Source organism: Clostridium fungisolvens, assembly GCF_014193895.1.
GTDB lineage: Bacteria > Bacillota > Clostridia > Clostridiales > Clostridiaceae > Clostridium_AR > Clostridium_AR fungisolvens.
On sequence record NZ_BLZR01000001.1, the window covers coordinates 4,613,711 to 4,671,381 of the forward strand.

49 protein-coding genes and 2 other annotated features (2 of these 51 running past the window's edge) are annotated in these 57,671 nt (G+C 30.6%); of the genes, 9 read left to right on the top strand and 40 right to left on the bottom strand.

Annotation, left to right across the window (positions count from 1 at the left end):
- From metG to bsdtw1_RS20490, 3 genes are all read right to left on the bottom strand, one after another.
- Positions 1-15 carry the 5' end (the start) of a methionine--tRNA ligase gene (metG, locus tag bsdtw1_RS20480; RefSeq protein ID WP_183279341.1) on the bottom strand. Its footprint begins 1,920 nt before the window's first position, so the window shows 15 of its 1,935 coding nt (coding positions 1-15); the start codon lies at positions 13-15; its stop codon lies off the left edge, out of view.
- A gap of 226 nt (positions 16-241) precedes the next feature.
- Positions 242-486: a binding site (T-box leader), on the bottom strand.
- Positions 487-545: 59 nt separating this feature from the next.
- Entirely contained in the window at positions 546-1,307 is a 762-nt protein-coding gene (locus tag bsdtw1_RS20485; RefSeq protein ID WP_183279342.1) for a DUF1189 domain-containing protein, read from the bottom strand.
- 193 nt (positions 1,308-1,500) lie between these two features.
- On the bottom strand, positions 1,501-4,719 hold the full coding sequence (locus tag bsdtw1_RS20490; RefSeq protein ID WP_183279343.1) for a DEAD/DEAH box helicase: 3,219 nt from the start codon (positions 4,717-4,719) through the stop codon (positions 1,501-1,503).
- A 299-nt stretch (positions 4,720-5,018) separates the two neighbouring features.
- Here bsdtw1_RS20490 and bsdtw1_RS20495 point away from each other — a divergent pair, with 299 nt between their 5' ends.
- Positions 5,019-7,880: a penicillin-binding transpeptidase domain-containing protein gene (locus bsdtw1_RS20495; RefSeq protein WP_183279344.1), complete on the top strand. Its 2,862-nt coding sequence runs from the start codon at positions 5,019-5,021 to the stop codon at positions 7,878-7,880.
- A 44-nt stretch (positions 7,881-7,924) separates the two neighbouring features.
- Here the strand turns inward: bsdtw1_RS20495 and bsdtw1_RS20500 are convergent, their stop codons facing one another.
- From bsdtw1_RS20500 to bsdtw1_RS20530, 7 genes are all read right to left on the bottom strand, one after another.
- Positions 7,925-9,532, bottom strand: coding sequence for an ABC1 kinase family protein (locus bsdtw1_RS20500; protein ID WP_183279345.1), 1,608 nt, complete (start codon positions 9,530-9,532; stop codon positions 7,925-7,927).
- A 56-nt stretch (positions 9,533-9,588) separates the two neighbouring features.
- Complete coding sequence (locus tag bsdtw1_RS20505) at positions 9,589-9,951, bottom strand: phasin family protein (protein WP_183279346.1); 363 nt, start codon at positions 9,949-9,951, stop codon at positions 9,589-9,591.
- Between the two features lie 19 nt (positions 9,952-9,970).
- Entirely contained in the window at positions 9,971-10,411 is a 441-nt protein-coding gene (locus bsdtw1_RS20510; protein ID WP_183279347.1) for a zinc ribbon domain-containing protein, read from the bottom strand.
- A gap of 140 nt (positions 10,412-10,551) precedes the next feature.
- Positions 10,552-11,796, bottom strand: coding sequence for an aminopeptidase P family protein (locus tag bsdtw1_RS20515; RefSeq protein ID WP_183279348.1), 1,245 nt, complete (start codon positions 11,794-11,796; stop codon positions 10,552-10,554).
- Positions 11,797-11,914: 118 nt separating this feature from the next.
- Positions 11,915-12,355: an ACT domain-containing protein gene (locus tag bsdtw1_RS20520; RefSeq protein WP_183279349.1), complete on the bottom strand. Its 441-nt coding sequence runs from the start codon at positions 12,353-12,355 to the stop codon at positions 11,915-11,917.
- A 553-nt stretch (positions 12,356-12,908) separates the two neighbouring features.
- Entirely contained in the window at positions 12,909-13,196 is a 288-nt protein-coding gene (locus tag bsdtw1_RS20525) for a hypothetical protein (RefSeq protein WP_183279350.1), read from the bottom strand.
- A 137-nt stretch (positions 13,197-13,333) separates the two neighbouring features.
- A complete protein-coding gene (locus bsdtw1_RS20530) occupies positions 13,334-14,071 on the bottom strand; it encodes a LytR/AlgR family response regulator transcription factor (protein ID WP_183279351.1) in 738 nt (245 codons plus the stop codon).
- A 526-nt stretch (positions 14,072-14,597) separates the two neighbouring features.
- Between bsdtw1_RS20530 and bsdtw1_RS20535 the strand changes: the two genes are divergently transcribed.
- A complete protein-coding gene (locus tag bsdtw1_RS20535; RefSeq protein ID WP_183279352.1) occupies positions 14,598-15,941 on the top strand; it encodes an MATE family efflux transporter in 1,344 nt (447 codons plus the stop codon).
- Between the two features lie 84 nt (positions 15,942-16,025).
- Here the strand turns inward: bsdtw1_RS20535 and bsdtw1_RS20540 are convergent, their stop codons facing one another.
- The 5 genes from bsdtw1_RS20540 to bsdtw1_RS20560 form a co-directional block, all read right to left on the bottom strand.
- Positions 16,026-16,238 carry a hypothetical protein gene (locus bsdtw1_RS20540; protein ID WP_183279353.1) on the bottom strand — a complete coding sequence of 71 codons (213 nt, stop codon included), beginning with the start codon at positions 16,236-16,238 and terminating at the stop codon, positions 16,026-16,028.
- 235 nt (positions 16,239-16,473) lie between these two features.
- Positions 16,474-18,144: a putative ABC transporter permease subunit gene (locus bsdtw1_RS20545; protein WP_183279354.1), complete on the bottom strand. Its 1,671-nt coding sequence runs from the start codon at positions 18,142-18,144 to the stop codon at positions 16,474-16,476.
- Positions 18,137-18,862, bottom strand: coding sequence for an ABC transporter ATP-binding protein (locus bsdtw1_RS20550; protein ID WP_183279355.1), 726 nt, complete (start codon positions 18,860-18,862; stop codon positions 18,137-18,139). The genes bsdtw1_RS20545 and bsdtw1_RS20550 overlap by 8 nt, the downstream gene beginning before the upstream one ends.
- Before the next feature lie 379 nt (positions 18,863-19,241).
- Positions 19,242-19,766 (bottom strand): spore maturation protein, encoded by a 525-nt coding sequence (locus tag bsdtw1_RS20555; RefSeq protein WP_183279356.1) that lies wholly within the window; start codon positions 19,764-19,766, stop codon positions 19,242-19,244.
- A gap of 9 nt (positions 19,767-19,775) precedes the next feature.
- The gene (locus tag bsdtw1_RS20560) at positions 19,776-20,351 is read right to left on the bottom strand and encodes a nucleoside recognition domain-containing protein (protein ID WP_183279357.1); all 576 of its coding nucleotides are present in this window, start codon (positions 20,349-20,351) and stop codon (positions 19,776-19,778) included.
- 227 nt (positions 20,352-20,578) lie between these two features.
- Here bsdtw1_RS20560 and bsdtw1_RS20565 point away from each other — a divergent pair, with 227 nt between their 5' ends.
- Positions 20,579-20,761, top strand: coding sequence for a hypothetical protein (locus bsdtw1_RS20565; protein ID WP_183279358.1), 183 nt, complete (start codon positions 20,579-20,581; stop codon positions 20,759-20,761).
- A gap of 115 nt (positions 20,762-20,876) precedes the next feature.
- On the opposite strand, the gene bsdtw1_RS20570 is transcribed toward bsdtw1_RS20565, so the two are convergent.
- The 3 genes from bsdtw1_RS20570 to bsdtw1_RS20580 form a co-directional block, all read right to left on the bottom strand.
- Positions 20,877-22,217, bottom strand: coding sequence for an MATE family efflux transporter (locus tag bsdtw1_RS20570; protein WP_183279359.1), 1,341 nt, complete (start codon positions 22,215-22,217; stop codon positions 20,877-20,879).
- A gap of 1 nt (position 22,218) precedes the next feature.
- Complete coding sequence (locus bsdtw1_RS20575; RefSeq protein WP_183279360.1) at positions 22,219-22,662, bottom strand: MarR family winged helix-turn-helix transcriptional regulator; 444 nt, start codon at positions 22,660-22,662, stop codon at positions 22,219-22,221.
- A gap of 234 nt (positions 22,663-22,896) precedes the next feature.
- Positions 22,897-23,583 (bottom strand): M48 family metallopeptidase, encoded by a 687-nt coding sequence (locus bsdtw1_RS20580; RefSeq protein ID WP_183279361.1) that lies wholly within the window; start codon positions 23,581-23,583, stop codon positions 22,897-22,899.
- A 282-nt stretch (positions 23,584-23,865) separates the two neighbouring features.
- On the opposite strand from bsdtw1_RS20580, the gene bsdtw1_RS20585 reads away from it, so the two are divergent.
- Positions 23,866-25,074, top strand: a complete 1,209-nt coding sequence (locus bsdtw1_RS20585) for a DUF5050 domain-containing protein (RefSeq protein WP_183279362.1) — start codon at positions 23,866-23,868, stop codon at positions 25,072-25,074.
- 20 nt (positions 25,075-25,094) lie between these two features.
- Here bsdtw1_RS20585 and bsdtw1_RS20590 read toward each other — a convergent pair whose 3' ends face one another.
- Positions 25,095-26,093, bottom strand: a complete 999-nt coding sequence (locus tag bsdtw1_RS20590) for a LacI family DNA-binding transcriptional regulator (RefSeq protein WP_183279363.1) — start codon at positions 26,091-26,093, stop codon at positions 25,095-25,097.
- Positions 26,094-26,645: 552 nt separating this feature from the next.
- Here bsdtw1_RS20590 and bsdtw1_RS20595 point away from each other — a divergent pair.
- Positions 26,646-26,939 (top strand): rhodanese-like domain-containing protein, encoded by a 294-nt coding sequence (locus bsdtw1_RS20595; protein ID WP_183279364.1) that lies wholly within the window; start codon positions 26,646-26,648, stop codon positions 26,937-26,939.
- Between the two features lie 376 nt (positions 26,940-27,315).
- On the opposite strand, the gene bsdtw1_RS20600 is transcribed toward bsdtw1_RS20595, so the two are convergent.
- Both bsdtw1_RS20600 and ileS read right to left on the bottom strand, forming a co-directional pair.
- Positions 27,316-27,462: a hypothetical protein gene (locus tag bsdtw1_RS20600; RefSeq protein ID WP_183279365.1), complete on the bottom strand. Its 147-nt coding sequence runs from the start codon at positions 27,460-27,462 to the stop codon at positions 27,316-27,318.
- Positions 27,463-28,041: 579 nt separating this feature from the next.
- On the bottom strand, positions 28,042-31,149 hold the full coding sequence (gene ileS, locus bsdtw1_RS20605) for an isoleucine--tRNA ligase (RefSeq protein WP_183279366.1): 3,108 nt from the start codon (positions 31,147-31,149) through the stop codon (positions 28,042-28,044).
- A 137-nt stretch (positions 31,150-31,286) separates the two neighbouring features.
- Positions 31,287-31,546: a binding site (T-box leader), on the bottom strand.
- Positions 31,547-32,154: 608 nt separating this feature from the next.
- Here ileS and bsdtw1_RS20610 point away from each other — a divergent pair.
- Positions 32,155-32,379, top strand: coding sequence for a (2Fe-2S)-binding protein (locus tag bsdtw1_RS20610; protein WP_183279367.1), 225 nt, complete (start codon positions 32,155-32,157; stop codon positions 32,377-32,379).
- A gap of 106 nt (positions 32,380-32,485) precedes the next feature.
- Here bsdtw1_RS20610 and bsdtw1_RS20615 read toward each other — a convergent pair whose 3' ends face one another.
- The 9 genes from bsdtw1_RS20615 to bsdtw1_RS20655 form a co-directional block, all read right to left on the bottom strand.
- Complete coding sequence (locus tag bsdtw1_RS20615; RefSeq protein ID WP_183279368.1) at positions 32,486-33,091, bottom strand: CHAP domain-containing protein; 606 nt, start codon at positions 33,089-33,091, stop codon at positions 32,486-32,488.
- A 27-nt stretch (positions 33,092-33,118) separates the two neighbouring features.
- The gene (locus tag bsdtw1_RS20620) at positions 33,119-33,739 is read right to left on the bottom strand and encodes a DUF1643 domain-containing protein (RefSeq protein ID WP_183279369.1); all 621 of its coding nucleotides are present in this window, start codon (positions 33,737-33,739) and stop codon (positions 33,119-33,121) included.
- A 170-nt stretch (positions 33,740-33,909) separates the two neighbouring features.
- The gene (locus bsdtw1_RS20625) at positions 33,910-34,143 is read right to left on the bottom strand and encodes a hypothetical protein (protein WP_183279370.1); all 234 of its coding nucleotides are present in this window, start codon (positions 34,141-34,143) and stop codon (positions 33,910-33,912) included.
- Between the two features lie 253 nt (positions 34,144-34,396).
- Complete coding sequence (locus bsdtw1_RS20630; RefSeq protein ID WP_183279371.1) at positions 34,397-34,798, bottom strand: hypothetical protein; 402 nt, start codon at positions 34,796-34,798, stop codon at positions 34,397-34,399.
- A 27-nt stretch (positions 34,799-34,825) separates the two neighbouring features.
- Positions 34,826-35,563, bottom strand: coding sequence for a LytR/AlgR family response regulator transcription factor (locus bsdtw1_RS20635; RefSeq protein ID WP_183279372.1), 738 nt, complete (start codon positions 35,561-35,563; stop codon positions 34,826-34,828).
- A gap of 224 nt (positions 35,564-35,787) precedes the next feature.
- The gene (locus bsdtw1_RS20640) at positions 35,788-36,168 is read right to left on the bottom strand and encodes a hypothetical protein (RefSeq protein ID WP_183279373.1); all 381 of its coding nucleotides are present in this window, start codon (positions 36,166-36,168) and stop codon (positions 35,788-35,790) included.
- A 51-nt stretch (positions 36,169-36,219) separates the two neighbouring features.
- A complete protein-coding gene (gene floA, locus bsdtw1_RS20645) occupies positions 36,220-37,182 on the bottom strand; it encodes a flotillin-like protein FloA (RefSeq protein ID WP_183279864.1) in 963 nt (320 codons plus the stop codon).
- A 45-nt stretch (positions 37,183-37,227) separates the two neighbouring features.
- Positions 37,228-37,719, bottom strand: coding sequence for an NfeD family protein (locus tag bsdtw1_RS20650; RefSeq protein WP_183279374.1), 492 nt, complete (start codon positions 37,717-37,719; stop codon positions 37,228-37,230).
- Between the two features lie 122 nt (positions 37,720-37,841).
- Positions 37,842-38,753, bottom strand: a complete 912-nt coding sequence (locus bsdtw1_RS20655) for a sensor histidine kinase (protein ID WP_244638199.1) — start codon at positions 38,751-38,753, stop codon at positions 37,842-37,844.
- 322 nt (positions 38,754-39,075) lie between these two features.
- On the opposite strand from bsdtw1_RS20655, the gene bsdtw1_RS20660 reads away from it, so the two are divergent.
- Positions 39,076-40,251 carry a class I SAM-dependent rRNA methyltransferase gene (locus tag bsdtw1_RS20660; protein ID WP_183279375.1) on the top strand — a complete coding sequence of 392 codons (1,176 nt, stop codon included), beginning with the start codon at positions 39,076-39,078 and terminating at the stop codon, positions 40,249-40,251.
- A gap of 243 nt (positions 40,252-40,494) precedes the next feature.
- Here the strand turns inward: bsdtw1_RS20660 and bsdtw1_RS20665 are convergent, their stop codons facing one another.
- The 4 genes from bsdtw1_RS20665 to bsdtw1_RS20680 all read right to left on the bottom strand — a co-directional run bounded on the left by bsdtw1_RS20665 (position 40,495) and on the right by bsdtw1_RS20680 (position 45,076).
- Complete coding sequence (locus bsdtw1_RS20665) at positions 40,495-41,442, bottom strand: PucR family transcriptional regulator (RefSeq protein WP_183279376.1); 948 nt, start codon at positions 41,440-41,442, stop codon at positions 40,495-40,497.
- Between the two features lie 12 nt (positions 41,443-41,454).
- On the bottom strand, positions 41,455-42,564 hold the full coding sequence (locus bsdtw1_RS20670; protein ID WP_183279377.1) for an ABC transporter ATP-binding protein: 1,110 nt from the start codon (positions 42,562-42,564) through the stop codon (positions 41,455-41,457).
- Between the two features lie 82 nt (positions 42,565-42,646).
- The gene (gene mnmL, locus bsdtw1_RS20675; RefSeq protein WP_371874739.1) at positions 42,647-43,588 is read right to left on the bottom strand and encodes a tRNA modification radical SAM protein MnmL/YtqA; all 942 of its coding nucleotides are present in this window, start codon (positions 43,586-43,588) and stop codon (positions 42,647-42,649) included.
- Between the two features lie 387 nt (positions 43,589-43,975).
- Positions 43,976-45,076: a hypothetical protein gene (locus tag bsdtw1_RS20680; RefSeq protein WP_183279378.1), complete on the bottom strand. Its 1,101-nt coding sequence runs from the start codon at positions 45,074-45,076 to the stop codon at positions 43,976-43,978.
- A gap of 262 nt (positions 45,077-45,338) precedes the next feature.
- Between bsdtw1_RS20680 and bsdtw1_RS20685 the strand changes: the two genes are divergently transcribed.
- Positions 45,339-46,388, top strand: a complete 1,050-nt coding sequence (locus bsdtw1_RS20685) for a YkvI family membrane protein (RefSeq protein WP_183279379.1) — start codon at positions 45,339-45,341, stop codon at positions 46,386-46,388.
- A 698-nt stretch (positions 46,389-47,086) separates the two neighbouring features.
- A complete protein-coding gene (locus tag bsdtw1_RS20690; RefSeq protein WP_371874764.1) occupies positions 47,087-47,977 on the top strand; it encodes a radical SAM protein in 891 nt (296 codons plus the stop codon).
- Between the two features lie 183 nt (positions 47,978-48,160).
- On the opposite strand, the gene bsdtw1_RS20695 is transcribed toward bsdtw1_RS20690, so the two are convergent.
- The 6 genes from bsdtw1_RS20695 to bsdtw1_RS20720 form a co-directional block, all read right to left on the bottom strand.
- Positions 48,161-49,339, bottom strand: coding sequence for an MFS transporter (locus bsdtw1_RS20695; protein ID WP_183279381.1), 1,179 nt, complete (start codon positions 49,337-49,339; stop codon positions 48,161-48,163).
- 373 nt (positions 49,340-49,712) lie between these two features.
- Positions 49,713-51,995, bottom strand: a complete 2,283-nt coding sequence (locus tag bsdtw1_RS23565) for a histidine kinase dimerization/phospho-acceptor domain-containing protein (protein WP_183279382.1) — start codon at positions 51,993-51,995, stop codon at positions 49,713-49,715.
- Positions 51,967-52,668 carry a response regulator transcription factor gene (locus tag bsdtw1_RS20705; RefSeq protein WP_183279383.1) on the bottom strand — a complete coding sequence of 234 codons (702 nt, stop codon included), beginning with the start codon at positions 52,666-52,668 and terminating at the stop codon, positions 51,967-51,969. Before bsdtw1_RS20705 ends, bsdtw1_RS23565 begins: the two co-directional genes overlap by 29 nt.
- 425 nt (positions 52,669-53,093) lie before the next feature.
- Positions 53,094-54,881, bottom strand: a complete 1,788-nt coding sequence (locus tag bsdtw1_RS20710) for a heme NO-binding domain-containing protein (protein ID WP_183279384.1) — start codon at positions 54,879-54,881, stop codon at positions 53,094-53,096.
- A 230-nt stretch (positions 54,882-55,111) separates the two neighbouring features.
- Entirely contained in the window at positions 55,112-56,473 is a 1,362-nt protein-coding gene (locus bsdtw1_RS20715) for a peptidoglycan-binding domain-containing protein (protein ID WP_183279385.1), read from the bottom strand.
- Between the two features lie 106 nt (positions 56,474-56,579).
- Positions 56,580-57,671: the end of a S8 family serine peptidase gene (locus bsdtw1_RS20720; RefSeq protein ID WP_280514173.1), read on the bottom strand. 2,916 nt of this gene lie beyond the right edge of the window; the window shows 1,092 of its 4,008 coding nt (coding positions 2,917-4,008); the start codon falls outside the window, past its right edge; its stop codon occupies positions 56,580-56,582.

The following is a 57,671-nucleotide window of genomic DNA, read 5'->3' on the forward strand; positions in this document are numbered from 1 at the left end:
TGGTTTTTTGCACATATTTATTTCCTCCTAATGTATATTATTAGTTATAGTATTTCCTCTATTATTCTATAAATCTTTATTATGATAATAAAATTTTAAAGAAGGTGACATATTTTTCTTTTTTATTCTTTAACTTATATTATATTTTAAGTCTGTTACTCATACTTATCTACAGATCTAATTGAATTATAATTTCCTAAAGAATAAAACAAAAAACCTCTGCATAGACAATTTATGTCCATGCAGAGGCGAATTCACGCTGTACCACTCTACTTTATATCTATCTCACAATAGATACCTTAATAAGTGACTCCACTAAAAAGTTTTTATCACTTTGCAATATAACGGTTGCTACCGTACCTTCTTAAAAAATTCAGAAAGCCTGCTCCGAGCCCATATTCATGAAACTTTTTGTCACTGGCTTTCACCTATCCCAGCTCTCTTTTAGACAATCCATATCATTACTCTTCTCTTCAATGCATTTTAAATTATTTCTATATATTATATTAGTTTACATTAAAAATAATGTCAATAATTTTCTTGTTTTATAATTCATCTACTAATTCTTGTAGTTCGCTTTTACTTATGCCTTTAATACCCAAAAATAAGTACACAACACCTATTGCAAATAAAAGTATAGTTGATCCTGTAAAGTTTATTCCAACTAAAGAAAATATCGCACTTAAAACTACAGAAGGAGTTGTGGCATATAAGCTTAACTTAAATCTTTGTCCAAAAGTTGTTTCACCTTTAAATATTGTTCCTATTAATGCAATTATGAATGCTCTAAAATACAAACCTATTATGAATCCAAAGGCTAATATTGCAAACATAGCACTTGATATGGCACCATGAGAATCTAAAATCCCACCAATATCATTTTTATTGAAGTCCATGTTTAAGGTAGAATACTTTTGATCTAATGCAACTGTTCCTTCTGATTTTACTATTACAGTATCTCTGCCAAATATTATACCTGACTTATATTTGTCTGCCAAAAGATTTATATCTGAAGTATTGTCTAAAACAAAGGTTCCACTGTCTCTAACTATTTCAGCATTTTTATTGTTAGGAATCTCTAGCTGTCCATTTTTTATTTGGAAGTCTGGAACTTTTTCATTATATTCAATGGAAAGATCTTTCATAGTATTATTTACTTTGTAAGCAGGATATGCAAATGCCACTATAGAAAACACTAAAGCTAGAATTACACTATAAAGAAATGATTTCCCTGCAGATTGTTTTCTGAAAATAGCATAACTCTTAAAATCATAAAAACTTTTAATAAACCCCTTAAAAATATTCATTATTATACCACCTTTTTTCTAAATCTATACTATTATTCTAGACTAGAAAACTTAAGTTCACCTTAAGAAAAGTTAATAAATGCCTTAAACTTCCATATTTAATATTATAATTTCAAACAATTTTAAAACTCTCATCAATTAAGGCGAGAGTTTTAAAATCTTGATTAATAATAAGGTATAATTATCCTATACTTTACTTAAATAGATCCTTTAGATTTTCTAACGACATCTCCTTAAGTGCATTATACTCATTAATATCTTCTCCAATAATCTTTTCTATAACTTTCTTTTTTCGTCTTTGCAAGTCATAAACTCTTTCTTCTATTGTCCCCCTAGTTATAAGTTTAATTACTTCAACAGTATTCAATTGACCAATTCTATGAGCCCTATCTGTGGCCTGCTCTTCTATTGCAGGATTCCACCAAGGATCATAATGTACCACAACTTCAGCACCAGTTATATTAAGCCCTGTACCTCCTGCTTTAAGGGATATAAGAAATACTACAGAATCTCCATAGTTAAATTCTTTAACCAATTCAGTTCTCTCTTTTATCTCTGTATCACCATCTAGATATAGGTAATCTATGTAATTATCCTTTAAATGAAGTGCTATATTTTTTAATACTGTTGTAAATGAGGAAAACACCAAAACCTTTTTACCATTTCCTTTTGCATTTTCAATTATATTCATTAATGCTTCTAGCTTCCCATTTTGTCCTTTATATCCTTCAACTAGCACTGAAGGATCGCTACAGATTTGCCTAAGCCTTGTTAATGCTCCAAGTACCTTGATCTTTGGTACGTCTATACCTTGTTTTTCAAATTCTCTTAGTGCTGCCTTTGAGTAAGCTGCATATATCTTCTTTTGCTTATCTATCATATCTACAGAAATTGAATACTCAATTTTAGGTGGCAGTTGCTCTAAAACCATATTCTTTGATCTTCTTAGTATAAATGGTTTTATCTTTCTGTTCAGCTCTTCTAAAGCCCCCGTATCTCTATCCTTCATTATAGGAGCCTCATATCTAGTAGAGAAATTCATCTTGTTCATTAGATATGCTGGCATTACAAAATCAAATATAGACCATAAATCGCCTAGATTATTTTCTATTGGAGTTCCTGTGAGGGCAAATCTTGTGGCTGCTATGATTTTCTTTACACTCTTTGCGTTTTGAGAATTATAATTTTTTATATTCTGCGCTTCATCAATTATACACACAGAAAATTCTTTACCCTCATAAAGCTCGATATCACGTCTTAAAAGAGCATAAGAAGTCACAATAACCTCATATTGCTTATATTCATTGAGGATATTTTCTCTAAATCTTTTGTCACCTTGAACTACCGCAACCTTCATATCTGGTGCAAACTTTTCAAATTCATCCTTCCAATTATATACTAATGAGCTAGGTACAACTATTAAAGAAGGTTCATTCATCTGTAGAGAGGACAAAAAAGCTATAGTTTGAAGAGTTTTTCCAAGCCCCATTTCATCAGCAAGAATTCCTCCAAATTTAAAGGAATGAAGCATATTGAACCACTTAAATCCATCCTTTTGATAATCTCTCATTACAATATTAAATTTATCTGGCATATTGAAATCAGAGGTATCCATATTCTTAGTTTTTGAGTATAGTCTATCAAAATCTATAGTATTTTCTATAAATCCTAAATTATTTTTTTCAATAATATCTCCTATATAATATCCCTTATAGGTTGGAACTCTGAAACTACCACTAGTAAGCTCATCTTTTTTCACTTCTGCATAATTAATTATTTCTTCTAAAGCCTTTAATTCCTTTTCCTGAAGAGTTATGAAGTTTCCATTTTTAAGTTTATAATATTTCTTTTTCTGTTTTATAGAAGCAAATATATGCCACAATTCTCTATTATCAATACCTTCTATCGAGAAGTATATTTCTAAAAGCCCTTTATCACTTATTCTAATAGCCCCCTTATAGCTATCAGGAGTATATACCTTTAAACTCTTAAAACTCTCCGAATAGTACACCTCTCCAATATCCCCCAAGGTTACTACTCCCCATCTTAAAAACTCAACTATTTTTTCTTCGTCTTTTAGAATCAATCTTTCTTCTGAAAGAAAACCATAACTATATACCTTCTGAAGAATTTGTTGTTCTTTTATTCGATCTCTAATAACCTCTTTATAATCATCTGTTTGTTCAAAAGAATCAAACTCGTGTTCACCATAGCAAAAGTGCACATCTAAGAATATATCTTCATTATCCCTGTCTATATAAAACTTAGCTTTCAAAGGCAATACCCTTAACTCTTCCTTAGAAATCTCATCTATATTTACAGTACTACTATGTTTGTTTAGCATTGGCAATACTGTAGACATAAGATTATTCTTATCTCCCTTACCAAAGGTTATATAGTCTTCTTTCTTTAAAATATCAATTATAGGTTTAAGAACCTTTATACTTTGCTCATCAGGGAGATATATATTATTATTTAAAAATAAAATATCTCCTTTAGAGGTTAACGCTAGTGGTATACTCTCACCATAAGCTAGTCTTATTGTATCTTTATGAGAATTTAATACAAAATTCATAGGATTATCTTCTTTAATAATACTTACATCACTGTACTCCCGTCCATTAATTGTGCAATCAATACACTCCTCACTTAATATCTTAAGCACTCTTTTTAGTTGAGTTAAAGACAAATATACTCTTCTTCCTTCTATCAGTCTCATATTTGGTGTAGAGTAATTATATAAACTTCTAGTGAGCCTATCATTCTCATCGATTTCTTTAATAACATCTATAATAGCTTTGTGTTTGTCAGAGAATAGATGAATATCTCCACAAAACTCAAAATTCTTAGCAACACTTATCTTTTTCCTATTGTCATAAGCATCTAAAAAGTCCTTTACATCTCTTACTAAAAAGTACTTTTCCTTACCGATTTTAATTTCCATTGAACTTTCAACTAAATTGCTTTTATTGAACTCAAGCTTAACCTGTAAGTTAAGCATTTCTTTTTCTCTACTCATACTAGATACTAAATTCATCTCACTAATAATTCTTTGAACTTGAATATTACTTTTCTCATAGGCTATGTCTTTTTGCTTTTCTCTGAAGTACTTTACCATTACAGCAGCAATATGCTCACATATACCTTTTCTTCTATAATCATTATGAAAGAAATTACAATCGCAATTGAAGCTTGTGAAACCAACATTGTCATTTAGAGAAATACGTATATTATATCTATCTTTATTAGTTTTTGACTTAACAAAGGTTTCTATAAAATATGAATTAACTCTATTACCTTCTGAAGATTTTATGTTAATAGCAAATTCCTCAACTAGCCCAGCTTCATAATGTTGTATTCCTTTCAAATATTGTTTTTTGTCACCATAACTTAATATAGATCTTTCTTCCATAATTACAGCTATTCTCCGTTCTAAGTTTTATATCATACTATTTGCTTTTTTTACAAAAATTTAAGTAATATTGGTTTGAAAATCATATGTTTACGCTCTTCATATATCTTTAACAGCATTATACTTTGAATAAAGAAAAAAATATACTAATTATTTAATGAATATTTCTAGATATTATTCTAAAAATATACTATTGTTACCAAATAACTCTAGAAAAATATCGTATTTTATGTAAAAATAATACTTGTTAAATATAGTATAAATTTCCTTTTAAATATAAATCTGAAAGGTGGTATTCTATGAAAGAGAAGAAAGCAAAGATTAAATTTCTTAATAGATTTAATGCAATTATAGTGATTATGCTCATCATATTCATATGTATAATATCGAGATTAATATATCTTCAAGTATTTAAATATGATGATTACACAGATAAAGCTAATACCCAAGCTAGAAGATTTCTTCCCGAAAAGGCTCCTAGAGGAAAGATATATGACTCAAGCGGTAATATATTAGCCGATAATAAAACAGTTTATAACCTTACTTTCACCACAACTGATGATTCCTCTAAGTATTTTTACGACACCATGAAAAAAGTATTTAAATTGTTAGATGACAGAAAAGACGAACAACAGGATAACTTCAATCTGAAAATAGATAATAACGGTAAGCCATATTTTGATTTTAGTGGTAATTCAGACGATACTAAAAAAGCTCAAGAGATACGCTTTAAAAGAGACCGTGGACTTAACGATGTAGCAAAAAGAAACATTCCAGAATTAAAAAACAAGCAAGAACTTACAGATGGCGATGAAGATAAAATAAATCAGGAACTTCTTAAAATCAATGCAGAAGATACTTTCAATTATCTTCTAAAATTCTATACTATGTATGATATATTAAACCCAACTGCTAAAGAAAAGCAAAACTATAAACAGTACTATACAAATAAAGAAATAGCAGATGTATTATTGAAAAAGTATTCTATAAAAGATTTAAGAAGATTCATGATTGTTAAAGATGCTATAAAGATGCAGAGCTACTCTGGTTTTAAGCCAGTTACTATAGCATACAATATACAAAAGGATAGTTCCTACATATTCTACCAAAAACTTAGCGATTTACCTGGAATAGATATATCTGTAGAACCAATGAGAACCTATCCTTATGCAACTAACTACAATCTAGCCTCTGGAGTAATAGGATACGTATCCTCAATAGATAGCAGTAAGAAGGATAGATATGAAGAAAAAGGATATGATCTATCCACTGACTTGATTGGTAAGGCAGGGATTGAATCTGCATTCGAGTCTGTTCTAAAAGGAAATACTGGAGGGACTACGGTGAAAGTAAATTCTCAGGGTAGAAAAACTGAAGAGCTTTTTAAAAATGAATCTAGCCCTGGAGAAAATGTACATTTAACCATAAACAAAAACATTCAGTATTCCGTAGAGCAAACTCTTAAGGACAGATTAAACTATGTAGCTACTCAATATGTTGATTTGCAGGATAATAAAAAGAGTAACTTCAATGCTACAAGAGGAGCTGCCATAGTTCTTGAGGCTAAAACTGGAAGAGTATTAGCTTTAGCAAGTTATCCAGGGTACGATGCAAATATAATTTCTGACCCTAATGAGCTCACTCCTGAAATATCTAAACAGTATTTCTCTCCCGACTATGATAAACTTGGTCAGGAATTTATAAATAAACATCATTTAAATAAGACTGTAGATGATTTATTTCCAAAGGATAAAAGTGGTGTTAGACAAGATAAGTATGATCTTTTACCGAAACCATTTTATAATTATGCTACCATGGGACTTATCCCTCCTGGCTCTACGTTCAAACCTCTCACCTCATTAGCAGGACTTCAAGAAGGGGTTATAGACTCTGGAACAAGAGTTAATGACGCTAATGGTCCTTATACAAATAAACTATTAGGAACTCAGCAATTTCATGATGACGGAGTTCATGGAACTTCTGTAGATATAAAAAAAGCTCTAGCTGTATCCTGTAACTTCTTCTATTATGAAACAGGAATGAGGTTATATGAAAAGAACGGTGGAAATATAACAGCTTTGGACAGCTTAGCAAAATATGCTTGGCAGCTTGGTATGGGAAATGATCCAAACAGTAAAACAAAAGGAAGTACCGGAATAGAAATCGGAGAAAGCTTTGGTCAAACTTATAATTATCAGTATAACAAGGATCAAACCTTGATGTATGGAAGATTTGATCTTGTAAATGCTCTCGAAGCAGGAAACTATGAGGGTAGGAGTTTTGTACAATTAGATATCGGAAATAAAGATGATGATAGTGATGAGTTAAAAGCAACAAAACAAAAGTTTAAGGATTATATTTTTGATTATCTTAAAAATAATAACAGTTCTAGTCTTACTGGAGTAAATCAATTTATAAAAGGATTAGATCCTCTATTAGACCAGCTTCAGAAGGATTCTAAAGTATTTAGTGATAGAGTAAAAAAATATAATGAGTCTGGAAAAAAATATTCTAATGCAAATGTAAGAGCTGCTATAGAGCAATTTATCTATAATGAAAATGCTCTAATTAATACACCTGCCCAGCTAGTTTTAGCTTCCATAGGACAGGGCGTTAATAACTTCTCTATTGTTCAAGTAGCAAATTATATAGCTACAATAGTCAATGGTGGAACAAGATATAAGGTTCACTTAGTAGATAAGATTACAGACTCAACAGGAGCAGTAGTTCAAGAATTTAAACCTGAGGTGCTGAATAAAATAGATATAAGTCCTACCAACCTAAGCTTGATAAAGCAAGGTATGGAAATGGCAAATACAGATGATTTAGGTACTGCAAGCTCAGTATTTAAAAATTTCCCAATCCCTACTGGAGGTAAAACAGGTACAGCTACCTACAATGAACAAATTCAAGATCAAATAGGGAGAAGTGCTTATGGAGTATATATATCTTGCGCACCTATAAATGATCCAGAGATTGTTGTTGCAGTTGTTATGTACGATGGAGCACATGGTTTCCTAGGTGCCGACGTAGCAAAAGCTGCTTATGAAACATATTTTAAAGATAGACTTCAAAAAGATTATCCAAACTATCAACCAACATTCTCTTATACCTTTAACTCTCCAGTACCTGATAAAAAAGAAGATACTGTAAACAAGTAAAAAGACAGTCTATATCATTAAATTTACATATGATATAGACTGTTTTATTTTAAGTTTCCTGATCTTATTATAGATATTAAAAGCCATAAGGCAAAAATCCCCGATGCAAAATATCCCGTTATTCCTATAATTGATATATCCCTTATCCTAGGTCCAACATTAGACCCCGTTATTATTGATGATCCAATAATCATTCCTGCTACTATGAGACCGAAAACCAATCTGTTTATCATCTTATTTAAATAATCTACAGACTTCCCTAGATCAGGTACTTGAAGATTAACCCTTGCTCTTCCTTGTATTACACTATCAGAGAGTTCAACTATCTTTGAAGGAATCTTAATGCTGTCTCTTAATATAGAATAAGCATTAATTGCAAAATCATCACTAGTCAATTTATTTAATATATAATGTTTATTTTTTGATTTAACGAAAGGTATTGCCACATCTAATATATTCATATCTGGAGCAATCTCAGCTATTACCCCTTCCAATATAACCATTCCTCTAACAAGTATCACTAGTTCAGTTGGTAACTGTATATTATTTCTTTCAGCAATATCAAAAACTTCTCTAAGCAGAGTTGATATTTTTATATTTTTAAGAGATGTAGCTAGATAATTCGATAGTAGGTATTCTATATCATTATATAATATATGTTTATCTACTCTATCTTTTTTTACGCCTACAGTCATTATAAAATCTATTATCTTATCTATATCTTTTAGTGCAATAGCAACCATTGCTTCATTAAGAGAGTCTCTTATAGCGTCTGATAATTCTCCCATAAGACCAAAATCTATGAAACATATCTTTCCGTCTCTTATTAGAAGATTGCCTGGGTGTGGGTCAGCATGAAAAAATCCATCATTAAATATCTGTTTGCAATATGAAAGAGCCAACTTTTTTGCCACATCTGTACGGTCATATCCTTCTTTAACTATACTATATATATCATTAATCTTAAAACCTTGTATATTCTCCATAGTAAGTACTCTTGTTGACGTAAATTGTTCAACAACATATGGTACAGCCACACACTTAACTTCTTTATTTAATTCTCTAAACCTATCAATATTATCCTTTTCCCTTTCAAAATCTAATTCTTTACTAGTTGCATCCATAATTTCATTTAAGGCCTCTATTGGATCAATAAGCATACCATTAAATTTTGTCTTAGTAAACTTTACAATTCTCTTTAGAATAGATATATCAAGTTCCATCTTCTCACGAATATTTGGTCTTTGGATTTTTATCACAACTTCTCTTCCATCTTTCAAAACGCCTTTATGTACTTGTGCAACTGATGCTGAAGCTAAAGGAACACTTTCCACATATAAAAATACATCATCCATACTTAAGTCAAACTCTTCTTGAAACACCTTTGCAATAACACTAAAAGCTTCCCAAGGTACTTCATCTTGTAGTTTAGAGAGTTCTTTTGTATATTCTTCATCTAATAAATCAGTTCTTGTGCTGAGTATCTGACCAATCTTTATAAAAGTTGGTCCTAGCTCAATAAAGGCTTTTCTAAGATTTTCAGGAGACTTATTATCAGTTGGTTTTATTGCGCTATTAACCAAAAAACCAAATCCGTAGTAAGCAAACACCTTTATTATTTCTCTAAACCTTTTTAGTGTTTCTTTTCTCATAGTTCACCTCAATGCTATATAAGGTAAATGGAGGCTAATAACCCCCATTGTTCTATTTATTCTTCCTTGCCCTCGTCGAGCTTTTCCATAAGTTCTGAAAGTTTAGTTTCTAAAAATTCAACTCTATCTTTTAAACTGTCAAATTCCATTCTAGTAGGAATATCTCTATCCTTCAAATCTAAATTTAGCTCTTGTTTAGTAAGTGGTCTAATATCATCGATTTTATCCATAACTTTATTAGTTGTAGTTGACGCTTTTCCTTTAAAATCTCTCATTAACTCTTCCGATAATTCCTTACCTTCATCCACTGTTATCTTTCCTTTTTCCACCATTTCATTTACAATCTCATTTGCCTTTTCGTAAGTAGTTGCTACTGCTCCTACTCCTGCTAGCATAACCTTTTTTAATTCATTAAACATATAACCATCTCCTCATAAATCAAGTTTTCATTTTAAACTCATTAGAGCATTTTCTACAAGTCACAACTATCTTTCCTTTTCCTTTCGGAAGCCTTAACTTTTGACTACAGTTAGGGCACTTTACTATTTTGTAATTTTTTCTTTCGTTGTACCACGCAGATGCCTTATCTCTATAATTGCCAAAACTAGAGCCTTTATTACCATATGAACTTCTATTTCCATAATTATTTCTATTATTAATTAAGTTTCCTAGCTTACTTCTTAAAAAACTTTCAAATCTTAGTGCTTCATTGCTTCTTTTGGTTATATCTCTTGAGAAAGCTCTGTAAATACCATATCCTATCAAGATTAATCCCAATCCATACGTAATCACATTATGCCATAGAGAGAACATTAACCCTAATAGAACTAATATTTTAGACAAAAGATCAAACCCATATCTTCCTTGAAAAAAGCCCATAAAATTTCCTCCTATAAGCAAGCAGCTAAAAGTTTTATATATTTAAAACTACTTAGCTGCAATTTACCTAACTTGTTATACTATTTATTTTTAATATAAATTTATCATTCTATATTAATTAACGGTGTATATTTGAAGTTTTATCTACTACTCATAAACTTCTCAATATCTTCTACTGATTTTATCATAGCTTTAGTAAGAACCTCATTACCACTTTCTGTTATGAGGACATCATCTTCTATTCTTACTCCAATACCTTCCTCTTCTATATATATTCCTGGTTCTACCGTATATACCATTCCAGGTCTTAGATCTACATTTCTCTCGCCAACATCATGTGTATCTAATCCTAGTCCATGTCCTATACTATGCCAATAGTAGTTTTTAACATCTTTCTTATCTTTTATAAGTCCTAGGTTAATACATTCCTGTGCTATTAAATCAGTAGCCCTATTATTTATTTCCTGGAAATTTGCACCTGGCCTTAATGCATCTATAATTGCTTCATTAACTCTAAGTACAGCTTCATAAACTGCTTTTTGTCTTCCAGTAAACTTTCCGCTTATTGGGAAAGTTCTAGTAATATCTGCATTATAATAATTATATTGAGCACCTAAGTCAAATAATATAAGATCATCTTCCTTTATAGTGCTATTATTTTCAACATAGTGCAGGATTGTTGCATTTTTCCCTGCTGCTGCTATTGTCTTAAATGCAAAATCCTTAACCCCATTTTTCTTTAAATGAAAATCAAAATATGCTTCAAGTTCATACTCCTTTAAACCTGACTTTGCATTTTTCATTAGTGAGTTTACACCTTCTATAGTTATATCAATAGCTTTTTTCATCTCCTGTATTTCTTCAGGAGACTTTATAGTTCTAAGCTCTGAAATTAATCCATACGCATTTTTTATAGTTATATAAGGATATCTTTTTGATATATCCTGGGCAAACTCTTCTGATAATGTAATTCTGTCTTCAAAACTTCTTCTTTCCAAGTCTAGATAAAAAGCTTTCACCTTTCCTGAAGATAACTTTTGATTCATAGTACTATTAAAATCTTCTAAATATAGAACCGTTTGAATCCCTGACAGCTCCATTGCTTCAGATTCTCTTACAGTCTTACCAACCCATTTTTCTTTAACTGGATCTGGTTTTTGTATAAACAAAATTTCCTCTTCAACTCCATTTGATTTAAAAAGTACTACCTTATGTTTTTCTTCGTTTATTCCAGTAATATAATAGAAATTTCTATTTGGCGTAAATGGATATATTTCATCAGCTGTTTTTTTAAGTGCTTCTCCAGCTAAAAGTACAACCATTGCTCCATCTTCAAGTTTATCAAAAAGTCTCTTTCTATTATTTATAAAAATATCTCTCTTCAACCAAATCACTCCTCTTGCAATTAACTTTAACTAATGGCAACAGATCAATATGACGACAAAAATTCTGAATATTTAAAGTTAACTGATAATCTTATATTTATTGTAATTATATCATAAATTATTCCATAGCAAATAGTTTTACCTTAATAACCCCTTTTAAACAATCTATTTGCTTTATTAGCGCTTTTACATCAATTTCAAGTCCAGATATATCAACAGTTATGGTAGCAATAGCAATCATATTCATAGGTATGTCTTGGTTTATTGTAAGAACATTGCCCTTCATCTCTGCTATTTTATCTAAAACCTTAGATAATATCCCAGCCTCATGACTCATGCTAACTGCAAGAGTTATCTTTTTTGAATTGATACTTTCACTCATTGGGAACACATGATCTTTATACTTATAATAAGCACTTCTACTTATCCCAACTTGCCTTATACCCTCGGTAATATCCTTTACTTCACCTGTATATAAAAGTTCATTTACTTTTAAGACCTTTAAAAATATTTCCGGTATCACTCTTTCACTGATCACATAGTATATATCCCCTGCCATATGCTCCACCTTCTTTATATTATATAACTATAATTATAGCATATAAGGACGATATTTAACAAAATTCATATATATATCTATATAAATCTTATACTTTCTTAATAAATTTTCACATTTTTTATAAGATTAATTTTCTTGTACAGTAAAAAAGTCGCTGAAGCGACCTTTTTCAGTGAGCTTTTTTTACGCATCTGCCTTTCCGAATTTATATGAGGAAAATATGGCAGGCGAATAAGTTTAGTTTTTTTACTGTATAACCATAAAAAACTTCTAAAACCATTAAGATATCTAGTTTTAGCTTGCTTGAATATCTTATACTTTCCTTGTACAGTAAAAAAACTCGCAAGTTATATACCTACGAGTTACTTTTGATTGGATAATATAGATTTCTTGATGCTTCTTTACTCTATTCTATTAAATTATAAAATAATAATAAGCAACTATCACAAGAGTAACTAAAACATTGAGCGATATATTGATTAATGCTCTAAGGCTGGACATCTTTACCTCCATTTTTCACTACTAAAATTAGCTTAAATAAATATTAAGTTAATTATCCATAAAAGCAAATACATATCAATGCATTTGCTAGTCCAAATAATATGCCATAACTAATATAACTAAGATTATACTTATCATTTATTAAGCTTATTACCATAATAGTACCTATAAAAATAATTCCGCTGTACATTCCCTTTCTTTTCAATCTATTGATAAACTTCTGTATGGGAATGAATAATTTTAACATACTCTTATTTATTGTGGAAAATACCTTTAAAAAAACAGCCGTTGAAATAATTACTGTAATCATCAACTTTAACCATAAACCAACTATTTCCATATCGTACCTCTTATTCTTTTAATTTCACCTACACCATAAGAATACTAACTTAATGCTATCAAATTAATATAGGTATCGCTATCTGCATATACTGAAACATATCATTTTACTTCCAACTGGATCGTAATCTATATAACTTACTTATCATATTTCAATTTTTCTAATAACTCTTTTGTATATGTTTTTGATAAATAACATGTTTGTCCATTTTTCATGTATATAAGCTTTTCTTTTTTATTTATCAGCTCAATGTTATCTGTATTCACAATGAAAGACTTATGGCACTTAATAAATCTTTCATCTAAACATTCCTCTACATCTTTTAATTTACTATAAAATTCTTTACACCTATTAATACAATTCACTTTAAGTTTATTTTTAATTGTTGTAGTTTCAAAAAATAATATGTCTTCCAATTCAATCTTTGTTATAGATCTTCCATCCCTTATTATAAAAAACTTTTTATTTTCATCTCCATTGCTTGATCTTCTTTGTATCTTTATTAAAGCATCGTTTAATTCCTTAAATAGATTCCCCCTTGAATCTTTAACTATGTAATCAAATGCTTCTACCTTATATTTAAAAGTTAAGTAGGCAAGTTCCGAATGACTAGTAATAAATATTAAAAAAGATAGTGGATCCTTATTTCTTATTTTATCAGCCAATTCTATCCCGTCTATATCAGAATTAAGTTCTACATCTAATATGTACAATTTAACTTCTGAACTTTCATCGGCAATCTTTAAAACATCATAAGGACTATCTGTAGACATATATACACTCATCTCTAGATTATTTTCTTTTATTATATAATCGATATTTCTTAATATATCTATTCTTTGCTTTTCATCATCTTCGCATAATATTATATTCATACACTTTATTCACCAACCTCTCCTCCAACCCCATTTTGAATATTGTTACAATATCTAATTTTAAGGCATATATTATCTAGACTTCCATAGCTCCCCTGCATGATTTCTAATGGTACGACAAAAAGTAATCAAGAAAATACTGAATAACTAATTATCTTAAAAATAAAAAATCATATAAGCAAACATGAAATATGTAGTGTTAATCTTCACTAAATCAATACAATTATATTAATAATTTTATTATATGTAAATATATGTTATGCACTATATCATCCTGTATTAATCAAAACACTGTAGTTTAAATTTATGAACTCCTCATCTGAACTTTAATAATAGGCTCAAATATAAACTAAAGTTAAAATCACCACTTATTTATAAGCACTGTGCTATAATTGCGGATATACCACTTCGTAATAAAGTTTATTATTTTTAAATTCTCTCACCAGAACCCGTGAGAGTTTTAAAAATATATTTCGGATTGAACTTGTACATCTTTATTATGATTTTTTTGTGAGAGGAGAGTTATATGAAAATATATAAAAACACTATTATAGATGTATTAAATATAGCATTACCTGCAGTAGGTGAAATGATTCTATATATGATGATTGGTGTATTCGATACTATGATGGTAGGAAAATATGGTGGTAACTTAGCTGTAAGCAGTGTAGGTCTTGGTAGTGAAATAATATATACCTTTTCTAATATACTTGTGGCCAATGGAATATCAATAGGTATATCTTCTTTGGTTGCAAGAAAAATAGGTGCTAAAAAACTTGATATGGCCGAAGAGTACGCAACCTTGGGTTTTTTAACTTCAGTAATTATCTCACTATGTGTTTTTGCTTTCCTTTTCTTTAGTTCCTCATTATTGTTTAGAATAGTAGGTGCAGAGGAAAACATCGTACATCTAGGTACTCCTTATATGAAAATAGCTTCTATAGGCATTACCTTTAATATGTTTATGAATAGCCTTAATTCTTCCTTAAGAGGCTCTGGAAATACTAAAACCCCTTTAATAGCTTCTATAATAATAAATATAATAAATATATCTTTAGATTATATTTTAATCTTCGGCAAACTCGGCATTCATCCTATGGGAATTATGGGAGCTGCAATCGCAACCACTTCTGCGCAAATTATAGGTTTTATATTTATACTATTTTATATGTATAGATACTCGGAAGTAAAAGTAAGACTTAAGTATATAAAACAATTAAATTTTTCAATGTTTAAAGGTCTTATGACTTTGTCCATTCCTTCCGCGCTTCAAGAGGGTGCTTTTAGTATAAGTAGACTTTTAAGCAATTTCTTTATAGTTTCCTTAGGAAGTTTCGCTTTCGCAGCTAATCAAATAACAACTTCTATAGAATCAATATCCTTTATGCCTGGATGGGGTTTTGCTATTGCCGCAACATCCTTAGTCGGAAAAAAAGTTGGTGAAAAAGACTATAAAAAAGCAAAAGAATATGCTTATTGTTCTATATTTTTAGCGACACTTATTATGATAATTTGCTCCATATTATTTTTAGTTATTCCAAGATTCCTAGTCTCCTTATTTATAGCCTCAAATGAAAAACTCGTTATAAATGAAGCTATTATCTGTCTCATGTTAGCATCACTAGAGCAGCCTTTTATGGCTTTATCTATGGTTGCAGGCGGAATATTAAAAGGTTCCGGGGATACTAAGACACCTTTTAAAGTATCCATGTTTTCCAGTTGGATTATTAGACTTCCTCTAATGTTTATAGCAATTTATATCTTTAAATTGCCTGTTATGTACGCTTGGCTAATAACAGGTATACAATGGGTTATTGATGGTTCTATAATCTTCATATTATTCCGAAGACGTTTTAGTGAGTTATATTGATATATTCTTTCATACTTAATTTAATAGAAAAGGATACTAGAAATAAATCTTACTTCTAGCATCCTTTTTTAACGTTCTTAGCAGTCAATCTTTTTTAGATTCAACAAGTTTTTTGTATATAGAATATATTCCCGAGACAATGATACCAAGCACTCCACCTAAAGAGAATCCTAGAGGAGGGTTACTTATAAAGAAACCCAGAATCAGTCCAATAGTAGTACCTGATCCTATACCGTATGCCAAATATCTTATATCATCATCTGTAACTGATAAAAGTTCTTTTAATTTCCTTTCCATAAACACACTCCTCTAGATATCTATAAGCCATAAAACTAAAACATCTAACTTTCCTTGTACAGATTTCCTAGCTTAACTATTAATTTATACATGCTAAAAGTCATAAGTGCGTGATTTTATAACAAGTATAAATTAAATTTCGCTATAAGAACTCTTTATATATATTTAGACGTAGAAAAGGTACTAAAAGTTTCATCATTTTTATATTCTTAACAAACATTTAACAAATATATTTTTAATCTGTTAGGTTGCTAAACATTTTAACACCTACAGTACTTAGTATTTTATATAATACAATATTTAATACCAAAGTTATAAATGCTAATGCAAAATATGATATTAAATAATTTGCACCTATAAATATAGTTGCTACTGCTCCAACTCCACCTATAACTAGCCCTATAAGTACACATTTTAATGGATTTAAGTTTTGTTTTACTGCTTTTTGTTCATCATCCCAAACAAGCTTTGGCGACTGCAGATCTATCAATATTCCAAGCATTGAAAACATAAATACCTCTAGTATTGCTAGAATGAATATCAACAATAGTAAAGTAATAGGCACCCCAACAACTATACCTGCTATCATAAATATAATCACGAGTAGACTATTTATTAGCACTGAAGTTAATACTTTAGCCATAATTTGAGTCATAAAACTTACAGGCAAAAATTTTGAGATATAAAGATTATCCCCTTCTCTTGAAATAGAAGTTGATGCCGTAGGGTTAGTTGCAGTAAAGAAAATAACAACAGCAAAGGCAACTCCGATTATTATATTAAAACTATGTGTATCCGCTAGTACTGATTTAGCCGTCTCATTTATCTTGCCTATTCCACCTTGAGCAATCATAGGCATTGCAAGAGCTACTGGTATGATTATTATAGTTGAAATACAATTTAGAAGATACGCTGGTGTTCTAAATAAAAGTAGAAGCTCTTTATTAAACCATGTCATAAGTTGAGACTTTTCTTTTGTACTCTTATCTAATACTTCTTTCTTTAATTCTTTTCTACCACCAAAACTCTCGGAATTTCCAACTGCACCCTTAAGATATAATTTATCAGCAATAACTATAAACACAACTAATGCTAAGATATTAATTAATACAAACAAAACTAGATTAACAGCCATTTTTGAAGTACTTTCTGCTATTGTGGCATAGGTTCCTATTTTCGCAGTTATAAAAAAGTTCGAAAGACCTGCTACTGCTGAATTCTTGTTTGCAATTAGATTATTTAAAAACTGCTGTGCATCACCAGATGAACCTGCCCTTGATCCTAAAGTATTTGAAAAGATATTTATACCTACTGCTATGAATATGGCTATTAGACCAGTAATAACTCTAAAGGCATCTTTATGCTTTGCAAGATTTGTGAACCTCATAAGCAGCATAGCTATAATTGAGCAGTATGTCACTGGCAATATTGGCATAAATATAAAACATATTATAGAAACTAGATAGAATCCTATACCTGCTCCAGTCTTATAACCGTATATACCTATTGCCGGCAATAATATAAATATTTGTATCATATATTGATATATTATTACAGTTATAAATTTAGCCAAAGATATCTCATGCGCTTTAAATGGAAGTGGCAGCACAAAATCTATATCTTTTGAGAAATAAAAAATACTTATTACAGACATTATTCCAAATATAAATATTACTACGGAAATCAAGTTATATGCCATACCAATTAGAAGCCCTTCTTGATTAAGCTGATGAAGAACTTCAAATATACCAAAGGTCATCCCTCCAATACCAAACATTATCATAGGTACGGTAAATAATAAAATTAATGCGTTTACTATCTTAGAATTAGTTTTTCTTTTCCCTCTTCTTGTATTTCCAAAACCTGTTTTCAAGAATATCTTTGTTAATAATAGTACTCTATTCATTTTCAGTCATCTCCAAGAACATCTGCTCTAAGGACTCATTAGTTTTAAAGTGCTCTTTCATCTCAGTTAAAGTTCCACAGAACAGTATTTTTCCTTTATTTATGATTGCTACCCTATCACAAACTTTTTCAGCCACATCTAACACATGGGTTGAAAAGAATACACTTTTACCTGAATTTGTGTGCTCTCTCATCATTTCTTTTAGTATATATGCAGATTTTGGATCCAATCCAGTAAGGGGTTCATCTAATATCCATACTTCCGGATCATGTATCAAAGCTCCCATAAGCACTATCTTTTGCCTCATACCATGAGAATATGATTGTATCTGGTCAGTTAGTGCTGTAGACATTTCAAATCTCTTTGAAAGTTCTTCAATCTTTTTCTTTCTCTGTTCCTTTGGAACATTATAAACATCAGCCATAAAATTAAGATATTCTATACCTTTTAACCTCAAAAACATATCTGGGCTATCTGGTACATAAGCGAAATGCTTCTTAGCTTCCAATGGATTATCTGTTATGCTTATACCATTTATCTTTATATCCCCTTTACTTGGAGCTATTATTCCAGTTATCATTTTTATAGTAGTTGTCTTACCTGCACCATTAGGGCCTAAAAATCCAAATATCTCTCCATCATTTATGTTAATATCTATACTGTCTACAGCATTGTTTATCTTGTTGTAGCTCTTAGAAACATTCATTATTTCAATCATCTTTATCTCCTCCTTTTATAGAAAAATTTTACCATACTTATCTTAATTTAGCCTTAAGATTATTAAAAATCTATCTTAAATATATAGGCATGTTTTTAACAAATTATACTTATTTTAAAAATTTAATTTAAGGGTGCTGTCAGCACACTGTATTTTAATTAAGTGGTTATCCATCCGCTGCTTTAATGAGCCTTCGCAAAGAATTAATATAAAAAAGCATCTTCAACTACATACAATTTATATAATCAAATACAACAATAACCTAGCACACTATTTTTGTGTTATAAAACAAAATACCTCGTTACTAACAATCATGATAAGCCTATATTTATATTGCCTATCATAACAAATTAGTCACGAAGTATTCTTTGATGGATATTTAAAAAAATAAAATCCTTACTACTGTAACCGCAACTATAATAGCTGTAAGATCCGCCATAAATGCAGCCCATAATGTATGTCTTATTTTCTTAATTCCAACAGCCCCAAAATATACTGTGATTGTATAAAAAATAGTTTCAGTACTTCCCATTATTACTGAACCAACTAACCCAATAAAACTATCCGGTCCATACTGTTTTAGTATATCTGTAAGTACACCAAGAGCACCACTTCCTGAAAGAGGTTTAACCAATATAAGAGGGATAAGTTCCTTAGGTAATCCTATAATAGAAGCTACTGGCGCTAAAATATTATTTAACATATCTAAGAGTTTGGCTTCTCTAAATATTTTTACTGCTATTATCATTGACAATAAATATGGGAATATTCTATAACATACATGTAACCCTTCTTTTGCTCCTTCTACAAACCATTCATAAACTTTTCTTCCCTTTATCATTCCATAGATTAAAATAACTATAAATATTATTGGTATTACGCTTTTTAATAGGTAGTTAAACATAAAATCCTCCTAGAAGTATTTTTGTAGGATCTTGCAGCAGGTAACTCCCATTATAGCTGCGCATCCTGTAGCAATAAGAGTTGGAATTATTATCGCTCCTGGATTGCTTGAACCAGCTGCAGCCCTTATCGATATTACTGTAGATGGTACAAACTGAACACATGCTGCATTTATAACTAAAAACAAAGCCATATCATTTGAGGCAATGCTTCTCTTAGGGTTTAGCTTGTCCATTTCTTCCATAGCTTTAATCCCAAAAGGCGTAGCAGCATTAGATAAACCTAGCATATTTGCTGTTAGATTCATAACTATTGAACCTAAAGTTTTTTCATCTCTAGCCGCATCTTTAAATAAAAGCCTTAATATTGGTTTTAGTAGATTTGCTAATACATTGGTTAATCCACTCTTCTCTGCAACCTTCATAGTTCCGCACCAAAAGCACATTACACCTAAAAGCCCAAGAAGCAAATCTGTTGTTGATGCTGTTGAATCTACTATTGCTTTTGAAATTAATTCTCCATTTCCAGTAAATACACCTACAGCTATTCCTAAAAGCAACATGAAAAACCATATGTAATTAATCATATATTTCCTCCATTTCATATTTAAGATTTTTAAGCAACTTTTGATAATGAATCAATTCATATACAGATGAACCACTTCAATCCGAGAAACATACTTAATACTGTATTGATTTAAATCTGTCACCTTTCACATCTATACAATATATGCCTTGCACTGCTGGTTTAGTAATGATAACATTAAACTGTACCTTATAATATTTTTGATAACTGAAACAAAGGAGATTACTTATGGATGAAAATAACCTTAAACTTGCTCAACAAGATATTGAGGAAGCATTAGCAGCTGTAGAAGAAATCGAAAGAAGTATTGATGGAAATGAATCTACCGATGGACTTAAAAAGAAATTTATTAAGTTAACAGAAAAAGTTCAACAGCTTGAAGATATATTGAAAACAGAAGGAATCATATAAAAAATTAAGACCAGATAAATTCTTAAAAAGAATATATCTGGTCTTTTTATGCTAAGATACTATGTTGAAATTAAGTGGTTATGCATCCAATGCTTTAATGAGCCTTCTCAAAGAATTACTCTTTCAATGCCTTTACATCCCTATAGAATACAATTGCTGTTATAAGTGCTGAAAGTCCGTCAGATATAGGACCAGCAAGCCAAACACCAGTAAGTCCTAGAAATGTAGGAAGTATAATTAATAGCGGTATTAAAAGTATTACCTGTCTTAACATACTTAAGAACATCGCCATTTTAGCCTTACCTATACTTTGGAAGTAATTTGCACTTATAGCCTGAAAGCCTATTACAGGTAACATAAATAGGAATATTCTAAGACCGTTGCTACCTACTCTTACAAGCTCTTCATCACTGTTAAATATAGTTATTACAAAGTGAGGAATTATCTCTACTACTAAGAATCCAACTACAACTATCGCCGTTGCAGCTATAGATCCTTTTTTTACAGTTTCTTTTACTCTCGAATATTTTTTCGCTCCATAATTATATCCTATTATAGGTAAAGAACCTTGGTTTATACCAAATATAGGCATCATGAATATCATAGCTACAGAACTTATAATTGACATCGCAGCTATAGACACATCTCCACCATAAGTTCTTAAGGCATTATTTGATATAATTTGAACAACACTTGCTGCTATTTGCATTGCAAAAGGAGAAATACCTATTGCAACTATACTTAATACAAATTCTTTTTTTAACTTAAAGTTTTTAACTCTAAGCTTCAATATACTGTTCCCTTTAGTGAAATATCTCAATATCCATAGCATAGATACAAACTGTGCAATAACTGTAGCAGCAGCTCCACCCCTTACCCCTAAATGAAGAACAAAAATAAATATTGGCTCTAATATAGTATTTATTATAGCTCCAATAAGCATTGTAAACATAGCTATTTTAGGATTACCATCAGCTCTTATTGAATGATTTAACCCAAATCCAAGCACATTAAATATGGAACCTATAAATATTACCTGTATGAATTGCTTTGCATACTTTAATGTAACTTCACTAGCACCAAATGCATTTAATACTGGATCCATTGTTAGGAGGCCTACTATTGTTATAACTATTCCAGTTATGATCAAAAGCATAAAAGCATTTCCTAAGATATTTTCTGCCTCATCTTTTTTTCCCTGCCCAAGTCTTATAGATATAGCAGTAGCTGTACCTATTCCTACTAACATACCAAAAGCCATTATAATAGTCATTATTGGAAGAGTTATACCAACTCCCGTTAATGCATCTTTTCCTATTCCAGGAATATTTCCTATGAATATTCTATCTACTACATTGTAAAGTGCATTAACTAACATTCCTATTATAGCTGGTACTGAAAACTTTAATAGTAAAGACCCTATATGTTCTTCACCTAACCTCTTTTGTCTATCCATGTTATTTCTCCTTCCCTGCACATATCCTTTGATTTTTTGCTATCTTACTCATTAGCTCAAGAGCCATCTTCTTCTCATCTTCATTCAAGTTAGACGTAAGTTTATCATTCCAGTCATATAAAATATTCTTAATATGTGGTTCAATTTCTTTGGCCTTATCCGTTACTGATAACTTATACGCCCTTCTATCTGAAGTGTCCTTAACTCTTATTACATACTCATGCTCCTCAAGCTTCTTTATCGCTCTAGCTGTAGTTCCTTTATCAATATGTAGAATCTCTGCTAATTCCTCTTGGCAGATGCTTTCATGTCTATAAAGTTCTATTAGGAACATAAACTGTCCATAACCTATGTTAAACTTTGATAGTTCCTTAGTGATAAAAGCACTACCTAATCTATATAACTGAGATATATAACCTCCAAGCATTTTATCTTTCTTAGTCATAAAAATTCTCCTATTATACTGGATACAATTTTTCAGCGCAAGATTTAGTATATAAAAAAATAGTTGCAAATGCAACTACATAATCATCCAAATATCTAAAGAAAACGTGCTCATCACAAAATTATTTTTATTATAGACGAACCACTTCATAATTAATTTTTTATTTTCAAATTCTCCTCTCAGAACCCAGAGGAGTTTTGAAAATTGATTTCGGATTGAAGTGTTTCATCTTATTTACCAATTGCAATACTTGGAACTATTGTTTTTGAGAAAACTCCTTCTTTGTTTATAATCCGGAATTACCCTTTCAACTAACTCCCAAAACTTCTCCGAGTGATTCCTTTGAACTAAGTGGCACAGTTCATGTATTACAACATAATCGATAACTTCTTTAGGCATGGACATCAACCTTATATTATAATTTATGTTGTTTTTAGTTGAGCAGCTTCCCCATATGGTTCTAACATTCTTTATATATACCTTATTTATAGTTAGCCCTAACTGCTTAGCTAAATCAGATGTTCTTTTTGTCAAGTATTCGGCACCCTGTTTTCTAAACCACGCCATCATAAGTTCAATTCTTACTTCTTCACTGTGTTCATTATTGTCAAATTGAGAACTCATAATTGTAAATATAAATTCCTGCCCATTAAACTCCAATGAATTTCTTGTTCCTCTGATAACTTTTATTTCATATGGTACACCCATAAAATAAACATTTTGTCCTTCTTTATAAGTTAGTTTATTAGATTTTTTGATCATTACCTTCTTATGTGTCTCTTCAATCCATGCTCTATTCTTATCAATAAGGCTATCTACGTATTGTTTCGAACAATTATATGGACATTTTATGATTATCTTATCCTCTTTTACTTCTATTGCTACAGTTTTTCTTCTAGATCTTATTAACTGATACTCCATCTTAATCTCCTGTATATTTTGATGATCACTTCATAATAAAATTTATATTTTCACATTGAAGTTGTACATCTTTAGTAATAATTTAAATTTACATTAATGATACTTTTTCATACCATAATAGCACATAAGTATATATTTGAATATTATGATTCTTCAATGTTTAATTTTATTAGCATCAATAAGTTAAGTTTTAAGATAAGAATACATATAATAAATAATATCTCAGGAGGATTTACATAAAATGGATAGAATAAGTAATTATAACTTCATTGGAGGTAATATATGAAAAAACGTTTTTTTATCTCAGCTGTAATTATAATTATTATATCAGTTATTACTTTTTTCTCTATCTCTTATAAAAATGCAAACAATAATGACAAAGCAAAGGAGCAAATAACTAAAAGTAAAACTCAAGAAGCCAAAAATACTTCTTCAAATACTAGTGCCCCTACCACTGCTACCGAATCTCTTAATAACAATCTAAAATTAACTAATAGTGGATTGCATAACTCAGTAGATAATATTAATTCCTTAAGCAATTATCTTAATGGTGGCTTCGTAAGATATTCTAGCCCTTTTTTATTTATATCTCCTTCTGTAACACTTTCTTACGATTCCCCCTTAGTATATTCAATGGAAGATGGAACCACTTTTTTCAAACAACTAAGCAGTATATCCAACGCCTCAAGTATAAATATAATAAATAGCGATGTTTACTATAAATCAAACTCAATTTCTACATTAATGAAATCTAATATTTCTACTAATGAAAATACTATACTAGCAACTCAATGTGGACCTTACTATATATATAATGATTGGATTTACTTTATTAGTCCAAGCGATTGTTCGATAAATAAGATGACGCTTAATGGTGAATCACTTACAAAAATAAAGTCTGATTTATCAAAAGATAAAAATTGGTATCCAGAGGATCCTTCAACCTTATTTATCTATAATAATAAAATTTATTATTCTGATATGATTACCTATGGAGACGAGCACAATTTAAAATGGAAAAATGAAATTTACTCAATGAATTTAGATGGTACAAATTTCGAAAAAGTTGTTGAAGATAGATTTTCTTCATTTATTTTATATGAAAACTCTATATATTACTTTAGAAGCCTAGATGACACCTCAGTAAATATAGATTTAGTAAAATTTGATTTATCAACAAGGAAAAGTTCAACTTTGTCTAGTTTTTCAAACGCAGGTGTAAGTAACTTCAATATATATAATAATGATTTATACTTTATAGGCATTTATCCACAAAACAGCTCAGCACCTACAGGGTTTGATATAAAGCTTCAAAAATGCAACTTAACCACTAAAAAGATTTCTACAATATCAAATTCTATAGCTACCTCTGGAAAAATTTTCATACTAAATGATAGAATTTTCGTACTTCCAATGGGAGTTACCGATAAGAATTCATACTTATACTATTCTGTTAAAACAGATGGAAGTGAACAAAAATACGTAAAATAAAGCATGCCTTTCGGCATGCTTTATTTACAACTATCTCTTACGATAAGCTGATGATCAAGTACATAATGACCCTCTTCTATAGTTTTTTGATTGATAAGCTTTATAAGCATTCTCATTGCAATTGAGCCCATATCATATACTGGCTGAGAAATTGTTGTTAGCTTTGGATAGAAAACTGATGCCGCATAAATGTTATTAAAACCAATAACACTAACATCATCTGGAACACTGATATTATTTTCTCTTAATGCATTAACTGCACCCATTGCAATTTCATCAGAAGCACAAACTATAGCATCTGGTCTTTCTTTACTCTGCAAAATGTGTAATACACCTTCATGACCTGTTTTAGTCTTTAAGGTATCAAAATATAAGTGCTCCTCATTAATAGATATATTAGCATCTTTAAGTGCATTTTCGTAGCCTATATATCTGTTACTCCATGCATTATTGGTATCTTTTTTTATACCTATAAATGCAATTTTCTTAGCACCTTTGTCCAATAAGTATTTTGTAGCGTCATATGTAGCTTTAGCATTATCAATTGTAACACTTGGCAATTGGCCTTCTTTATCTTTACTTTCTACTAGAACAGTCTTTAGATCAAGTTCATTTACTAAATCTACAATCTCATCATCTAAAGAACTACTCATGTAAAGAACACCATCAACCATTTTTTCTTTAAGAACTTTCAAGTATTCTTTTTCTTTTTCAACATCTAAATCTGAGTTACATAGTATTACATTGTAATCATATATATTTGCGACGTCTTCTGCACCTCTAACTATTTCTGGATATATCTGACTTGATATATCTGGTATAAGAATACCAATAGTTTTTGTTCTTTGTGTTTTTAAACTTCTAGCCACAATATTAGGTCTATATCCAAGCTTCTTTATTGCATCTAAAACTTTCTTCTTAGTCTCTTCATTAACAACATCGATGTCATTTAGTACTCTAGAAACAGTTGCAATTGAAACTCCCGCTTCCTTAGCAACATCTTTAATTGAAACTGACATTATCCATCAACTCCTACTATGAAATTGTTTCAATAAAAAATATTATAATGGCAAAATTATGGCATTACAAGGAAATATACTCCATTACTATAGTTTATTTTTTATTTTATGTAAAAAAAATTAAATTACTCTTACTTAAAACGTTTTCTATATTCTATTATATGAAATATAAGGTAAAAATTCAATTATTAAGTTAATCTTTGTAATTTTATCCATTTTTATATTTAATTTGTTTATTTATATACTAAAAACTTCAAGTAAATTTGTATTTATTATCTTTACATATATTCTCGAAACATAATATGCAATCTTTACATCCTAAGTAAAATATTTTTATTTGATGATAAAATCTATGTAAATAAAAGTATAGGACAATAACACTTATTTAGTAGATTATATTATAGGTTCTAACTTTTGTTGCAAATTTATGCAGGAGACATATACTTCTTAAAGAATAAATAAAATGTAAGCTCTCACAACTAACTCTTGAATATTGTTATATAAATGACTTTAAAATATAATATATAATTATATATTTACAGGAGGTTTAGTATGAACCAGATAAATAATAGAGACGCAAAAAAATTCATCTTAAGTAATGACAATATATTATTACTAGATGTGAGAACAAATGAAGAGTTTGAAGAAGGTCATATAGAAGGTGCAGTTCTTATACCAGCTGATAAGCTTCCCTTTAGATATGAAGAAATATTAGAATATGAGGATAAGCCAGTACTAGTTTATTGCCAAACTGGAGGAAGAAGTCCGATGGCCACTAACTTTCTTGAAGAAAACGGATTTTCAGACGTTTACCATATGTATGAAGGTTTTGCTCGCTGGAAATAACTTTTACATAATTTAATAGTTAAACTTGTGTTCCTATAAAAAGCTACCAAACTAAATAAAACAACTAAGTCACAATAGCATAAAAGCTTTATACTTTCCTAATAAAATGAAAAAGGGGCTGTCGCATTAGCAATTTAGTGCGATGGCCCCTCTTATTTTTTGTCAATCTTTTTTATGTGTTTTTTTGCTATGCTTTACGCCCTTATTATTTGCCTTCTTCTCCTTTTGCTGCTGGTTTGAAATAGAAGGATCTTGTTTTTCACTCATATTATTATCACTCCCAAATTAAGAATTAAATCGTAACAACATATTATAATTTTCTTCAATTTAGGAATTATAATACTATGAAATTAATAGTAAAAATATAATAAAATATTTAATGGGCTCTAGTTTGATATTCCACCAAATACTTTCCACTTTCCTCAGTTACATTTAATACTTTAAACCCCTTCTTAGCTAGTTTTTTAGATGCCTTTTTAAATTGCTTTTCATTCTCATATGATCTTTCAGTTAACTTCTTCACAAATTATCATTCCTTTCTCATAACATAAGTATTTCAATGTATTTAATATTCTCTCCTTATTAAAGCTATATACTACCATTAAAGTTCAAATAATTTTATCCAATAAATTGTATATATAATATGATATATTATTTACATTCTATTGACTTTATATCCTATTATCAGATTCTATTATTTTAAGTATTTTTACTTTTACATTTAAATATACTCATGACAGCATTCTTGTATGTCAATAGATTTTCTTTTTCCAAGGTTATTTTATCTCTCTATAAATACTGATTTTCAACTTCAATCTTCATCTAAGGCATATAAATATCGAAACGCTGTCCCCCTGTGTACGCATATTTAATATCCAACATTATCCTCTATTCAATATATTTTAAATATTATTTTGAAAGCATAGATATACTCTTAGTGTACAAGAGAAATATTTAATTGTTCTTGTGCAAAGTGATGGTGCTGTAATTCTAATTGTTGCTTACGACTGTTAATTTTCATAAAATAAAAGTAGCTGCCGCATTAGCAGTTAAAAAACACTAATGCGACAGCCACCTTTATACATCTCTCCAAATAACTAGATTATATTCTTTCAACAGCTAAATCAAGTTTTTCTCCGTTTATATTGCATTCTGTATATTTACACTCAGCATTATATACTATATCCATTGTTAGAGTCTCTCTCTTTATTGTATCTGCAAACTTTTTAACGACATCTAATAACATATCATTGTTCGCAACATAAAGTTTTATCTTATCAGATACCTCAAAACCACTTTCTTTTCTCATGTTTTGTATCTTAGATATCATCTCTCTAACATGACCTTCTTCTCTTAATACATCTGTTATAGTTGTATCAAGAACTACACCAACTTCACCTTCTCCAGCAAAAGCAAATCCATCTAAGCCTTGCATAGTTACTAGAAGATTTTCATTGTTAAGTTCTATTTCAGTACCATCAACATTTATAGTTTCAGTACCTCCATTTTGTATCTTCTGAGCCAATTCCATTTGGTTTTTTGCAGCTATCTCTTTTCTTATGCCAGGTATCATCTTTCCATAAGCTTTTCCTAGCACAGGAAGGTTAGGCTTTATCTCAAAATTAACATGTTCTGATAAATCAGCACCAAATACTATTTGTTTTATATTTAATTCATCTTTAACTATATCGCCATAGTATTCTGGTAATGACTTAACTGAAACTAGCATTTCTGAAAGTGGCTGTCTGTTCTTTATATTAGCTCCATTTCTTGCACTTCTTCCAAGCTTAACTATAGAGTATGCAAGTTCCATTTCTTCTTCTAGTTTCTTGTCTACAGCAGCAAAATCAGCTACTGGCCACTTGCATAAATGAACACTTTCTTCAGCAGTTTCATCTAAGCTAAGTACAAGACTTTGATATATATTTTCACTCATGAAAGGTACAAATGGTGCTGATATCTTACTTAGCGTAACCAACACTTTATATAAAGTAGTGTATGCACCTATCTTATCGTCATTTAATTCAGTAGTCCAGAATCTAGCTCTATTTCTTCTTACGTACCAGTTTGAAAGTTCATCTACGAAGTCTTCAAGTGCTAAAGCAGCTTGAGTTACTCTGTAACCTTCTAAATTATCTTCTACATTTTTTACAAGTGTATTAAGCTTTGATAATATCCACTTATCCATAACATTATCAGACTTGAACTCACTATACTTTGTAGCATCAAAATTATCTAAATCAGCATATAGAACATAGAATGAATAAACATTCCAAAGAGTACTTAAGAACTTTCTTTGAGTCTCTTCTACATCATCCTTAGAGAATCTTGTTGGAAGCCAAGGAGCACTTGATGTATAGAAATGCCATCTTGTAGCATCAGCTCCTACTGTATCTAAAACATCATCTGGTGCAACTACATTACCCTTTGATTTAGACATTTTAAGTCCCTTCTTATCAAGAACATGACCTAAAACTATACAATTTTCAAATGGGTTTGAATCGAATATAGCAGTAGATATAGCAAGTAGTGTATAGAACCATCCTCTTGTTTGGTCTACAGCTTCTGATATAAATTGAGCTGGGAAGTTAGCTTCAAATAACTCCTTATTCTCAAATGGATAGTGATGTTGTGCAAAAGGCATTGAACCTGAGTCAAACCAACAGTCTATAACTTCAGCTGTTCTCTTCATTTCCTTTCCACAGCAGCTACACTTAAGTTTTACTCCATCTATATATGGCTTATGAAGTTCTATGTTATCTGGAACATCAATTCCCTTTTCCTTAAGTTCTGCAACACTTCCTATAAGCTCTCTATGACCGCATTCACATTCCCATATTGGAAGTGGTGTACCCCAATATCTATCTCTTGATATACCCCAATCTATAACATTTTCAAGGAACTTACCAAATCTTCCTGTTCTTATGTTATCTGGGTACCAGTTTATCTTATTGTTGTTTTCTAAAAGTTTATCTCTTAAAGATGTCATTCTTACAAACCAACTAGCCTTTGGATAGTAAAGCAGTGGTGTATCGCATCTCCAGCAGTGTGGATATGAGTGCGTATGTTTTTCAGCTTTGTAAAGAGAGTTTTGATCCTTAAGATAATTTAATATCTTTTCATCAGCTTTCTTAACAAATATCCCTGCAAACGGAGTAACTTCATCAACGAATTTTCCTTCTGCATCTACAAGATTAATTAATGGTAACCCATTTTTCTTTGCTACTAAATTATCATCTTCACCATAAGCAGGTGCTATATGAACTATTCCAGTACCATCTGAAAGAGTTACGAAATCACCATGTATAACAAAGAATGCTTTTTCTTCTGGTTTATGGAATGGCATTAGTTGCTCGTATTCTAAACCTAATATCTCTTCACCCTTAAATTCTCTTAACACTTCATAATCATCTGAAAGAACCTTAGCTACTAGTTCCTTAGCTAATATATAAACTTCATCATTTTGTTTAACTTCAACATAATCATAAGCTTTATTTATAGCAAGACCTACGTTAGAAGGTAATGTCCAAGGTGTTGTAGTCCAAGCCATTATATACTTGTTATCTTCACCTTTAACTTTAAACTTAACAAAAGCGGTATTGTCTTTTACATCTTTATATCCTTGAGCAACCTCATGTGATGAAAGTGAAGTTCCACATCTTGGACAGTAAGGCATAACTTTATGACCTTTATATAAAAGATCCTTATCCCACATTTGCTTTAACGCCCACCAAACTGATTCTATGTAAGAATTATGGTAAGTAACATATGGATTCTCCATATCAACCCAGTAACCTATCTTCTTAGACATGTCTTCCCACATACTTACGTAAGTGAATACCGAATCCTTACAAAGCTTAACAAATTCTTCTACTCCATGTTCCTCTATTTGTTGCTTTCCTGATATTCCAAGCTTCTTTTCTATCTCAAGTTCAACTGGAAGTCCATGAGTATCCCATCCAGCTTTTCTTATAACCTTGTATCCTCTCATAACCTTATATCTTGGTATTATATCTTTTATAACTCTTGTTATGATATGTCCAACGTGAGGTTTTCCATTTGCAGTTGGAGGTCCATCATAGAAAGTAAAATACTCTCCTTCTTGGTTTGATTCAAAGCTCTTTTTTATTATTTCTTTATCACTCCAGAGCCCAGCTACATCTCTTTCCAGTTCAACAAAACTTTTTGAAGAATCTAGTTTTTTATACATACTTTTTCCCCTTTCATAAATGGTCAAATATAATTTAGCCCACATTAATGTTAAATATTATGTTTTAGTCTGTTATGCTTACTTATCCACAGATCTCATTGAATTATAATTTCCTAAAGAATAAAAAAAACCTCATCCCATAGGACGAAGTTATATTCGTTATACCACCTTAAGGCGACGCCATATAGACTTACATATTGTAAAATCTACAGCTCATTTTCGAGTACATGTATACTCTATCCTTTAACGCAGGCTAACGAGATAAGCTTATTTGTGAGTTAACACTTTCGGCCTCCAGCTCCTAGGTGATTTTCATTAAGTATATACACGATTTTTCACCAACCAATCGCTCTCTAAAGTACTGTACTTAAATACTTGCCCTAATCATTGCTTTTCAATGTAAAAATTATATCTCAGCTTGAAGTTATTGTCAACATGGTTTAAATTGTTCAGCTTATCTACTCTTTTTGCATATGAAAACATTTACTTAAATATTATTTATTATTATTATAAGTGATATAAAATAACTCTTTACAAAATATACAATATACGTTAATATAATACTTGTAATCATAATATTTAGAGGTGTTTTAAATGTTAATGTATATTTTTAAAATGTTTATTTTTAGTATTATAGTCTTTTCTATGATATTTATTAATCCTAATGGTTTTTTTAATTTCTTTTTTTAGGTATAGCTCATATTAAATTAGATAATTTATTTGTGCCTTAATATAAATTGTATTAACATGGATATAATTAAAGATATATTAGATATAATGTACTTATTATATATCTTTAATTCTTATCAATATAGATTAATTGAATTTAAACTATATTTTGTCAACAAATAATATATGTATATATTACGACTGTTCAGGATACAAGATTTTATTTAATAATTATTACTAATTACTATTGACTTTTAATTTGTATAGTGGTTTAATATAGTTAATAAGATTTTCCATCCCCTTGAATAGTCATCCTTAAAATGTGGAGGATTAACTATGGAAAATAACTTAAATCAAGAAATTTTAGATAAGCTAACAAAAGTCTGTTTATGTAAGGCCATCCCCAGGTCTAAGATAAAAGACGCTATAAGAAAAGGAGCTCGTACACCAGATGAAGTCACTAAGGCTACTGGAGCACGCACCGGTGGTTGTGGCGGTAGACGATGCACCCCTAAAATTCAAGAATTGATAGATGGATATCTAGACGAACAATGGCATTAATTCCCCTTAATTGTTCATTCGTTATTATTTTTATCTCCCTATCGCATACAAAAGATTCACTGAAGCGAATTTCTTCAGTGAATCTTTTTGCGCATCATTATTAAGTTTAGTTTTGTTTTCTAAGCCAACCTGAAACCCCTCTTCCAGCAGCTACGATTGGTTTGTCATCTTTATAGGTTATATTAAGTTTCTCTCTAGGTCTTCCATAAACATTTTGCTGTACTATCTCAATATAATCATCATCAACCTTGCTTACTATTGCTAGATGACCATACTCACCTTTAGTGAATACAATTATATCATTTATTTTAGGTTTATCTCCTTCACCATTTTTAAACTGAATCAGCATCCTAGTATTATTGGTACCTCCATTTTCTATCTTATCATCAAAGTAATCTTTAGCATTTCCTCCACCAGGTATGCTTATGCCTAATTTATCGTAGTAGAACCTATTAATAAACTCTACACATTGCCACTTATACCCGTAAACGTAACCATTTTTATTTTTGTTTATGCCATGTTCCTGGGCTCCATCTTTACCATTATTATATATTGGTATACCTTGATAAGTATCTACTACTTTGCCAACCTCACTTCCAAACTTATACATAAGTCCGGTGACGATAGATACTATAATTCCAACTAATAATACGCCTATTATAGTTAAAGTCATTACTTTTATTATATTTGTGTTTTTTTTGTTATAATACATATAATCCTTTCCAAAGTGCCATCACTTTTACCATTGAAATTCTATTAACGGATCTTGTAAATTCCAATTGACACAATGTCTAGGATACCCTTTCTTTGTAAGGTCTCCTACTATATAAAGTTTCTTTTTTTCGCTGCTTATTGAATTTATCTCTCTTATAGTCTTTAGGATATACTCAACTCTTAAGTTGTATATCGATTCTATTTCCTTTAATACTTCTCCCCAACCTAATATTATATAATCCGATTCCTCAATTGATTTTCTTATAATATCATCGTTCTTTATTGTCACTCCATTAAATTCAAATAAGTCATCATTTCCAGTAACAAAACACTCTCCTCTAAGCTTAAGTGAGGTTTCTATACTATTTCTATCGTACTCAATTGTAGTAAATAAATTTACTATATTAACCTTTATAACTGGTCCAAATTCTTCTCTCTTATTATCAATATATTTCAAAACTCTTTGTATCAATTTATCACACTTAAAATCACTACAAGTCTTTGGTGCCCTTCCTATTACAAGTATGCTGTTTACCCCTTTTTTACTTATTGGAAATGTAAGTTTATAACATCTATCGTTATCATAGTCCTCCAATATCTCCATGGAGCTTTTACAAACAAATCTAGGATATTTACTTTTTTGCATCCTCCAAATCCCCTTTTTTATATTTTGTAAAGCTTTATTAATACATATTTATATTTATATGAATATATACCAATAAACGTTAAAATGCGTTTTAATGTTTAACTTTAAATTCCTAAGAAATAAAAGAAGCTATGCATGATTATTTTAATATCATACATAGCTTCTTCTATTCACATTTTACCTAGCATATCTTTTACTATATTTACTTGCCTTACAGATAAGCCTAGCTGTTCACCAATTCTTCTAGGATCCATACCTTGATGAATTAGTTCCTTTACTTCTTGGAGCATATCAGAATCAGTTATTACATCCTCAACAGCGTTGGAATCTCTCTGGCTCACATCCTTTAAATGCTCTTCAATTTTATCATCAAGATTCAATTCTTTCATCTTATCCCAAACCATATATAAAAAACCTCCCAAGAATGACTTTAATGTTAGTATATCTCGGAAGAAGTTTTTTATTCTTTACGTATTTATACATCTATTATATATAGAAATAATTCTAGTAACAGACTTAAGAACTACTATAAATTAAGAATAAAAAACAATTATATATCGCCTGCCAGAATTTCTTCACATACGTTCAGAAAAGGCAGATACGCAAAAAAATTCACTAAAGGAAATCGCTTTAGTGAATTTTTTGTTCTTTAGGAATTTACAACTCTTCGTCACCTTGATCTTCTGATAGTCGCTTGATTAGCACATACCCTACTGCTCCTGGTATTGCAACTGAAATAGCAGCACTTAGCAGTGTCATTGCAGTTATTCCACTTGACACTAATGTATTGATAGCATGTGCCACTCCCAATCCTATAAAAACATATATAGCTATTTTATTCCACAAAAATACACCTAAAATAGCTACTACTGTAAGTACTCCTAGAACAGTTGCAATTGCCATAGATGTATTGCTAGTAGCAAACTGCTTTGATAGTTCTGGTGATAATGTTTGATTCAATTTATTTATTGGAAATGTAAATATACTAAATATTGCCCCTATAAAATATAACACTAAAATTCCTGTTATTAGACATCCTCTTTCTTTTGAACTTTCCATGTGTTGTACTCCTTACTTAAACCATTTTTATAAACTAAATATCTTTTTTATATCCTCGTATTTTTCATGAGTTAACAAAGCATCCTTATCCGTATCTTTTAATTTCACTATATATGTCCATCTTCCATAAGGATAAATTTTTGAAATTAATGATAGATTTATTATATACGACTTATGACTTCTAAAAAATTGAGCTTTATCTAATTTTTCTTCGATTTCCGAAAGAGTTGCTGAGGTTATAAAGTTATCAGATTTCGTATAGATAACTGTACTATTTTCTTCTCTCTGCACAAGAACAATCTCTTTAGAGTCAATAAAACTAACCCCTTCCTTGCTCTTAATCATAAGTTTTTCTAAGCCTTTTTCATGCTTTATTATCTTATCAATTCCATAACTAGTAGAAGGTCCATTTAGATTCTTGATTCTGTCCAAAGTCTGATTCAGCCTTTCAATCTTAAAAGGCTTAACCAAATAATCAAAAGCATATACTTGAAAAGCATCAGACATATACTGAGAATGTGCTGTTGCAAATATGATAATAGTTTTAGGATTAATATCTGATATCTTCTTAGCAAGTTCAATTCCATTACAATCCGGCATCTCCACATCTAGAAAAACTATTTCTGGCCTCTTTTCTTCAAAAATACTAATGGCAAGTTCTCCTTCTCCGGCCTCACCTATAACTTCAAAACCTTGAACCTTCTCTACGACTTTTCTTATTACTAATCTCATTCCTTTTTCATCATCTACTATTAGCACCTTCATAATTGATCTGCACCTTTCTATAGATGAACTACTTCAATCCTTAGACTCAAAATAAAGATTTCTATTAATCTGCAAATCTTTATTTTGATAGTTTCAAATATGAAGTAATTTATCTATAGATGTACCACTTCATAATAGAACTTATATTTTCAATTTCTCCTCTCAGAACCAGAGGAGTTTTGAAAATACTTTTCGGATTGAAGTGGTACATCTTTATATAAATATTAGACTCTTCTAAATCCTCTTCTACTTCTCTTACAAACAGGTTTACTTATTATTTCAGAAAGTATTATAGCCTCTTTTAACTTAGAAGGAGTTATTTCCTCGGAAATCCCTGTTATTAGACCTTTTTCTTCCTCCATCGGTTGCATATCGACTTTATTAGATCCTAAAGGTTCACCATATGAGTCTTTTGAGATAATATTACTTTCTACATTAATTCCATAGTCTATATCTTGCGAATATCTTGAATCAGCTCTATAGTCTCCACTCATCCCGGTTGTTACCATCTGCTTATACTTCTTAAAAGAACTACCTATACCTCTAAAATCTTCACTGTCTGTTATATTGTCCATAATATCAGATATAATATCTTTTAAATCCAAATCAATCACTCCTTTATGGACTTAATAGAAATCAATAATCTTTTATTGATTTTATTGATTTTCTTTATTAGTCTTTATCTCTTTTTTCTTTTGACCTGACTCAGATATTGATGATCTCATTCTTGTATCTGCTATCAAATTCTGCATATCATAGTAATCCATTATACCTAGCTTACCTTCTCTAAGTGCTTGTGCCATTGCTCTTGGAACTTCTGATTCAGCTTCAACTACTGTAGCTCTCATTTCTTGTTCCTTTGCTACAGCCATAGCTCTTCTTTCTTCTGCTTTAGCTTGTGCTATATTCTTATCAGCTTCTGCTTGAAGAGTTTGAAGATGTGCGCCTATATTTCTTCCTACATCTACATCCGCAATATCTATTGAAAGTATTTCAAACGCAGTACCTGCATCTAGTCCTTTATTTAGAACAGTTTGAGAAATAGCATCTGGATTTTCAAGAACTAGCTTATGACTTTCTGAAGAACCTACATTAGTTACTATACCTTCACCTACTCTGGCAAGAATTGTAGCTTCACCAGCTCCACCAACAAGTCTTTCCAAATTAGTTCTAACAGTAACTCTAGCCTTAACTAATAATTCAATACCATCCTTAGCAACAGCAGAAACATTTGGTGTTTCTATTACTTTAGGGTTAACACTCATCTTAACAGCCTCTAATACATCTCTACCCGCAAGGTCTATTGCAGCAGCCTTCTCAAAGTGAAGATCAATATCAGCTCTGTGTGCAGCTATAAGTGCATCAACAACCTTATCTACATTTCCTCCAGCAAGATAGTGTGCCTCTAATTGATTTACGTTTATAGTAAGTCCTGCCTTAGTGGCCTTAATAAGAGGTAAAACTATTCTACTTGGTACAACTCTTCTAAGTCTCATACCTACTAAATTAAATACACTAACTCTTACATTTGCAGCTAGTGATGACACCCATAATCCTAGCGGAACGAAAGTAAAAAATGTTCCAACCACAAAAACAATAATTACAATACTAATAATCATTCTAATCGCAAAAACGTCTCCCATGATAATCCTCCCTAATATAAATTATTTTATTTTTCTAACAACAAGTCTTGAACCTTGAACTTTAAATATTTCAACCTTAGTATCTTTTGATATATATTCTCCATCTGCAACTACATCAAATTTAACTCCATCAAAATCAGCTGCGCCTGCAGGCCTTAAGTCTGTTATGGTCAACCCGGTTTTGTAAAGCAAATAATCTAAATCGTTAGAGCTTATATATCCCTTATTTTTATGTTGCTCTTCAGTCAATATCAGTGGCTTGAACAACTTTCCTTTTGTAAATGAGTTTAATACCACAGCTAATAGTATTCCTAGTATCGCCACTATTCCAACAATCATTATAAGTGCTTCGACAAAGGATCTAACTGTAATAAAAACTGCTATTATAAGACATATAGAACCTGCTATACCGGGAAGTCCAAATCCCGGAACAACCATTTCAATTCCTACAAGTATAAAACCTATGATTAAAAGAATAATAGTTAATGCTGAAAATGCTGAAAATAAATCCATTTACTTTCCTCCCTTCATCATCCTTTAATCATATTATACAAACTTTATCTAAGCCCTATAATAGAAAGTCTATGTAATATACATTTTTACTCCTAAAATGTCTTTTTATATTGTTCTTTTATCTAAGTACTTTTCTCTTCTACCTTAGGAATAGTAAAATAAAATACTGTTCTATCATTATTTGATTCTACCTTTATCTCTCCCTTGCAGCTATCTAATATCTCTTTTACTATAAACAGCCCCATCCCATTACCTTCACTGCCTTTGGTAGTAAATCCTTCACTAAATATAGAAGATAGCGCATCTTCTGATATCTTAGGTCCGTTGTTCATTACTGTAAATTTATAATTATTAACCGTCTCAGTAAGCTCTATAAACAGAAACCTACTACTATCCTTTAGTTGAAGGGCATATATGGAATTATCAACTAGGTTTCCTAACACCCTACATATCTCCCACGCCTTTATAGGAAGCCTCTTAAGCTCAGTCTTGACTTCTATCTCCACCACTATATCTTTTTGTTCGGCCATCTGAAGTTTCGCTTGAAGCAAGGCATTTATAGCTGGTTCTGAAGTCTTAAGTGCCTTACTGAGCTTTATTATATCTTTATATACCGGTTCCATATAGTTTTTAGCTTCTTCAAACTCTCCTAATTCCATGAGCCCGTATATTATTTGTATATGGTTTAAATAATCATGCCTTTGTTCTCTAAGAGTCCTGTTCAACTGTTCCAAGTTTCTCATAGACTCAACCAGTCCTCGTTCTCCTCTTCTGAACAGTATTGAATAAAAACTAAATACTGATACTAAACTGTTCATAGCTATTATGAGAGCTATTATGTAGATCTTAGTAGTACTATTTTCTATTATGTCACTCCTTTTATTAAATATGAGGAGAAAAATCATAAGCATAACTTGTATAACATTCATTAAAGCTGAAATTAGTAATGTTTTTCCTAAGCTAAATCTAAACTTATTTAACTTCATTATAGATATACTCAACCCTTCTACACAGAATCTTCCTAATGATATCATACCATATTTTTCATTATAATCCAATTTATAGTTTAAAGCTAAGATTATCCTTCTTTTAATAGCCTGTATTTAACCTGCAAAATATTATCTTCTAACAAACCTTAAGCTTCAAAACCTTTCTATCAATTCCAAGAAATGATTTAGGAATGTTAATTAGAATAATTATTATATATTTATATAAATTATGTAAAATAAAATATGAATAAAATATATTGTATGTGTTATAATCTTAGAGGATTATATGAAATAATATAACTATATTTCATTATATCAGTAGATTAATAATTAATTGTGACTTCGCGGTTACATAAGGAGTGGAAATATGAGTAGTAAGTTTTATTTACATAAAATAGCAAACAAGAAGCTATCAGCTGGACGCCCTTGGATATACATAGATGAGATAAATGAATACGATGGTGATTATGAAAACGGTGATATCGTTGAAGTTTACAATGATAGAAGTGAGTTTATAGGAAAAGGTTACATAAATGATAGAAGCAAAATAACTATAAGATTGATGACTAAAGATATCAATGAAGAAATAGATATTAACTTCTTCAGAAAAAGATTAAAGAATGCATGGAGTTATAGAGAAAAGGTAATAGATACTTCTAGCTGCAGATTTGTATTTGGAGAAGCGGATTTTCTTCCTGGTCTTACTATAGACAAGTTTGAAGATTATTATGTAATTCAAATATCTACTTTAGGTATGGATAAATATAGAGACATAATAGTTAAAGTTCTTACTGAGGATTTTGGCGCTAAAGGAATATTTGAAAGAAGCGATATCGGAACAAGAGAGATTGAAGGCTTAGAACAAAAGAAAGGCTTCTTGACTGAGCAATTTGATACAATGGTTGAAATTACAGAAAACGGAGTAAAATATCTTGTTGATTTAGAAAATGGCCAAAAAACAGGCTTTTTCTTAGATCAAAAAGAAAACAGAAAAGCAATTCATAGAATATGCAAAGATGCTGAAGTTCTAGATTGCTTTACTCATACTGGCTCCTTTGCGCTAAACGCGGGAGTAGCAGGTGCTAAGTCAGTTCTTGGAATAGATGTATCTCAGCATGCAGTTGATTTTGCAACAAAGAATTCTGAGCTTAATGGTCTTTCAGACACAGTTAAGTTCGAATGTCATAATGCCTTCGATATACTTCCAAAATGGGCTAAAGAAGACAGAAAGTTTGATGTTGTTATCCTTGATCCACCTGCATTTACTAAGTCAAAGAATACAGTTACAGGTGCAAAAAGAGGTTATAAAGAAATCAATCTTAGAGGTTTAAAGATGGTTAGAGAAGGCGGCTTCCTAGTTACTTGTTCATGCTCACATTATATGAGCGAAGAACTTTTAAAGAAAACCATTGAAGAAGCTGCTAGAGATGCAAAAAGACAACTAAGACAAGTGGAATTTAGAACGCAGTCTGCAGATCATCCTATATTATGGAGTTCAGATGAAAGTTACTACTTAAAGTTCTTTATATTCCAAGTAATTTAAGTATTAATGTAAAAATATAGCTTTCAGGGCTTCTCATTAGTTAAAGAGAGTCTTGAAAGCTTATTTTGTAATTTGCAAAATTTCTAAAACCATTGAAATACCTAGGTTTAACTTTCTTGAAATTTTTGTATTTTCGTATACAGTAAAAAAGAGCCTCACTAATCAATGAAAGCTCCATGATTCTCAACTTATTATATTGTAATTTCACCATTCTTATATTATGGCACTATAGAAAACAAATGCTTAAGCTCTTCTTTCCTTCCAGATAAAGAAGGCTATTATAAATATTGAGGCTTCTTTAAAGTTTCTTATATCATATCCAGTATCTTTATATATTTTATCTAATCTATATATAAGAGTATTTCTATGTATATATAACTTTTTAGCTGCTTCACTGATATTAAGTCCACAATTAGCAAATTCCTCTATAGTACTTATAATTTCAGAATCAAATTTAGAGAACTTATCTTTAAACTTTATAAAGAGTTCTTCCTTCATGTTGTCATTTATATTATAGATTACCTTCTCTAAAATGAGTTTGTCTGAATCATATACTGTTTCTTTCAAATCATATTTCTTACTAAGAGTTATATACAATGCTGCATCATTGAACGCATTTTTTATATCATCAGCTCCACCACTAAAAGAGCTGTAACTTATATAGCATTTTGTATATATGTCTGAAAGAATAGAGTCCTTCATACTATTTGCATGATCTAATTCATCTTCAAAATTTCCTAAAATAACTATATAATCTTTATAAATCATACTTATTATGTTTTCATCATCATAGGATTCTTTTATTACATTAAGAGCATCATATCTATTTTTACTTAAAGATATAAGGAACAATGTACATCTATTGGATAGAAAGGGCAATGCATTATATAAAGCTTCTGAAGAAACACCCTTTCCTTCCAACATATTAATAACAAGTTGTTCTCTCATAGAGAATATTTCTCTATATTTAGTTTCAATTGAATATTTTAGTAGGGGAATGCACATTTCAAAGCTTTTGCTGATTGCAAGCTTAGCTTTTTGTGCTCCAAGCCAAAGCTCTTTTTCTAATAGCAGCGCTCCATCAATTGATATTATTGAATTAAATAATATCGTATTATCATCTAATGAAAGTTTAAACTCCACACCACTATTTTCACTCAATCTAGCAAGATAGTCTTTGAAATTGTACATATTTTAGTCCTCCTATAAAATTGTTAATTCTGTTTCCTTATCAAATACGTGTATCTTATCAACTTCTATTGCAAATTTACCTTTATCTCCAGATTCAAGTTTAGTGCTGCCATTTACTCTTATTGTCATGTTGTTTCCGTCCTTTGATACGTAAATGTAACTTTCAGCACCCATTAATTCTGTAACTTCTACTTTAGCTTCGATAATTGAATTTTGATTTCTAGCTATAAAATCTGGATCATCATCAATATGTTCTGGTCTTATACCCATTATAACATCTTTTCCCACATAATTGTTCTTTTTTAACACTGATGATTGTTGGTCATTAAGAACTATTCTCTCTGTTCCTACAGTAAGAGCTACTTTTCCTTGCTCTTCTGAAACTTTAGCATCTAAAAAGTTCATTTGTGGAGATCCAATGAATCCTGCAACAAATATGTTTGCTGGGTGATCATAAACTTCTTGTGGGCTTGCAACTTGTTGAACTAGTCCATCTCTCATAACAACTATTCTAGTACCCATAGTCATAGCTTCTGTTTGATCATGAGTAACATATATAAATGTAGTTTGAAGTCTCTTGTGTAATTTAGATATTTCAGTTCTCATCTGAACTCTTAACTTAGCATCCAAGTTTGAAAGAGGTTCATCCATTAAGAATACCTTAGGTTCTCTAACTATAGCTCTACCTAATGCAACTCTTTGTCTTTGTCCACCTGAAAGTGCTTTTGGTTTTCTATCTAATAAGTGCTCTATGTCAAGGCTCTTAGCAGCTTCTCTTACTTTCTTATCTATTTCAGCTTTGTCTACTTTTCTTAATTTTAGTCCGAAGGCCATATTATCATAAACAGTCATATGTGGATATAATGCATAGCTTTGGAAAACCATTGCTATATCTCTGTCTTTTGGTGCAACATCATTAACGATTTTATCTCCGATCCAAAGTTCTCCGTCTGATATTTCCTCAAGACCTGCTATCATTCTTAAAGTGGTTGATTTACCGCAACCTGATGGTCCTACAAATACTATAAATTCCTTATCTTCAATCTCAAGATTAAAATCCTTTACTGCAGTAACATCCCCTTGATATACTTTGTATATATGTTTCAATGATAAATTTGCCATTTGTACTCCTCCTTGTATTTTATACTCTAATTGTAAGCGTTTAATCACACTTATTCCATACGAGGAAATTACAAAATTAATTTTAGCTATTTGTAGTAAAGTACAAACCCTGGTAATAATGATTTCGATTCATAGTATTATCTATTTCATTCAATATTTCCCATTTCTTCAAACTCCACATTGGTCCAATTAATGAATCTCTTGGTGCATCCCCTGTTAATCTATGAATAACCATATCATCAGGAAGCATAGTAATTGATTTGCATATGATATCAATATATTGTTCTTGAGAAAGAAATTTAAGCTTACCTTGATCATATAATCTTACCATCGGGGTTTCTTTAAGCAAGTGTAGCAAATGAAACTTCACACCATTTACTCCACTATGCGCAATATAATCAACAGTTTTATACATATCTTGTTCCGTTTCACCTGGAAGTCCAAATATACAATGTACAACTATATCAATAGATCTTCGTTTCAATCTCTCAACAGCTTGTTCAAACATCTCGAGCTTGTAGCCCCTATTTATCAACTTTGCTGTATCATCACTAACAGTTTGAAGTCCAAGTTCCACCCAGAGATATACCTTTTTGCTTATTTCCTCTAATAAATCTAGCACTTGCTCATCTAAACAATCCGGTCTAGTGGCAATAGCTATACCAATAACATCTTCTTGCTTTAAAGCTTCTTCATACTTTTCTCTAAGAACCTCAACTGGTGCATAGGTATTTGTGTATGCTTGAAAATAAGCTATATACTTCCCATTCTTCCACTTTTTTTGCATCATATTCTTTATATCATTAAATTGAGATGTTATAGAGAAACATCTGTCTCCAGCAAAATCTCCCGATCCTCTTTCACTACAAAACAGGCAACCGCCCTTACTTATAGTTCCATCCCTATTAGGGCATGTGAATCCCCCATCTAAAGATATTTTAAATATCTTTTCTCCAAACTTTTCTCTTAGAAAATAATTCAAACTATGGTAAGGCTTATTTCCCCACATTTTCATTTGTTCCATATAATCAACCTTTCATAAAAACATAAATAATTTATATCTTCTTATATTCTAACCCTTATTAGTCTTAAACTTCAATTGTTTATTTATGCCTACAAAAAGCCGTTAGTTCTAACTTTCAATACTAGGTAGATTTTATTTGGAACTGGTCTATCTAGAGAATTCCTGTATCGAAACTTAATTTATACTTATTCGAAAATCTCGGATTCTGGGGATTTTCTGTCATATATAAATTAATAGTTGAGTTTGGAACTCTATAAAGATAAACCACTTTGGATCAAAGTGGTTCATCTTTATAACTTATTCATACTAAAAATAATATATAATCTTCAAACATACATAACTTAAGCACTCATAATTTTGCCTGTGTAAATGAACAAAAGTAATATTTTATACCTTATCTATTTTTAATTCCTTAAAATCAAGCTTATACATACCTAATACGTCCTGCCTTACATCAGTTCTACCACTTACACCCTTTACTTCAAAGAACATTTCGGTTTTAGTAAATTTAGAAAATACAAGCTCATATTTGTCTGCAGGAAAAATTTTATCAAAATTAGCTTCAAGCATACTTCCGCTAGCTACACTATAAGCCTTCAATCTATTAGCCACATTATTTTCTAAATACTGAACTGCCATATAATTCTCATCTTGAGAAAACATAATTTTTTGCACTATTCCATTATCATATATATCAACAGCTTTGACCTTTTTAGCTAATGGCTTTTTATCAGGATCTTCCTGCTGTTTTTGATCCTGCCCATCACCACCGCCACTACTACCACTACCACTTTGTGATGATGCTGTAGGCACTGCATCTTCTACTTCTAATATTCCAACAAAAGATCTACTTCCATCCTTTGTAGATATGCCCATACGTTGGCCTGATATAGTGAAATTAATAGCAGTAAACTCTTTAGCTGGTATTTCCTTCTTTAATATATTGGCTTCGTTTGTTTTTGGGTACATATCCTTAGGTAAATCTTTCATAGCAATAACTAATTTAGCTTTTGGCTCATCCTTAGATTTTAACTTAATACTTTCTCCTTCTACAAAGGCTTCCACAAGAGTTTCAGCTTTGACTTCATCTATTTCATATACATCCCCTTGCTGCTTAGACACCTTAATTGAAAAAGTATCTATATCTGCTCTAGGAACTCCTTGCTTCAATCTATTTACTTTAGCTTTTATAATTGCACTTTTACCTGATTGATTTATCTCACTTACTGAAAAATCTACTATAGATAAATCAGTATCTTGAAGTTCCTGGGTTTTATTTGCAAGCTTTGAGCTACATAACTTTCTAGCATTTTCATAATCATTTCTAGAAAGATACTTCATATAATTTTCTGCAACTCTTATAGCTTGCTTTTCATTAACTAGACTATCTGAACTAGATCCACTTGAAGAAGTATTACTTTTTTTGCATCCAACAAATATGGTTGCTATAACTAATATCCATACTACAAACAACCTTCTTTTCTTCATAACTTCCCACTCCTTACTATTATAGATGTAACATATCTAACTAAAACCAATTTTTCCCAGCACCTGAAAATAAACCGCTGAATATTCTCAAGATCACCATAAATTCAATGTCTTTTGTTTCTTCATACATATATACGACTATATATAAAATAGCTTTTCCATTTAAGTAAAAACTATTATATAAATATTCTTCTACCTTTTATGAATAAATAGTGGACAATCTATATATATTTATTATGAATAATATACATGGAGGGATATCGTGAGAAAGGAAGCCTTAAAGGTTTTTCAGGTAGCTGCAGTATTTATAGGCACAATAGTAGGAGCTGGATTAGCTTCTGGAAAAGAGATAACACAATTTTTTACATCTTACGGATATAAAAGTTTCATAGGGATTATTTTTTGTGGGCTGTTTTACATAGCTATGTGTTCCATAATGGCTAAAATCAGTATTAAATTTAATTTAAATTCATATGGAGAAGTTATAAACGTAGTAAGCCCTAACTTTCTCGGAAAAATAACAGGTGTAATAACCACACTTTATTTAATTTCTTCTGCCTCTATAATTTTGGCAGGTAGTGGAGCCTTATTGCACCAATTTTTTGGCATACCAAAAATTTTAGGTACTTTAATAATGGCTACAGCAGCTTTACTAGCTTTGACTAGAGAAACCTCCGGACTAATAGAAGTAAATTCCTTTATAGTACCTTCATTGATATTAGTTATATCAACTATACTAATTCTATATCTAGTGTTCTATAAAGATGTAGTTACTATACCTCACCTTAAAAGTCTTGGTGCCCAAAAAAGCAACTGGTGGCTGTCAACTATACTTTACTCTGGCTATAATATATTGTGCTGTTCAGGTGTTCTTGTGCCTCTAAGTACAGAAATGAAGAAAACCAAGACCATGATACTCGGAATTTCTTTAGGAGCAATAGGCTTAACATTATTATGCATGGCTATAAACCTTATGCTAATGCTGAATCAACCATATATATATCAATACGAAATACCATTATTATATATAACTAATAGATTCGGTAGAGTACTGCAGATAGTTCTCTTATGTATAATATGGTTAGAGATGTTTTCTACTGAAGTATCTGATGTATTTTCAATTTCAAAAACTATAGATAAAGTTCTTAAGATTAAATATGACACTGCTATATTCCTTGTTATTGGACTAGCTATATTAGTTTCTCAAATAGGCTTCACTAACTTGATATCTACCTTATATCCTATGTTCGGTGTATTAAGCTTAATTTTTATAAGCCAATGCATTTACTTTTATGTTCGAAAAATGAGATAACTTTAAGCTTAAAAAACCAGTGGATTTTAACAATCCACTGGTTTCCCTTTACCCTTAATTACAAGTAACATCTACATATACTAAAAACATTTATATTAACTTTATCATTAAATAAGCCTTTTATATTAATGAATGATAAAAATTATTGTTTATGATATTATTTAGACATAATCTTTTAATAACATAACTTTAATATTTTTAAATTTTGCTAGCCTAAGAACATTGTTGAAATTAAATGGTTATGCAGGAGATGCTATATGAGCGAGCCATTAGAATTAAATGATTTTGTCAGATGGAGTGGCTCTAAAAAATTACTAATCGTTCTTTATTAGTGATTTTTTTACGCATCTGCCTTTTCTGAACGTATGTGAAGAAATTCTGGCAGGCGATATATTCTCACTCTTTACTCTTTAGATAAACAACTTTTTTAGTTTCATAATATCTAAAATATGAAAGAATTATAAAAAGTATGGATTTGCAAAGAGTAAAACTGTACTGTTCGAACGAAGTGAGTCTACAGTTTTACCCATGGAATATGAAAAAATCATATTAATTCTTTGCGTAAGCTCATTAAAGCATCGGATGAATGACCATTTAATTTCAACACTGACCTTTAACTACATCTAAAATTTATAAGTTATTATTTGATTATTAAATTAAACCATTTATCAGAGGTGCTTATTTTGAGTTATTTAGACATGCTGAAAAATTGTGAGCTTTGTAATAGAAGATGTAAAGTCGATAGATTAAATGGAAGTATTGGTTTTTGTAGAGCTGATGATAAGATTAAAGTTGCTAGAGCAGCACTTCATTTTTGGGAAGAACCCTGTGTATCTGGCCAAGAAGGTTCCGGTACAGTATTTTTTTCTCATTGTAATCTTAGCTGTGTATTCTGTCAAAATCATGAGATAAGTCAAGAACATATTGGTAAAGAGATAAGTATAGAGAGACTAAGCGAAATATTTTTAGAACTCCAAGAAAAGAATGCTAACAATATAAACTTAGTAACGCCAACCCATTATGTCCCTCAAATAATTGAAGCTTTGCGTATAGCAAAAAATAAAGGATTAACAATACCAATCCTTTATAACACAAATGGATACGATACGTTGGAGACAATAAAGGCGTTAAATGGATATATCGATGTATATCTACCCGATTACAAATACTTCAACGAAAAATATGCATTAAGATATTCTACTGTAAAAGGGTATGTAGAGAACATTAATTCATTGATTGGTGAGATGCTTAACCAGGTTGGTACACCTAGATTTGATGAAAGAGGGATTATTTCTAAAGGTGTGATAGTACGTCATCTTATGCTTCCAGGATTTTTATTTGATAGTAAAAAAGTAATTGATGATATATATAGGACTTTCGGGGATTCCGTATATATAAGTATCATGAATCAATACACCCCTATGCATAAAGCATCTGATTACCCTGAAATAAATAAAACTCTTAATCCAAAACATTATGATTCACTTATTGATTATGCCTTATCTATTGGCGTTAAAAACGGATTCGTCCAAGACTCTGGAACTAGTAGTAAGAGTTTCGTCCCTTCTTTTAAAAATGAGGGAGTTTAACTTTGTTAATTAATCCCTAAATTTATCTTGTTACGGGTTACAAGGTTTCTAACTCAACTTTTAAAATTAGAAGCGCCTCATAATCACCATAAACTGTGACTATGAGGCGCTTAAAACTTAAGTTTATTTAAAGGAACCTATTAAGATATCTCATATATAATTCTGATTAGGTTAAGACTTTTTCTATATATTAATACAGATTTCTTCTTTTATAGGTACATTTATTCTTTTTAATATTGATACAATGATCAAACATACCACACAAATAAACGATATAATCCTAAATAAAAGAAAAATACTAATATGTTCTAAAAGAATTCCTCCTCCTATATTACCAATGAAGTTGCCTATACCACATGCCGCTGCAAAGAAAGTCATAACAGAGGACTTCATTCTCTCTGGAGTAATCTTATTCATATATTGATACGATGATATCAAAAACAATGGATAGGTAATGGATTGCATACCCTGAATCATTATAACAGATATATAAGATGTACTTAATGAATCTAAAAAGTAACGAAGCACATAAAATGCCAGCCCTATCATAAGTAGATTTAGTTCTCCAAACTTATTTAACAACTTGTTTCCTAAAAACAAAGTAGGCAATTCACTTATTGCAAGAACAAACCATAATACACCTAACTTAGAGACATCACCTCCAGTTTTTTGTATTAATACTGTGATATAGCTTCCATTAATACCAAATGCGATATTCACTATTATTACTGAAACTATAAAAACTGAAAATCTATTATCTTTCATAAGTTTCTTAATAGCACTAATATCTACCTTACTATGATGGGATTTACTTTTAAAATCAATACTCCAAACTATGATGGCCCCTAAAAGCATAGTAATGGAAAATAGAACGAAAGAACTATTAATACTTGTATACTTTACTGCCTGTGCAATAGTTAAGGCTGCAACTGCATATCCAACGGATCCCATAAGTCTTACTTTTCCGTATTGAATATCTTTGTTATGCTCTATAATTTCATAGCTATAAGCATCTGACAATGGATTAACTGAGCTTTGAAACATTAATAAAATAATCATGCTCATTAGAATAAAATAGAATCCATTAACAAAGATAAAAAGATATATAATTAAGGAACTAAAAAACATAGTTATCAAAATTGAAGTTCGCTTATTCGAATACTTATCTGTAATCACACCCCAAATGGGTTGTGTTATAACTCCTGTTATCGAATAAACCGCCATAGCAATTCCTATTTGAGTATAACTAAATCCTTTGTTTTGAAAATAATATGTTAAGAAAGGATAAAAACATGCCATTGCTGCAAATTCAAATACATAAAGCAACTTAAGTTTGACGCTTAATATATTAGATTGATTCATATAATCAGCCACCCCTTTGTTAGTATTTCATATAAACAACCTCTAAATAAATGGATGTTATAAATTTCACTTTTTTATATAAGCTCAAAATCTGATATAAAAAGCCTATATTTACTACTGATTTGCTTTTATATTTCCAAGTTAAATTATATAACACTTATACATAAGTACAATGGAAATAATAACGAATTGTATCAATACAGTATAAAACATAAAACCTGATTACAGCTCTTTAATTCTGCAAAAAGATAATAAAAAATAATAGAAATCCCAAAGGACCTCTATTATTTTTTATTATATCTTCTTTGTATATTTTATATATAATTCTATCATATTTATTGATAGAATTATATACTTATTTATAACTTCTAACTTACTTAGCTTCTTCAAACTCAATATTAGCTTTAAATAGATCCCCGTCTATTTGTATATTGAAATTCCCGTTCTGTAGTTCTATTAAACTTTTTGCTATGGCTAATCCTAAGCCAGATCCTTCTGTCTGCCTTGATTGATCTCCTCTTTTAAATCTTTCTAATATTTCCTCAGGATCAATATCCAACTCATATGATGAAATGTTTTTCATTGCAATCTTTAACTTGCCATCCTCATAATTTACTGTTATATAAACTCTAGTTCCTCGTAGAGAATAGTTAAGAATATTATTTATTAGATTTTCGAAAACCCTCCAAAGTTTTTTACCATCAGCCATTATATATATCTTACGCTCTGGATATATTACTCTAAAATCAAGTTCTGTTTTCATTATCTTCTCTTCAAATTCAGCTAAAGTCTGCTTGAGAAGCGATGTTACTTCTACTTTCTCTATATAAATTTCTAAGGATCCACTAGCAGCCTTTGATGCCTCAAATAAATCTTCAATCAACACTTTAAGTCTTTGGGATTTTCTATCAAGAATATCAATATAGTTTCTCATATCTTCCGGAGATGCATTATTCCTCTTTAGTAGGTCCACGTAGTTTATTATAGAAGTTAGTGGAGTCTTTAAATCATGTGAAACATTAGTTATAAGTTCAGTCTTAAGTCTTTCACTTTTAACCTCACTTTCAATAGAACTCTTAAGCCCTGCTTTCATATTATTTATATTATTGGCAAGTTTAGACAAATTCCCTTGACCTCTTATATTAATAGTATAGTTTAAATTTCCATTTGTTATCTTTTCAGCTCCTACTATAATCCTATCTAATATTATAAGTTTCTTAAACACATATGCAGAAACAAACACTGCTAAGGTTATAATTAGAAGTAATATGATGAACCCATATACAAACACCCCATGACTGAATAAAAAACCAACAAATACAGTTAGCGGCAGTATAACAAATACCCCTAAACATATAACTACAATAGCTTTGAAGAATATGCTTCTCATATAAGTAACTTCTTTACCATACTTAACAACCTTTTCTAATAACTCATATGCCTTCCACCATAATGCCTTCTTCACCATCTCTTGCCTTGCTTCTTTATAAAATATAGGTAGTGCAAGTTTTAATAACATAATTAATGTAAGTGCAATGCCTACTATAGCTTCTATTTCTACTAATGATATTACTTCTGATTTTCTGTATGGATAATATGCATAGTAGCTAACCAAAATTGCTATATTTAAAACAATTATAGCTATAACTCCAATTGCTCTAACTTCAAGTGGAAACCTTCTAAAACTTGTTATATTTTCATCTATAAATTTTATACGATATATAAGTACACCTAATGAAATTATAAAAATTGCGAGTGCTACTACAACTACTATAGCCTCATTAATAATTTTCACTTTTAAATTAGAGAAATCTCTATATGCAAAATATATTGCATCCCCTTCAGAAAGTTTTTCATTAACAGACATATATATTGTTAAATCTGAATTACTAACCATATTAACTAGTGAACCGAAATTTCCTGTTCCACTATTATTACTTTTAATATCCACATTACAATCGTATATATTTTTATATAGATTTGATTTTCCGTCTTTGCCATACACTTTCAGGTAAAATCCTGTATTGTCTTTAAAACTAGCCTTTATATTGTTAGGATCATATTGTATATTAGATTTAGTTGTCCCATCATTTCCGTCAATTAATACATATTTGATATTTTTAAAACTCTCTACTCTTTTTCTTATGTCTTTTAAATTCTCCAATCTTTCATCGATAATATCTTTTTTTAAACTGTCTGTACTATTTATTTTTGAATTGTAGTCCTCTTTTAAATCTTGTAGAGCTTTATTAAGTTCTTCCTTTAATTTATCTGCTTCATCAGAAGTAATCTTTGCATTTGCTTCATTAATTCTATTATTGTATTCGTAAGTTAATTTATCTGATTCATCATGTAATTTATTCACTAATTCTTGTCTTTTAGCTTCAATATCATTTGATGATAAATCTTTAGCATATTCCTTACTTTTAATATACTCTTCACTTTTATAATTCTTTGCTAAATCAATAACATCAGAATTAAAACTTCTTACTATCTCCATGAATCCTTTAGTTTTATAAAAACCATCTTTTTCAAGAACCTCTTTATTAGTTACAACATCAACAGAAACAATAAGCACTGTTGCTATTGAAAACATGGCTAATATCAATAAAACTTCTCTTATTAACTTATTTTTGTTTTGCAATCTTATACCCAACTCCCCATACCACCTTTAAATATTTAGGATCCTTAGGGTCAATTTCAATCTTCTCTCTTATTCTCCTAATATGCACCGCTACTGTATTATCAGCATTATAGCTGAACTCGTTCCATACTTTCTCGTATATTTCATCTATTGAAAACACCCTATCTGGACTTGACATTAAAAGATTTAATATCTTATATTCTCTTGGCGTCAACTTGATTTCTTCTCCATCTACTGACACAGTTTTATTTATTCTATTAAGAAACAGACCTCCAGTACTTATTTCATCTTTATCTAAGGCTTCGTAATTTCCTAGTTTTAAATACCTCCTAAGCTGGGATCTTACTCTAGCTATGAGTTCTAAAGGATTAAAAGGTTTTGTCATATAGTCATCAGCTCCCATATTAAGACCCATTATTTTATCAACATCTTCAGACTTAGCTGATAAGATTATAATTGGTATATTTCTTTCTTTCCTTATATCAAAGGTTGCCTTTAAACCATCCAATTTAGGCATCATAACATCCATTACTATTAGGTGAATATCATTGTTCATCAACATATCTAAAGCTTCCATTCCGTCATAAGCTTTAAGAATATTTAATCCTTCATTACTTAAATATATCTCTATAGCATCGGTTATTTCTTTTTCATCGTCAACTACTAAAACATTGTACTTGTCCAATTTTTATCCCCCTATTAATACATTTCTACAATATTATACCATTTAAATCCCCTCCTCATAGCTCTTCTTTAATATTACTCCCTAAATCTTACAAATTACTTATCATATTTCTTAAATTTTTCTTACAAAATAAAAAAGCTCACTGAAGCGACCTTCTTCAGTGAGCTTTTTTAACGCATCTGCCTTTCCGAATGCATATGAGGAAAATTTGGCAGGCGACATAATTTTTATTTTTTACTGTTTATTCTAAATAGCTGTTCTAAGCTCTTGAAATTACTAGGTTTAACTAGGAAAAAGTTTTATACTTTTCTCAACAGTAAAAAACTACCAATAATTTTAATTATTATTGGTAGCAAATTATATTCAAGCTATAGATAAATCACTTCATACAATTTATATTTTCAAATTAAAGTGTTTCATCTTTATTATATATTATACTTAGATAATTCTTTTTTAAATATGTCGATTATACCTTCAATCTTTCTAATGCTATCTATAGTCTTGTCTATTTCTTTTTTATAATCTTCAATACTTGCACTTACAGTCTCTGATGCAGCTGCATTTTCTACTGCTATCGCAGCTAGGGAATCTATGCTCTTAAACATTTCTTGTATAGAATCAGCTTCTCTATTAAGAGCTTCGATAGAACTATTTATAGCCTCTGAAACATCTTGTATCGAGTTCTTAGCTTCAAAACTTATGTCTTTAACATCCTTAAGCGCTGAAGTTTCTTTTTCAAGAACTTTGTATTGGCTATCTATGTTATCAACTAACCCGTTTATATCTGAGGCAAAAACATCTAGATTTTGATTAATTTCTCTAACTGCTCCCTTAGATTGCTCAGCTAGTTTTCTTATAGATTCAGCAACTACAGCAAATCCTCTTCCTTGTTCACCAGCTCTAGCTGCTTCTATAGAAGCATTTAAAGCTAAAAGATTTGTTTGCTCTGATATTCCAGAAACTATTGATACTATACTTGTAATGTCTGATGCTTTTTCTTGAAGTTTTCTTCCACTTTCCTTTACTCCCATGAAGGATTGAAGTGTATCATTTATGTGAGTACTCGCTCTCTCTACATGTTCATAGCTGTCTTCGATTTTTATAACAGCTTTATCTAATTCTGTCTTGTTTCTGTTTTCACTGCTAACTAAAGAGTTTATTTCTTCTATGTTCTTATTAATCTGAGTTAACAAGTTTTCTGTATTTATGTCCTGTTGAGTAGACATCTCTGCAACTTGTCCAGAAAATCCACTGATTTCTTCTGTTGTATATCTCATAGATTCTGTAATCTGGAACATGTCCTTCGAAAACACATTCATCTCATCAGTTACACTATTAAAAGACGTCAGGTCTTGAGACCACATGTCTTTAACATTAGTTATACTATTAAAAATATCCTCAAATATATCATTCGATTGTAACTGTAAATTACTATACTTTCTTTCTGCCATAGCATTAAGTTCATTTATTATAGCTTTCTTAGGCGCAAGCATCATATTTGTAAATAAAGCAGATATGACAGCAGCAACCGCAGCCACTATAATTCCATTAACTGCTCCAGATATGATAATACCTATTATTGCAGTGATTATAAAAGTAGGTATTGCAGATTTCACTCCTATATTTCTTAAAAATCCAAAGGATAGCAATTTATTCAATCTATACTTCTTTTTATTTAATATCTCATACTTAAAAGTTAATTTAAGAGACAACGAAGTTTCTGTCCTTGCTACCTCTTCTATAGATATCTCTTCTCCAAACTTTTTAGCACTACCATTTAGTAATCCTTGAAAGTAATCAAACATACCTCTTGGAGAATTGTATACAAATAAAGCTTGATTTTTACTTACAGGCTCTAATTGAAAAGCTGGAGGTTTAGCTCCAGAAAATTTTCTCATTATTACCGCATGTACATCATTCATTGCCTTTAGAAATGTATATAAATTTAATTTCCTAAAGAAAGCTGGATAATCATTATAAAAAGTCTCTATATTATTTTCACCTAGTATATACCAAAGCTTACCGAGATCCATCTGTTTAGCTTCAGCTATGTACTTTATTACATTACCTATAACCTTATCATCCACATTTTCAAGCGGTGTAAAAATCCTTCCACTATCCCATGTGACATTTGTCATAGCTCTATCTACAACTTCATTACCATAAAGCCTTCTACAGGTTTTAAGCCAAGTAGAAACTACCGTTCCCTTCATAGTACTCCTCCCCCTAACTAATAATAGTTATTCATTAGCTACATTATACTATTATTCTCGTCAAATAAATAGGTTTATTGACAATAATTCTCCAATATCCCTGTTTTTTTATCCTATTCTTAACAATTTTATTAAAAATACAAATAAATGCTAATTATTCATGAAAAGAAAAGTGCAGGCTATATAAAAAAGCCTGCATTTCTCTTTGTCTCTATAAAAAATCATAATTATTAAAACAAATCATCAAAATAATTTACATGAGGTACATCATCGCCTCTGTAAATATTCGATGTTGTTGGTGGGAAAAATATTCTTTCTATACCAGTAACATTTCTTGTATATGTTGAATCTCTTAGTTCAGCAATCTTTGTTACACCAACATACACATCAGATATTTTATACCATGTAGCATAGTCAACTACACCAGTCTGTGGAAGGCTGAATATGCTTTGGAACACTCTAACAGACTCTGCTGTATTAGGTCCATAATCTCCATCTACTGAAAGCTTAGGGATTAATGGATAATTTACGGAAATTCTATTTAAATAAGTTTGAACAGTTCTAACCGGTTCTCCTTTAGACCCAATTTTAAGAGGATACCCTGGATATGAACTAGGAATACCTTTAACTTGTTCTGCTGTTACTAATTCAAGATCTGAACCATAAAAATTGGTTAGTATTTGAAATGGAGTTCTGCCTTCATCCCCAAGATACTTACTTCCCCATTGAGTTAACCAACCTGGACATTGAACATTCTTTCCATCGCAATACTGAGTTAATAACGGTTGTCTTCTGCCAGGTCTTCTAGCATAAGTAGCAAATATTTCATCAGCTATTCTCTCTATATTATCAAATATGTTCCTTCCGTAACTAAATGCGTGGTCAAAAGCTGTAGAACTAGTTATATCAAAATCTTTTCCTTTTCCTCTATACCATTCTGTATAAATCCTATTAAGAGTAAAGGATATTATACAAAACAAGTTAGCCCTAATGGTATTATCAGACCAGGTAGGAAAAATCTCAGAACTAGCAACATTCTTTATATAATCTTTAAATCTTACTTTGTAGTTTGGTGCAGAGGTATCATTAGGCCCTCCCTGATGAACCACCACGAATTCTGGAACTACTGGTTTGCTTAAAACTACTCCACTACTTGGTGGTGGAAGTGGTTTCTCTGGATCTTCTGGAATCTTAGGTGGGAAGTTTCCTACAAGTTTATTAGGTTGTATCAGTATAATATTTTCTCCCTGTCTTGTGTTTGATGTTCCACTCAGATTACATTTCTGGTATGCAACCTTATCCGGATATATTTGACACCCTCTTATAAAAAGCGGTTCAAATCCTGCTCTCTCAACTCTTATATCTGCTAAACTGTAAGGAATTTGGTTATTGGGTGCCTGGGAATACTGCAATGGAGGCGTATCCAATTGTATAACTGGTGACAGCCCGGCTGAGTCAGTACTTAACTGAATAGTTTGAGCACTTGGAGATGCAAACTCTCCAGTAGGAGTGATAGTTATCCTTACTTTATCTACAGGAATGTAATTATCTCCTTGAAAACATTGAATTTTCAAATTTCCCCTAAATGGCATTATATAACTCCTTTTAAATTTTTCTTTACTATAATATGCTTCTAAGAAAGGTTTTGTGAATATGTCGTCTCGAAAACCAACTTATATATCTTTATCTAAGATAATACTATTTTTTAACCTTAGGTATCCTAATTATTAAATTTCCTTTATTGAATTCTATAAACTCATTGTTTTCTCTATAATTATTATCATCATATAACAATTTTTCATTGCTATTTTCGTTGCCTTCCTTTATGCTATCATTTTGTTTATTAAAAGCTTGAACCGAGTCTTCTTTACTATTAATGACACTTCTTATATTATCGAATACACCTTTCATATTTAGCATTCCATAACCCCATTGAGGGTTAGGATATACATCCCCTTCTCTTTTTGTAGCCCCCCTATATAAATAAGTTTTTATATTAGAAGCATACATAGTAGGATCATTCTTCTCAACAACTCCCCACTGCAGAAGTAAAGCACAGCATCCAGCGGTAATTGCCCCTGCTACACTTGATCCAGAGACTGTAACAGTTCCTCCTCCAACATCAGTAGTTAGTGCATTTACACCACCTGCAGCGATATCAGGTTTTATTCTATTGTCTCTCGTATAACCTCTCCCAGATTCTCCTACTGTTGCATTATTATTTTGGTTATAATAAGCTACTGATATTATTCTTCTCGATGTAGATGGAATTGTAAGAGTAGTATATTGATTACCACTTAAAAACTTTGTATCTGGTGCCAATAAATCTTTTTGAAGAAGATAAGCATCGTATCTACCAGTGACCACAAGATCTCCAATTAATCTGAACTGCCATATCCCCTCTTTTATACCTTGTGCTCTAATTACAATTCTTTCATCTCCAGTAGTATTCTCTGGTATAGAGTACTCAATAGACATCCTAGTTCTCTCATATACGAAATTTATTTCGCTGGCTTGTTTCAACTTAGGCGGTATCCTTTGAATAATTTCACCAGAAGGTGATACTATGGATAAAGAAAATTTATCTGGTTTCCCAATCCAAATCTCAAACAGGATATTTCTTTGATCTCTTCCGATCCTTAATTCAATAATACTGCTATCCCCAGTTTTAGCTAATGTTCCAGTTGTATGGGTATCCGATTCAGCTTGATTACCAACAGTGGTAACCACGATAATACCTCTCACTTTCGCCACTTCATCAATATATCTTTCTATAGATGCATTTCCATC

Bases quoted from the DNA above. Each gene is read 5' to 3' on its own strand.
- bsdtw1_RS20485 (WP_183279342.1), bottom strand. From the start codon at position 1,307: ATGAATATTTTTAAGGGGTTTATTAAAAGTTTTTATGATTTTAAGAGT.
- bsdtw1_RS20490 (WP_183279343.1), bottom strand. From the start codon at position 4,719: ATGGAAGAAAGATCTATATTAAGTTATGGTGACAAAAAACAATATTTG.
- bsdtw1_RS20495 (WP_183279344.1), top strand. From the start codon at position 5,019: ATGAAAGAGAAGAAAGCAAAGATTAAATTTCTTAATAGATTTAATGCA.
- bsdtw1_RS20500 (WP_183279345.1), bottom strand. From the start codon at position 9,532: ATGAGAAAAGAAACACTAAAAAGGTTTAGAGAAATAATAAAGGTGTTT.
- bsdtw1_RS20505 (WP_183279346.1), bottom strand. From the start codon at position 9,951: ATGTTTAATGAATTAAAAAAGGTTATGCTAGCAGGAGTAGGAGCAGTA.
- bsdtw1_RS20510 (WP_183279347.1), bottom strand. From the start codon at position 10,411: ATGGGCTTTTTTCAAGGAAGATATGGGTTTGATCTTTTGTCTAAAATA.
- bsdtw1_RS20520 (WP_183279349.1), bottom strand. From the start codon at position 12,355: ATGGCAGGGGATATATACTATGTGATCAGTGAAAGAGTGATACCGGAA.
- bsdtw1_RS20525 (WP_183279350.1), bottom strand. From the start codon at position 13,196: ATGGAAATAGTTGGTTTATGGTTAAAGTTGATGATTACAGTAATTATT.
- bsdtw1_RS20530 (WP_183279351.1), bottom strand. From the start codon at position 14,071: ATGAATATAATATTATGCGAAGATGATGAAAAGCAAAGAATAGATATA.
- bsdtw1_RS20535 (WP_183279352.1), top strand. From the start codon at position 14,598: ATGAAAATATATAAAAACACTATTATAGATGTATTAAATATAGCATTA.
- bsdtw1_RS20540 (WP_183279353.1), bottom strand. From the start codon at position 16,238: ATGGAAAGGAAATTAAAAGAACTTTTATCAGTTACAGATGATGATATA.
- bsdtw1_RS20545 (WP_183279354.1), bottom strand. From the start codon at position 18,144: ATGAATAGAGTACTATTATTAACAAAGATATTCTTGAAAACAGGTTTT.
- bsdtw1_RS20550 (WP_183279355.1), bottom strand. From the start codon at position 18,862: ATGATTGAAATAATGAATGTTTCTAAGAGCTACAACAAGATAAACAAT.
- bsdtw1_RS20555 (WP_183279356.1), bottom strand. From the start codon at position 19,766: ATGTTTAACTACCTATTAAAAAGCGTAATACCAATAATATTTATAGTT.
- bsdtw1_RS20560 (WP_183279357.1), bottom strand. From the start codon at position 20,351: ATGATTAATTACATATGGTTTTTCATGTTGCTTTTAGGAATAGCTGTA.
- bsdtw1_RS20565 (WP_183279358.1), top strand. From the start codon at position 20,579: ATGGATGAAAATAACCTTAAACTTGCTCAACAAGATATTGAGGAAGCA.
- bsdtw1_RS20570 (WP_183279359.1), bottom strand. From the start codon at position 22,217: ATGGATAGACAAAAGAGGTTAGGTGAAGAACATATAGGGTCTTTACTA.
- bsdtw1_RS20575 (WP_183279360.1), bottom strand. From the start codon at position 22,662: ATGACTAAGAAAGATAAAATGCTTGGAGGTTATATATCTCAGTTATAT.
- bsdtw1_RS20580 (WP_183279361.1), bottom strand. From the start codon at position 23,583: ATGGAGTATCAGTTAATAAGATCTAGAAGAAAAACTGTAGCAATAGAA.
- bsdtw1_RS20585 (WP_183279362.1), top strand. From the start codon at position 23,866: ATGAAAAAACGTTTTTTTATCTCAGCTGTAATTATAATTATTATATCA.
- bsdtw1_RS20590 (WP_183279363.1), bottom strand. From the start codon at position 26,093: ATGTCAGTTTCAATTAAAGATGTTGCTAAGGAAGCGGGAGTTTCAATT.
- bsdtw1_RS20595 (WP_183279364.1), top strand. From the start codon at position 26,646: ATGAACCAGATAAATAATAGAGACGCAAAAAAATTCATCTTAAGTAAT.
- ileS (WP_183279366.1), bottom strand. From the start codon at position 31,149: ATGTATAAAAAACTAGATTCTTCAAAAAGTTTTGTTGAACTGGAAAGA.
- bsdtw1_RS20610 (WP_183279367.1), top strand. From the start codon at position 32,155: ATGGAAAATAACTTAAATCAAGAAATTTTAGATAAGCTAACAAAAGTC.
- bsdtw1_RS20615 (WP_183279368.1), bottom strand. From the start codon at position 33,091: ATGTATTATAACAAAAAAAACACAAATATAATAAAAGTAATGACTTTA.
- bsdtw1_RS20620 (WP_183279369.1), bottom strand. From the start codon at position 33,739: ATGCAAAAAAGTAAATATCCTAGATTTGTTTGTAAAAGCTCCATGGAG.
- bsdtw1_RS20625 (WP_183279370.1), bottom strand. From the start codon at position 34,143: ATGGTTTGGGATAAGATGAAAGAATTGAATCTTGATGATAAAATTGAA.
- bsdtw1_RS20630 (WP_183279371.1), bottom strand. From the start codon at position 34,798: ATGGAAAGTTCAAAAGAAAGAGGATGTCTAATAACAGGAATTTTAGTG.
- bsdtw1_RS20635 (WP_183279372.1), bottom strand. From the start codon at position 35,563: ATGAAGGTGCTAATAGTAGATGATGAAAAAGGAATGAGATTAGTAATA.
- floA (WP_183279864.1), bottom strand. From the start codon at position 37,182: ATGATTATTAGTATTGTAATTATTGTTTTTGTGGTTGGAACATTTTTT.
- bsdtw1_RS20650 (WP_183279374.1), bottom strand. From the start codon at position 37,719: ATGGATTTATTTTCAGCATTTTCAGCATTAACTATTATTCTTTTAATC.
- bsdtw1_RS20655 (WP_244638199.1), bottom strand. From the start codon at position 38,753: ATGATATCATTAGGAAGATTCTGTGTAGAAGGGTTGAGTATATCTATA.
- bsdtw1_RS20660 (WP_183279375.1), top strand. From the start codon at position 39,076: ATGAGTAGTAAGTTTTATTTACATAAAATAGCAAACAAGAAGCTATCA.
- bsdtw1_RS20665 (WP_183279376.1), bottom strand. From the start codon at position 41,442: ATGTACAATTTCAAAGACTATCTTGCTAGATTGAGTGAAAATAGTGGT.
- bsdtw1_RS20670 (WP_183279377.1), bottom strand. From the start codon at position 42,564: ATGGCAAATTTATCATTGAAACATATATACAAAGTATATCAAGGGGAT.
- mnmL (WP_371874739.1), bottom strand. From the start codon at position 43,588: ATGGAACAAATGAAAATGTGGGGAAATAAGCCTTACCATAGTTTGAAT.
- bsdtw1_RS20680 (WP_183279378.1), bottom strand. From the start codon at position 45,076: ATGAAGAAAAGAAGGTTGTTTGTAGTATGGATATTAGTTATAGCAACC.
- bsdtw1_RS20690 (WP_371874764.1), top strand. From the start codon at position 47,087: ATGCTGAAAAATTGTGAGCTTTGTAATAGAAGATGTAAAGTCGATAGA.
- bsdtw1_RS20695 (WP_183279381.1), bottom strand. From the start codon at position 49,339: ATGAATCAATCTAATATATTAAGCGTCAAACTTAAGTTGCTTTATGTA.
- bsdtw1_RS20710 (WP_183279384.1), bottom strand. From the start codon at position 54,881: ATGAAGGGAACGGTAGTTTCTACTTGGCTTAAAACCTGTAGAAGGCTT.
- bsdtw1_RS20715 (WP_183279385.1), bottom strand. From the start codon at position 56,473: ATGCCATTTAGGGGAAATTTGAAAATTCAATGTTTTCAAGGAGATAAT.